Annotated in this window: 52 protein-coding genes (2 of these 52 only partly in view); 27 read left to right on the top strand and 25 right to left on the bottom strand. The window is 44.9% G+C overall.

Annotated features, from left to right (window positions below):
• Positions 1-447: the 3' portion of an aconitate hydratase gene (locus FGL37_RS22715; RefSeq protein WP_028068235.1), read on the top strand. 1824 nt of this gene lie to the left of the window's left edge; the window shows 447 of its 2271 coding nt (coding positions 1825-2271); its start codon lies beyond the left edge, outside the window; it ends in the stop codon at positions 445-447.
• 172 nt (positions 448-619) lie between these two features.
• Complete coding sequence (locus FGL37_RS22710; protein WP_028068234.1) at positions 620-1492, top strand: hypothetical protein; 873 nt, start codon at positions 620-622, stop codon at positions 1490-1492.
• Positions 1493-1575: 83 nt separating this feature from the next.
• Here the strand turns inward: FGL37_RS22710 and FGL37_RS22705 are convergent, their stop codons facing one another.
• The gene (locus tag FGL37_RS22705; protein ID WP_028068233.1) at positions 1576-2412 is read right to left on the bottom strand and encodes an MBL fold metallo-hydrolase; all 837 of its coding nucleotides are present in this window, start codon (positions 2410-2412) and stop codon (positions 1576-1578) included.
• Positions 2413-2657: 245 nt separating this feature from the next.
• Between FGL37_RS22705 and pckA the strand changes: the two genes are divergently transcribed.
• The gene (gene pckA / locus FGL37_RS22700) at positions 2658-4274 is read left to right on the top strand and encodes a phosphoenolpyruvate carboxykinase (ATP) (RefSeq protein ID WP_028068232.1); all 1617 of its coding nucleotides are present in this window, start codon (positions 2658-2660) and stop codon (positions 4272-4274) included.
• Between the two features lie 98 nt (positions 4275-4372).
• Here the strand turns inward: pckA and ppk2 are convergent, their stop codons facing one another.
• The 3 genes from ppk2 to FGL37_RS22685 all read right to left on the bottom strand — a co-directional run bounded on the left by ppk2 (position 4373) and on the right by FGL37_RS22685 (position 9969).
• Positions 4373-5182: a polyphosphate kinase 2 gene (gene ppk2 / locus FGL37_RS22695; protein ID WP_037532064.1), complete on the bottom strand. Its 810-nt coding sequence runs from the start codon at positions 5180-5182 to the stop codon at positions 4373-4375.
• Positions 5183-5651: 469 nt separating this feature from the next.
• Positions 5652-9194 (bottom strand): chromosome segregation protein SMC, encoded by a 3543-nt coding sequence (smc, locus tag FGL37_RS22690; RefSeq protein WP_028068231.1) that lies wholly within the window; start codon positions 9192-9194, stop codon positions 5652-5654.
• Between the two features lie 70 nt (positions 9195-9264).
• Positions 9265-9969: a DsbA family oxidoreductase gene (locus FGL37_RS22685; RefSeq protein ID WP_028068230.1), complete on the bottom strand. Its 705-nt coding sequence runs from the start codon at positions 9967-9969 to the stop codon at positions 9265-9267.
• 111 nt (positions 9970-10080) lie between these two features.
• Between FGL37_RS22685 and FGL37_RS22680 the strand changes: the two genes are divergently transcribed.
• Positions 10081-10896: a patatin-like phospholipase family protein gene (locus FGL37_RS22680; protein ID WP_028068229.1), complete on the top strand. Its 816-nt coding sequence runs from the start codon at positions 10081-10083 to the stop codon at positions 10894-10896.
• Positions 10897-10951: 55 nt separating this feature from the next.
• On the opposite strand, the gene FGL37_RS22675 is transcribed toward FGL37_RS22680, so the two are convergent.
• The gene (locus FGL37_RS22675; RefSeq protein ID WP_028068228.1) at positions 10952-11863 is read right to left on the bottom strand and encodes a glycerophosphodiester phosphodiesterase family protein; all 912 of its coding nucleotides are present in this window, start codon (positions 11861-11863) and stop codon (positions 10952-10954) included.
• A 323-nt stretch (positions 11864-12186) separates the two neighbouring features.
• Between FGL37_RS22675 and topA the strand changes: the two genes are divergently transcribed.
• From topA to cmk, 3 genes are read left to right on the top strand one after another with little or no spacing between them, the layout of a single operon-like run.
• Complete coding sequence (topA, locus tag FGL37_RS22670; protein ID WP_028068227.1) at positions 12187-14586, top strand: type I DNA topoisomerase; 2400 nt, start codon at positions 12187-12189, stop codon at positions 14584-14586.
• 3 nt (positions 14587-14589) lie between these two features.
• Entirely contained in the window at positions 14590-15003 is a 414-nt protein-coding gene (locus tag FGL37_RS22665) for a hypothetical protein (RefSeq protein ID WP_028068226.1), read from the top strand.
• Positions 15003-15701, top strand: coding sequence for a (d)CMP kinase (gene cmk / locus FGL37_RS22660; protein ID WP_028068225.1), 699 nt, complete (start codon positions 15003-15005; stop codon positions 15699-15701). The genes FGL37_RS22665 and cmk overlap by 1 nt, the downstream gene beginning before the upstream one ends.
• A gap of 68 nt (positions 15702-15769) precedes the next feature.
• Here the strand turns inward: cmk and FGL37_RS22655 are convergent, their stop codons facing one another.
• The 4 genes from FGL37_RS22655 to FGL37_RS22640 form a co-directional block, all read right to left on the bottom strand.
• The gene (locus FGL37_RS22655) at positions 15770-16063 is read right to left on the bottom strand and encodes a hypothetical protein (protein WP_028068224.1); all 294 of its coding nucleotides are present in this window, start codon (positions 16061-16063) and stop codon (positions 15770-15772) included.
• Between the two features lie 134 nt (positions 16064-16197).
• Positions 16198-17397: a pyridoxal phosphate-dependent aminotransferase gene (locus FGL37_RS22650; RefSeq protein ID WP_028068223.1), complete on the bottom strand. Its 1200-nt coding sequence runs from the start codon at positions 17395-17397 to the stop codon at positions 16198-16200.
• Positions 17398-17496: 99 nt separating this feature from the next.
• Positions 17497-17871 (bottom strand): DUF1573 domain-containing protein, encoded by a 375-nt coding sequence (locus FGL37_RS22645; protein WP_028068222.1) that lies wholly within the window; start codon positions 17869-17871, stop codon positions 17497-17499.
• A 99-nt stretch (positions 17872-17970) separates the two neighbouring features.
• Entirely contained in the window at positions 17971-18936 is a 966-nt protein-coding gene (locus tag FGL37_RS22640; protein ID WP_028068221.1) for a KpsF/GutQ family sugar-phosphate isomerase, read from the bottom strand.
• Positions 18937-19036: 100 nt separating this feature from the next.
• Here FGL37_RS22640 and recQ point away from each other — a divergent pair, with 100 nt between their 5' ends.
• The 3 genes from recQ to FGL37_RS22625 all read left to right on the top strand — a co-directional run bounded on the left by recQ (position 19037) and on the right by FGL37_RS22625 (position 23224).
• Entirely contained in the window at positions 19037-21226 is a 2190-nt protein-coding gene (recQ, locus tag FGL37_RS22635; RefSeq protein ID WP_028068220.1) for a DNA helicase RecQ, read from the top strand.
• Positions 21227-21244: 18 nt separating this feature from the next.
• Complete coding sequence (gene kdsA, locus FGL37_RS22630) at positions 21245-22060, top strand: 3-deoxy-8-phosphooctulonate synthase (protein WP_028068219.1); 816 nt, start codon at positions 21245-21247, stop codon at positions 22058-22060.
• 69 nt (positions 22061-22129) lie between these two features.
• Positions 22130-23224 carry an SGNH/GDSL hydrolase family protein gene (locus FGL37_RS22625; RefSeq protein WP_037532062.1) on the top strand — a complete coding sequence of 365 codons (1095 nt, stop codon included), beginning with the start codon at positions 22130-22132 and terminating at the stop codon, positions 23222-23224.
• A gap of 31 nt (positions 23225-23255) precedes the next feature.
• Here FGL37_RS22625 and FGL37_RS22620 read toward each other — a convergent pair whose 3' ends face one another.
• Positions 23256-24548 carry a DEAD/DEAH box helicase gene (locus FGL37_RS22620; RefSeq protein ID WP_028068218.1) on the bottom strand — a complete coding sequence of 431 codons (1293 nt, stop codon included), beginning with the start codon at positions 24546-24548 and terminating at the stop codon, positions 23256-23258.
• A gap of 304 nt (positions 24549-24852) precedes the next feature.
• On the opposite strand from FGL37_RS22620, the gene FGL37_RS22615 reads away from it, so the two are divergent.
• The 5 genes from FGL37_RS22615 (at position 24853) to FGL37_RS22595 (ending at position 32242) form a co-directional block, all read left to right on the top strand.
• Positions 24853-27129, top strand: a complete 2277-nt coding sequence (locus FGL37_RS22615) for an ATP-binding protein (protein ID WP_138097046.1) — start codon at positions 24853-24855, stop codon at positions 27127-27129.
• Positions 27130-27143: 14 nt separating this feature from the next.
• Positions 27144-27776 (top strand): response regulator, encoded by a 633-nt coding sequence (locus FGL37_RS22610; protein WP_028068216.1) that lies wholly within the window; start codon positions 27144-27146, stop codon positions 27774-27776.
• 90 nt (positions 27777-27866) lie between these two features.
• Positions 27867-29888 carry a hypothetical protein gene (locus FGL37_RS22605; RefSeq protein WP_028068215.1) on the top strand — a complete coding sequence of 674 codons (2022 nt, stop codon included), beginning with the start codon at positions 27867-27869 and terminating at the stop codon, positions 29886-29888.
• On the top strand, positions 29875-31161 hold the full coding sequence (locus FGL37_RS22600; protein ID WP_138097044.1) for a hypothetical protein: 1287 nt from the start codon (positions 29875-29877) through the stop codon (positions 31159-31161). The genes FGL37_RS22605 and FGL37_RS22600 overlap by 14 nt, the downstream gene beginning before the upstream one ends.
• A gap of 94 nt (positions 31162-31255) precedes the next feature.
• Positions 31256-32242, top strand: coding sequence for a YihY/virulence factor BrkB family protein (locus FGL37_RS22595; RefSeq protein WP_028068213.1), 987 nt, complete (start codon positions 31256-31258; stop codon positions 32240-32242).
• Between the two features lie 27 nt (positions 32243-32269).
• Here FGL37_RS22595 and FGL37_RS22590 read toward each other — a convergent pair whose 3' ends face one another.
• The gene (locus tag FGL37_RS22590; RefSeq protein ID WP_138097042.1) at positions 32270-32977 is read right to left on the bottom strand and encodes a hypothetical protein; all 708 of its coding nucleotides are present in this window, start codon (positions 32975-32977) and stop codon (positions 32270-32272) included.
• 82 nt (positions 32978-33059) lie between these two features.
• Positions 33060-34439 carry a tRNA uridine-5-carboxymethylaminomethyl(34) synthesis GTPase MnmE gene (gene mnmE, locus FGL37_RS22585; protein WP_028068210.1) on the bottom strand — a complete coding sequence of 460 codons (1380 nt, stop codon included), beginning with the start codon at positions 34437-34439 and terminating at the stop codon, positions 33060-33062.
• Positions 34440-34610: 171 nt separating this feature from the next.
• Here mnmE and FGL37_RS22580 point away from each other — a divergent pair, with 171 nt between their 5' ends.
• A complete protein-coding gene (locus FGL37_RS22580) occupies positions 34611-35096 on the top strand; it encodes a hypothetical protein (RefSeq protein ID WP_028068209.1) in 486 nt (161 codons plus the stop codon).
• Positions 35097-35167: 71 nt separating this feature from the next.
• Here FGL37_RS22580 and xpt read toward each other — a convergent pair whose 3' ends face one another.
• From xpt to FGL37_RS22565, 3 genes are all read right to left on the bottom strand, one after another.
• Positions 35168-35743: a xanthine phosphoribosyltransferase gene (gene xpt / locus FGL37_RS22575; protein ID WP_028068208.1), complete on the bottom strand. Its 576-nt coding sequence runs from the start codon at positions 35741-35743 to the stop codon at positions 35168-35170.
• 18 nt (positions 35744-35761) lie between these two features.
• Complete coding sequence (locus tag FGL37_RS22570) at positions 35762-37540, bottom strand: AMP-dependent synthetase/ligase (RefSeq protein ID WP_028068207.1); 1779 nt, start codon at positions 37538-37540, stop codon at positions 35762-35764.
• Positions 37541-37743: 203 nt separating this feature from the next.
• Entirely contained in the window at positions 37744-38940 is a 1197-nt protein-coding gene (locus FGL37_RS22565; RefSeq protein WP_028068206.1) for a proline dehydrogenase family protein, read from the bottom strand.
• 95 nt (positions 38941-39035) lie between these two features.
• Between FGL37_RS22565 and FGL37_RS22560 the strand changes: the two genes are divergently transcribed.
• The 3 genes from FGL37_RS22560 to FGL37_RS22550 are packed head-to-tail and all read left to right on the top strand — an operon-like array spanning position 39036 to position 41100.
• The gene (locus tag FGL37_RS22560) at positions 39036-39242 is read left to right on the top strand and encodes an RNA-binding S4 domain-containing protein (RefSeq protein WP_028068205.1); all 207 of its coding nucleotides are present in this window, start codon (positions 39036-39038) and stop codon (positions 39240-39242) included.
• A 50-nt stretch (positions 39243-39292) separates the two neighbouring features.
• Positions 39293-40360 (top strand): 3-dehydroquinate synthase, encoded by a 1068-nt coding sequence (gene aroB / locus FGL37_RS22555; protein WP_028068204.1) that lies wholly within the window; start codon positions 39293-39295, stop codon positions 40358-40360.
• Between the two features lie 26 nt (positions 40361-40386).
• A complete protein-coding gene (locus FGL37_RS22550; protein ID WP_028068203.1) occupies positions 40387-41100 on the top strand; it encodes a ThuA domain-containing protein in 714 nt (237 codons plus the stop codon).
• 102 nt (positions 41101-41202) lie between these two features.
• Here FGL37_RS22550 and FGL37_RS22545 read toward each other — a convergent pair whose 3' ends face one another.
• Both FGL37_RS22545 and FGL37_RS22540 read right to left on the bottom strand, forming a co-directional pair.
• Positions 41203-43089 carry a TonB-dependent receptor plug domain-containing protein gene (locus tag FGL37_RS22545; RefSeq protein ID WP_028068202.1) on the bottom strand — a complete coding sequence of 629 codons (1887 nt, stop codon included), beginning with the start codon at positions 43087-43089 and terminating at the stop codon, positions 41203-41205.
• Between the two features lie 186 nt (positions 43090-43275).
• Positions 43276-44229 (bottom strand): zinc dependent phospholipase C family protein, encoded by a 954-nt coding sequence (locus FGL37_RS22540; RefSeq protein WP_037532058.1) that lies wholly within the window; start codon positions 44227-44229, stop codon positions 43276-43278.
• A 174-nt stretch (positions 44230-44403) separates the two neighbouring features.
• Here FGL37_RS22540 and FGL37_RS22535 point away from each other — a divergent pair, with 174 nt between their 5' ends.
• From FGL37_RS22535 to FGL37_RS22525, 3 genes are read left to right on the top strand one after another with little or no spacing between them, the layout of a single operon-like run.
• The gene (locus FGL37_RS22535; RefSeq protein ID WP_028068201.1) at positions 44404-45390 is read left to right on the top strand and encodes a glycosyltransferase family protein; all 987 of its coding nucleotides are present in this window, start codon (positions 44404-44406) and stop codon (positions 45388-45390) included.
• A 7-nt stretch (positions 45391-45397) separates the two neighbouring features.
• Positions 45398-46129, top strand: coding sequence for a BamJ family beta-barrel-assembly machinery protein (gene bamJ, locus FGL37_RS22530; protein WP_028068200.1), 732 nt, complete (start codon positions 45398-45400; stop codon positions 46127-46129).
• Positions 46116-47021, top strand: a complete 906-nt coding sequence (locus FGL37_RS22525; RefSeq protein WP_028068199.1) for an aldo/keto reductase — start codon at positions 46116-46118, stop codon at positions 47019-47021. The genes bamJ and FGL37_RS22525 overlap by 14 nt, the downstream gene beginning before the upstream one ends.
• A 16-nt stretch (positions 47022-47037) precedes the next feature.
• Here the strand turns inward: FGL37_RS22525 and kdsB are convergent, their stop codons facing one another.
• The 4 genes from kdsB to mazG all read right to left on the bottom strand — a co-directional run bounded on the left by kdsB (position 47038) and on the right by mazG (position 50364).
• The gene (gene kdsB, locus FGL37_RS22520) at positions 47038-47772 is read right to left on the bottom strand and encodes a 3-deoxy-manno-octulosonate cytidylyltransferase (RefSeq protein ID WP_028068198.1); all 735 of its coding nucleotides are present in this window, start codon (positions 47770-47772) and stop codon (positions 47038-47040) included.
• Between the two features lie 73 nt (positions 47773-47845).
• Positions 47846-48463 carry a deoxynucleoside kinase gene (locus tag FGL37_RS22515; RefSeq protein WP_028068197.1) on the bottom strand — a complete coding sequence of 206 codons (618 nt, stop codon included), beginning with the start codon at positions 48461-48463 and terminating at the stop codon, positions 47846-47848.
• An 11-nt stretch (positions 48464-48474) separates the two neighbouring features.
• A complete protein-coding gene (trpS, locus tag FGL37_RS22510; RefSeq protein WP_028068196.1) occupies positions 48475-49473 on the bottom strand; it encodes a tryptophan--tRNA ligase in 999 nt (332 codons plus the stop codon).
• A 78-nt stretch (positions 49474-49551) separates the two neighbouring features.
• Positions 49552-50364, bottom strand: a complete 813-nt coding sequence (gene mazG / locus FGL37_RS22505) for a nucleoside triphosphate pyrophosphohydrolase (protein WP_028068195.1) — start codon at positions 50362-50364, stop codon at positions 49552-49554.
• A gap of 134 nt (positions 50365-50498) precedes the next feature.
• Here mazG and FGL37_RS22500 point away from each other — a divergent pair, with 134 nt between their 5' ends.
• From FGL37_RS22500 to FGL37_RS22485, 4 genes are all read left to right on the top strand, one after another.
• Entirely contained in the window at positions 50499-50798 is a 300-nt protein-coding gene (locus tag FGL37_RS22500; protein WP_028068194.1) for a hypothetical protein, read from the top strand.
• A 38-nt stretch (positions 50799-50836) separates the two neighbouring features.
• Positions 50837-51358 (top strand): hypothetical protein, encoded by a 522-nt coding sequence (locus FGL37_RS22495; protein ID WP_028068193.1) that lies wholly within the window; start codon positions 50837-50839, stop codon positions 51356-51358.
• Between the two features lie 114 nt (positions 51359-51472).
• Positions 51473-52138 (top strand): hypothetical protein, encoded by a 666-nt coding sequence (locus tag FGL37_RS22490; protein WP_028068192.1) that lies wholly within the window; start codon positions 51473-51475, stop codon positions 52136-52138.
• A 155-nt stretch (positions 52139-52293) separates the two neighbouring features.
• Positions 52294-53043, top strand: coding sequence for an SDR family NAD(P)-dependent oxidoreductase (locus FGL37_RS22485; RefSeq protein WP_028068191.1), 750 nt, complete (start codon positions 52294-52296; stop codon positions 53041-53043).
• Positions 53044-53045: 2 nt separating this feature from the next.
• Here FGL37_RS22485 and FGL37_RS22480 read toward each other — a convergent pair whose 3' ends face one another.
• The 4 genes from FGL37_RS22480 to FGL37_RS22465 all read right to left on the bottom strand — a co-directional run bounded on the left by FGL37_RS22480 (position 53046) and on the right by FGL37_RS22465 (position 55539).
• Positions 53046-53630, bottom strand: coding sequence for a YdeI/OmpD-associated family protein (locus FGL37_RS22480; protein ID WP_028068190.1), 585 nt, complete (start codon positions 53628-53630; stop codon positions 53046-53048).
• Positions 53627-54109, bottom strand: a complete 483-nt coding sequence (locus FGL37_RS22475) for an SRPBCC domain-containing protein (protein WP_028068189.1) — start codon at positions 54107-54109, stop codon at positions 53627-53629. The genes FGL37_RS22480 and FGL37_RS22475 overlap by 4 nt, the downstream gene beginning before the upstream one ends.
• A 1-nt stretch (position 54110) precedes the next feature.
• Positions 54111-54431 (bottom strand): ArsR/SmtB family transcription factor, encoded by a 321-nt coding sequence (locus FGL37_RS22470; protein WP_028068188.1) that lies wholly within the window; start codon positions 54429-54431, stop codon positions 54111-54113.
• 121 nt (positions 54432-54552) lie between these two features.
• Positions 54553-55539, bottom strand: coding sequence for a helix-turn-helix domain-containing protein (locus FGL37_RS22465; protein WP_028068187.1), 987 nt, complete (start codon positions 55537-55539; stop codon positions 54553-54555).
• 94 nt (positions 55540-55633) lie between these two features.
• Here FGL37_RS22465 and FGL37_RS22460 point away from each other — a divergent pair, with 94 nt between their 5' ends.
• Positions 55634-57671, top strand: the 5' portion of a protein-coding gene (locus FGL37_RS22460) for a TonB-dependent siderophore receptor (protein ID WP_028068186.1). Its footprint extends 212 nt past the window's final position; only the first 2038 of its 2250 coding nucleotides appear in the window; it begins with the start codon at positions 55634-55636; its stop codon lies off the right edge, out of view.

Below are 57671 nucleotides of genomic sequence, written 5' to 3'. Positions count from 1 at the left end.
CAGCTGACAGGCGAATATGGACCGGTGCCGGCTACGCAGCGGGATTATAAGGCACGTGGAATTGGCTCCATAGTTGTTGGAGACGAAAACTACGGTGAAGGTTCTTCCCGCGAACATGCGGCTATGGAGCCTCGCCATTTAGGAGTACGTGCAGTTTTGGTGAAGTCTTTTGCACGTATTCATGAGACGAATCTCAAAAAGCAGGGAATGTTGGCATTGACTTTTGTCGACAAGGATGACTATAATAAGATCCAGGAGGACGATACCATCGATATTGTGGGGCTTACTGCATTCGCCCCAGGCCAGCCACTTACACTTGTCTTACATCACTCAGATGGAACACAAGAACAGATCTTGGTAAATCATACCTATAATGCACAACAGATCGAATGGTTTAAAGCGGGAGGCGCATTGAATATTATCCGTAAAAATCAGGCGGGACAATAAAAATCCAGCTAAAATGATAACCGGCTGCCTCCCTTAGGAAGGCAGCCTTTTTTATTTATTTTTGCGGGGGAAAGAATTCTGTGATCTTCGTCATATTTTGCCAATTTCGCCGTATTTTATTTGCTTCTAAATTAGAATGGGATTACTTTTGCCCAACGTTTTTAGCAGCGACATGAACAAAATATTTTTAACAATCGGAGCACTCGTACTGAGTGTTTCCGCACTATTTGCACAAGAAGTTCCCACAATCGGAAAAAGCATTTTTAAACCAAAAAATTTAAGAACTGAAAGCAATAAGGGGAAGTTTTTCTTCTTCTGGGGCTACAATTTCTCGTCCTATGCGAAATCGGACATTCATTTTAGAGGCCCTAACTACGACTTTACGCTCCATGATGTAAAAGCCGCCGATCGTCCTACTAAATTTGGTGAGACGTATTTTGATCCCGGGCGTTTGACAATTCCACAATTTAACTTGCATTTTGGATATTATATCAAAGATAATTATTCCATCTCCCTCGGCTGGGATCACATGAAATATGTAGTGGATATCCCACAACAAGTTAAGATTAGCGGTTATATAGGCGAGGAGATCTCCAACCCTGGCATCCCTACCGGAAATAGAGCCGGGCAGTACAATGGTGAACTTATTACTGTTGATTCAGCTATGCTGACTTTTGAGCATACTGATGGCTACAATTTTGCTTCCGTGGGTTTGGAACGTTATGATGATATCATTGTTAACCGTAAAGGTAAACAGGTACTAACTATGGAATCCGGAGTGGATCTTGGCCTGTTGATCCCCCGTTCAGACGTTCATCTCTTTGGGGAAGGCGGTAACCATTTTTGGAATATTGCCGGATATGGTGCTTCGGCCAAAGTCGGGTTACACTACCGTTTTTATAAGGGACTCTATTTACAGGGGAATTTTAAAACTGGTTGGACCGATTTGTATAATATCCGTACGACAGGTAGAAGAGGCGTGGATAAGGCTTCGCAGCAAATCTGGTTTTTCGAGAACTATTGGGCCTTAGGTTTCCGGTTCTAGACCATAAAAAAAGCAGGTTGATAGTAAAACAGCCTGCTTTTTTATTGTCTGACCATTTGATGGGCGATAGATGCCCCAACTGGTTAAATATCGTTGAGTTTGAAAATATCTTTGACGCGGATTCCTTTCTCCGTATGCTGCAGGGTACAGCATTCATGAACAGGGTCATGTTCAAAAAATAAAACATATTCGTTGTCGACGATTTCATTCCAGTAGCTATTTCGTTCCTCCATCGTGACCAGCGGCCTGATATCATATCCCATGACGTATGGTATGGGAATATGACCGACCGAGGGCAGTAGGTCGGCCATGTACAGAACCGTTTTCCCTTTATATTTTATTTGTGGCAACATCATGGCCTCAGTATGACCATGTGCGTATCGGATGGAGATGTTTTCTCCGAATGGGTCCGTTACATTCTCGACAAATTTCAACCGGCCACTTTCCTGAATCGGTAGTATATTCTCTTTCAGGAATGATGCTTTTTCTCTTGGGTTAGGATTCGTGGCCCATGCCCAATGGTCACTATTGCTCCAGAAATCCGCATTTTTGAAAGCGGGTGACAGCCGCTCTCCATCGCGTATGATGGCTCCGCCACAATGGTCGAAATGTAGGTGCGTCAGGAAGACGTCGGTGATATCATTGCGGTCATAACCCAGACTTTTGAGTGATTTATCCAAGGTCGCGTCGCCATGTAGATAGTAGTGGCTGAAGAACTTCTCATTTTGTTTGTCGCCAAGGCCTGTATCGACCAGCATCAGTCTATTGCTCTCTTCAATGAGCAGGAGCCTATTGCCCCATGTACACATATTGTTGGAATCCGCTGGATTTGTTTTATTCCAGATACTTTTAGGTACCACTCCAAACATGGCGCCACCATCCAGCTTGAAGAATCCCGTTTCGATCGCATGTAATTTCATCTTATTAATATTTGTAAAGCTTGGAACAATTTACGAAAAATATAAAATATCCGAGCGGATTAGACCGTGACCTTGCTAAAAATATGTGCTAAAAATTTCATTTTTTTTTATTTGTATAAACTATTGTAAATGAGTTTATTGATTCTGTGTTTTTTTTACAATAAGGCTGATTTTAAGGTTTTTAAGTTTTGTTTTTAGCGAAATTTGCCTTTAAATTTGGGCACATTTTAAAACAAACAAAAAATATGAAAAAGGGTAACATTGGAAACGCGCCTGATTTGAAATATTTGAAAATTGATCATACAGGAAATGTATTTTATCAATTGCCTGTTTCAGAACTGGTCGAACATGCGCTGGCAAATCGCGAGGGGCAATTGTCTGATTCTGGAGCGCTCGCTGCTGACACCGGAAAATTTACGGGAAGATCGCCCAAGGATCGCTTTTTGGTGGAAGATTCTTTAACCAAGGATACAGTTTGGTGGGGAGAAATAAATCAGCCGATGACGCCTGCCAATTTTGAAGCATTATTTTCCATAGTTGCTAACCATCTCAGCCAACGTACAATTTATGTCAGAGACTGTGCAGCAGGGGCAGATCCGTTGTATCAGCTTTCCATCAGGGTTATTACTGAAACGGCTTACCAGAGTATATTTGCCAACAATTTATTTTTAAGACAGGATGGCGATAGTACGCGCCAGCCAGAATGGTCTATATTGGCCGCCCCAGCATTGCTTATCAACAATCCTCAAAAATACGGTATCCACAATGAAAATTTTGTTGCTATTGATTTCACGAAGAAAATCGTATTAATTGCCGGTACAGGTTATACCGGTGAGATCAAGAAAAGCATCTTTTCTATATTGAATTTTATTCTTCCTTTTCAGCATAATGTATTGGCGATGCACTGTTCAGCCAATACTTCCAAAGATGGTAAGACAGCTTTGTTTTTTGGTCTTTCGGGTACCGGCAAGACGACGCTTTCGGCCGACAAAAATAGAAAGCTGATCGGCGATGATGAGCACGGCTGGAGTGACCGTGGTATTTTTAATTTTGAAGGTGGCTGTTATGCCAAATGTGTCGGTCTCACCGAAGAAAAGGAACCTGAGATTTATCATGCCATCCGGTTTGGATCCTTGCTTGAGAATGTTGTTCTGGATCAACTTGACCGACCTGATTACGATGACATCAGCAAGACGGAGAACACACGGGTGTCTTATCCAATAGATTATATGGAAAATGCGGAGATCGCAGGTATAGGAAATGTGCCGGAACATATCTTCTTTCTAACAGCGGATGCTTTCGGAGTACTACCGCCTATATCGCTATTAAACGTTGATCAGGCTGTATACCATTTTGTGAGCGGCTATACAGCGAAGGTCGCTGGAACAGAAGTAGGAGTGAAGGAACCCACGGCGGCTTTTTCTACTTGTTTCGGGCAGGCTTTTCTGCCACTGCACCCTTCTCGATATGCGTCTTTATTACGCGCGAAATTGGAACAGCACCCAACGATTAAAGTCTGGTTGGTTAATACCGGCTGGATTGCAGGGCCTTACGGCATAGGAAGACGTATTAAACTGAATTATACGCGGGCATTGATTCGTGCGGCAATGGACGGATCCCTGCTGGAATCACAATTTAGTAAGCACGAAATATTTGGTCTGGACTATCCAACCAGCTGCGGAGCGTATGTCCCCGAGCAAATTCTGGATGCGAGAGGACTATGGAACAACAATGAAGCTTATGATACGCAAGCCACACGTCTGGCAAAGCTCTTTATCAATAACTTCGAAAAATTTGGTCCTGACATGCCAGCTTCGGTGATAGCCGCAGGTCCACGGATAGCCAACTCGGTCCTTGCATAACAATTATTGGCTGGTAGGTTGAGAATGCCTCCAGATTGTTGTCACAATCGGAGGCATTTTCCTTACTCAATAAAAGGTTTATGAACTTGAAGCAGGTACTAGTTGTGTTTATCCACAAAGGAGTCCAGCTGCTGCTGTTCTTTGCCAACAATAGCATTTATGATCACGCGGAATGCCGCTAACCGCGCCTTCTTCTTGTTGTCTTTGCTGATTTCAAACCAGGGAGATTTTTTCGTCCCCGTTACTTTGAATAAATTTTCGATATACCTGCTGTATACATCCCATTTCTCCTGTGCTTGTTGATCCAGACTGCCGATTTTCCAGCGTTTGAGCACATCCTCCTGTCGTTCTTTAAGTCTTTCGGCCTGCTCTTCTTTGCTGATCGTCAAAAAGATTTTAATTAATATAATGCCGTCATCAATTAACTGCTTTTCAAATTCGGGAACCTGCTCCATAAATAGCTGGTGCTGTTTGTCGGTACAGAAACCAAACACAGGTTCGACGACAGCTCTGTTATAGTAGCTGCGGTCGAAGATCACGATCTCACCTGCATTTGGAAAATGTCTGATGTACCGTTGGAAGTACCATTGTCCAGTTTCCTCTTCCGTTGGTTTGGGAAGGGCGACAACGCGTACTTTCTTGGGGTTCAGATGCTCGGTGACGCGCCCGATTGTTCCACCTTTCCCCGCCGCATCTCTTCCTTCAAAGATGATAATGACACGTTTGCCTTTTTCAATGACATCATACTGGAGCTTTAGTAACTCCACCTGTAGATCATAGAGAGTCTTTTCGTAATCATAAATGTCATTGAATTTATCAATGTCAACGATCCCATGTTCATCAAGGTAAGCGAGCACATCCTTATTCTCACGAATTTTCTGAAGTTCTTTTAAATCATATTCTGCCATATGCCTGTGGGTTTAAATTTGTTTCCTAAAGTTACCCATCGAAACGTTAAAAAATGTCAAATTGCATAAAAATTCACCGTAACCTGTAATATTGCGTGAACGGAATGCGTTAGTAACATAAAGCATACAGCAGGTGTGCTCATCATAAGTCTTTTCATAAATTTAGGTTAATAATTGGTTAGGTAAGCCCGGAGTTCTCAGCTTCGGGCTTTTTTTGTGATAGGATAGGTGGCAGTCGTTGTTAAGCAAATCTATATTAAATGTTAAAAAATGTTAAAGGGTGAAGCCGCGTATAATGAACTTCGAAAAGTGGCGTTTTACTTACAAATACTTTTCATAAAATAGGTTAATATATGGCTAACGAAAGCTCAGAGTTCCCCACTCTGGGCTTTTTATTTTCTACGGATATTAAGTGCGCAAAAAAAAGCCCGGGATCTTCATCACCGGGCTTAAGATGTGTTATTCGTTGCTAGGCGACTTCCCTTAAATCTACCGCGACAACGCGGGAGACACCCTGTTCGACCATAGTGACACCATAGATAATATCCGTACTTGCGATGGTCTTTTTATTGTGGGAGACCACAATAAATTGAGAGTTCTTTGAGAAATCACGGATAATATTATTGAATTTATCAATATTGGTGTCGTCCAGTGGGGCATCTACCTCGTCAAATATACAGAATGGGGCAGGCTTGGAAAGATACAGTGAGAAAAGCAATGCCGTCGAGGTAAGCGTTTTTTCGCCTCCAGAAAGCTGATTGATGGATAAAGGGCGTTTGCCTTTCGGTCTGGCAATAATATCAATGTCTGAATCGAGCGGATTATTAGGGTCGGTCAATATCAGGTCGCAGCTATCTTCTTCGTTGAAGAGTGAGCGGAACACTTTGACAAAATTGTCCCGTACGGCGTTGAAGGTAAACATAAACTGTACCTGCGCAGTATCATCGATTTCTTTTATTGTTGCCATAAGCGAACTTTTTGCTTCAATTAGATCTGCCTTCTCTTTGTTAATAAAGTCGTAGCGTTCGTTCATCTCGTCGAAGGCTTCTTTCGCCATTAAGTTAATAGTACCAAATTCGTCGAGCTGTTTTTTAAGCTTGTTACATTTGCTGGTCAGCGTCGTTTGATCTTCCGTCAATTCGGGCATATCCTCACGTTCGATCAAGTCTTTCAGTTCAATATTGAACTCCACTGAAAGGCGTTCCTTTAATGCGTTCAGGTCAATTTGTAGTGCTGTTTTCTTATCTTTGATTTCAGCAACAAGAAAATCGCTCTGTTCTTTCGAACGGCGTTGTTGTGTCAGCGAATCTTCTAGGTTATTGATTCTTTGTTTGTCACCATAATAGGCATCTTCGAGTTCCTTAAGAGCATCCTCCAGGGCAATTTTTTGTTCATACATGGCGATGAGATCCTGGTCCTCCTCATCTTCAAAAGGAATGGTTGTCCGCAACGCTTCCTGAACTTCCGTCAATTCAACGGTATTACGTTCTAATCGGGCTTCGTAGTCGTCTTTTTGGGTCTCTCTAAACTCGAGATCTTTGGTTATATTGGAAACCTTATTTAACTGTTGATGATAGCTGATGTTTTCCTGATTGAAGGTTGTGGACTTTTCGTTTAACACCTCAGATATCTCATGAAACTGGTCCTGCAGTTCTGCAAGTTCAGCTACACTTTGTTCCTTTTGCAGCCGCAGTTCCTGCAATTCGGGCTCTGCGATCCTTAGGTCGGCTTCTATGCCTTCGATTTTTTCCTGAATATCTTTTTTACGGGTTAGGGCATTACTGATGAATGCCTGATATTGCTCCTGTTTTGTTTTTACTGTGATCAGCTCATTGTTAAGTCTGTTCAGTTGGAAACGGAGTTCATCGATAAGCTCTTTCTGCGAATTGCTCCGCAGGGTCTCGAGCCGTACTGACTCCGCAGTAATCTTATCTTCGAGCCGCGCAATTTCCTTGTTTAGGTCGTTGATTTCCTGGGCAAGGACTTCCAGGTTCTTCGCTCTGCCGATCCGCTTGCCTTCAAATAGCCCGACTGATCCACCGGAGAGTCCTAAATGATGTTTGGCATAACGACCATTTTTTTGCAAAATCACCTGACCTTCGGTCGGCAATTTTTGCATGAGCTCTTTTTCATCGTCATGCTTTAAAATATACACATGCTGGAGCAGCAGTGTGCAAAGTGCTTTATATTTGTCATCTACAGTAATCACATCCAGTGCAGACATAAGATTGTCGTTTGGTGGACGCTTCGGGCTCAGGACTGAATCAATGGCATCAAGAACAAAAAAGCTGGCCCTGCCTTTTGCGGCATCGCCCAAGAGCTGGATAGCCTGTACAGCATCCTGCTGCGTGTCGACCACATAATGGTTCATGACCGGCTCGAGGTAGTTTTCAATCGCTACCCGATAATCTTCCTGACAGAATAGGACATCAGAGAAAAGTGGCGGTTGTTTTTTCCATCCGGCATTCTTTTTTAGAAAACGAATAGAATCGGGAAATCCTTCCAGGTTGTCGATCAGGGATTTCGTGAGATTATACTCATTTTGCTTGGCATCTACCAGACGAAGAGCTTTGGCTAATTGTGCTTTTAATTCCTCCAGGTTGGCCTGAATTTGTCCGATCTGTGTCTGTAATTCCTGTTCCAGCTGGTTGGCCGTCTCAAACTGAATCTGTTGTGCCTCGACACGGCCTTCAAGTTCGGCTACAGCATGATTGAACTGCTGCAGTTCTATTTCTTTGGCTTCGGTATCTACAGTATTGCGGATTGCCTCCTGGAGCAATGCCTCTTTTTGTATGTTGAAGACGGCCAGATCTTTTTCCAGCTTGTATATACGGGCCTGTAACTCAGCGTTGCTCCTGTTGAAGATATCGAGTTTCCCTTTGGCGGACTGTTGCTGACCGCGTAGGGCATCTACTTCAGATTTATTTGTCTCCAGGTTATCTTTTAGAGACTCCAATTTATGCTGTTCGTCAAATAGCTCCTCATTCAAACGTTTGATGGTATAAAGCACATGATTGAGCTGTTGCTTATCGCTATTGATATCCAGGTTTAGGCGGTTTTCTTTATCCTGAAGGTTTTTAACCTTTTCATTTTTGATTTTTTTCTCAGACTCATAGCCACGGATCTTGTTAACAAATTCCTGTGTCGCTTTTTGTTGAACCGAGAGGTTTTTTTCCTGCTCTAGATTAGACTGTCGCAGGGCCTGCAAGTCAGCTTCGGCTTGGAGAATTGCTTGCTGTGCCGCATTGGCATCCTGTTGTACTTTAGACTCCTGGGTCTGTAGCCGCTCGAGTTCGGCCGAAAAATCAGCAATTCGATAATAAGCAAGATCGATACTACTCTGTTTATATTCTTCCTTAAGCTGCGTATATTTTTCAGCTTTTTTAGCTTGGTTTTCGAGCGATTTAAGATTTTTTGTGATTTCAAGCAGCAGGTCATCCACCCGGCTGAGATCTGCTTCGGTATCTCTTAATTTGGCCAACGTCTGCTTTTTACGCACTTTATACTTTGAGATTCCTGAAGCTTCTTCAAACAGGTTTCTGCGGGAATTATCTTTATTGTTGATGATTTCATCAATCATTTTCAATTCGATAATGGAATAGCTGTCGGCGCCAACTCCGGTATCCAAAAATAGGTCAGTGATATCTTTTAGACGACATTTTACATCGTTTAGACGGTATTCGCTGTCTCCGTTTCGAAATAATTTACGGGTGACCGTAACTGTCGTGAATTCTGTAGGCAGAATATTATTGTTATTATTGAAAGTCAGAGACACTTCAGCGAGGTTGGCTGGTTTGCGGTTTTTTGTCCCGTTGAAAATAATATTTTCCATCTTGTCGGAGCGTAGCATCTTGGTACTCTGTTCGCCCAATACCCAACGGATAGCATCAACTACATTGGATTTTCCACATCCATTTGGTCCCACGATTGCGGTGACACCGTCGTTAAAGTTGATCGTGATCTTGTCTCCGAAACTTTTAAATCCTTTTATTTCTAGTTTGGTTAATTGCATTTATACCAAATTTGTTTGTCGTTTATAAGCTTGCGAAAATAGTAAATTAAACTAAAACTTTTTTCTTTCTTTATTCACATTTTCCGGATTCTGGGTCGCAGGAAGCACCTGTTTCGCCGCGCTGTTGAAGGGGCAGGGCTGCGGCCGCCTGGCAGTCTTTGATCGTGTTGTGGAAGACCTCCAATGGCTGCGCTCCCGGAATGGCATATTTTCGGTCAAAAACAAAAAATGGAACACCACGAAGCCCCAGATTCACACCTTCCTGAATATCCTGAGTGACCTCGTAATCGTATGCTATTGTATCCAGCAGGGTTTTGATGGCTTCAACCTGCAGCTCTTGTGCACGAGCGAGTTCAAGCAGTACCGCAGAATCGTTAACATCCAGACCATCTGTAAAATGAGCTTTAAACAATGCCTTTTTTAAAGCAGTTGCCTTGCCCTGTATTTGTGCAAAATGAAGCAGCCGATGCGCTTTTCTGGTGTTTACGACGATGGCTCTGTCAAAGTTCAGTTCGATACCCAGCTCTTTACCCTGTGCGCTTAACTGAGCCGTCATGGCGACGACATCATCCATACTCATGCCTTTGCTTCGGATAAGATAGTCGTACGTGGGCATTCCGGGCGCATCAGCAGGAAAATCAGGGTTAAGCTGATACGATTTCCAGCTAATTTCAGCTGGAACTTGATTTTCGGATTCCTGTAAAGCCATCTCCAGTTTGGTCAGGCCTATATAACAAAAAGGACAAATGATGTCCGACCAGATTTCTATTTTCATATTTCTTATTTTACTCCGTATATTGTAATCAAAAATACATATAATAACGATGATTATCGGAATACATTGTACTGTCGATGTCAACATCATTTATCATGCAGAGTTAAGTATATGCCAGATACAGATTTTTTAAACCGTAAGGTCACACTCGTCCTGGGTGGCGGTGGTGCAAGAGGATTGGTTCATATCGGTGTCATCCGGAAGCTTGAAGAACAGGGATTTGAGATCGATGAGGTCGTGGGTTGCTCTATAGGCGCTTTGGTCGGTGGTATTTATGCACAGGGGAAAATGGATGTCCTGGAAGAATGGATGCTCAACCTCACCAAGAAATCTGTTTTCAATATGATGGATTTCAGCTGGCGCGGTCTCGGAATGATGAAAGGCATCAAGGTGTTTAATGCGCTGAAGTCAGTAATCCCTGATGCGAATATCGAAACCTTTCCCATACTGTTTAAAGCTATCGCCACTGACCTAAACTACGAAAAGGATGTTGTCCTGGATTTTGGCAGCATGTATGATGCGATCCGTGCTTCCATTGCGATACCAGCTGTTTTCACAGCGGTTGAAGATGAAACACATGTTTATGTGGACGGTGGTGTACTTAATCCGCTGCCCATCAACCACGTCAGTAAAAAAGACAATTTAATAATTGCGGTCAATCTGGAGTCTAAACCCGATAAACAATATTCGCTGATCAAAAAGCTGGACACGAAAAACTCGAATTCACTAGATATCCTGCAGGCATCCTATTATGTGATGCGAAGAAAGATGAGCCGGATGATAATTGATTTGTACCGTCCCGATGTCGTAGTCAATATACCCTATAATATCTGCAATCTTTGGGATTACCACCGTGCGGCATTTTTGGTGCAGAAGGGACGAGAATATATGGAAAATGCACTAAAGAAGTCCCGCAGCATAAATTAGTGGTCTAAACGCTTATACTGCGGGATGATAGGATCAGTTCTGTGGTGGGGAGCGCCTAAAATAGATTGGGATAATCGCTGATGATTCCGTCAACTTTTAGGGCTTTTAATTTGTCGATTTCAGCCTTGCTGTTGACCGTCCACGGGATTACCCTGATATTCGCTTTATGATACTGTTTGACAAATTCGGCCGTGACCAGCTTCTGATGCGGGCTAATAATGAATGGCGTAAAACCCAGTGCTTCGATAGTCTCCTGAGGACTCTTTGTATAATTTGCATCGATCAGGAACGATACTTTAATCTGAGGGTAAGCTTTATGTAAATATTGAACGGCACGGATATCGAATGACTGTATCACAGTCCGTGGAGCAATTTTCTTCTCGGTGATCACTTGTATTATCAGGTCCACAAACTCTTCTACGCGTGGGTGGTAGATGCCATCTTTACCTTCCTTGCTTTTGACTTCAATATTATAAAACATGGGATCTTTTCTTTTTAACGCAGCGTAGGCTTCCGTACTGTCGATCAGATCGGCGAGTTTGGCAATCCGCGTAACCTGTTTTTTCTGTTCGGGAAATTCCTGATAAAACTTCGATCCGATATCATATTTTATGAGATCTTTGTATAGCAAGTTGTATATTTTCAGTGACTTATCTTTTTCCGGAATTTCACTGCCATCAGGCTTCAGTACAAATTTGGGGTTAAGATAATCGTCATGAAAAACTACTACCTTTCGGTCTTTGGTAATGTGGCAATCCATTTCCAATGTCGTTACCTTAGGGATATCGATTGCATTTTTCATCGCCGCAACGGATTCTTCGGGATATAGGCCGCGCCCTCCGCGGTGGGCTTCTAAGCTTAATTTCGGGAAACCACCGGTCGTTGATGCTGAATTTTTCATAACTGAGCAAGATGCTATTGGTAATAATAAGGCCCAGAAGGCTGCTTTCAAAAGACTTCTTTTCATCCGTATACATTTAAATCATACAGGGGATTCTCATTCGTCCCCAGCAAAAAAGCGAATATACGTATCCTAATTTACAATAAGACTCCAGAAATGTGATTTTACACATTTCATAATCCCGGCTGTATCCCCAATTTCATTGGCAACGTATTCATCGTTGGCTGCCCAGATCCAGTATAAAGGCTATGGAAGGTAACGCATATGTTGCCGGGGTGAGCTGCCAGAGTCAGTTGAGGTCGGACAAAATCTATTTTTTTTGTCTTTTTTGAAAGAAATTATTGTCATTCCTTTTAGAATTCCCTTTATTTGCACAAATCTCAAATTAAATGGCGAAAAATTTATTGATAGTTGAGTCTCCGGCGAAAGCAAAAACGATAGAAGGATATTTAGGCAAGGATTTTTTGGTGAAATCAAGTTACGGTCACATACGTGACCTGGTGAAAACCGATGATGCGATTAATACAGCAAAGAACTTCGAGCAGAAGTATGAAGTTCCGTCAGACAAAAAAGCTGTGGTAAGCGAATTGAAGAAATTGGCGAAGGCAGCGGAGACCGTTTGGCTTGCATCCGATGAAGACCGGGAGGGAGAGGCTATTTCATGGCATTTATTTGAGACCTTGGGTCTGAAGGAGGAGAGCACCAAGCGTATTGTTTTTCATGAGATTACAAAGCCTGCTATCCTCAGGGCGATTGAGAATCCACGTAAAATAGATTATAATCTTGTCAATGCGCAACAGGCGCGTCGGGTATTGGACCGTCTGGTGGGATTTGAGCTGTCGCCTGTTTTATGGAAAAAAGTAAAACCTTCCTTGTCTGCCGGCCGCGTGCAGTCAGTTGCGGTGAGGTTGATTGTTGACCGCGAGCGTGAAATCAATAAATTTGAGCCGGAAGCGGCTTTTAAGATTGTTGCGTTTTTTCATACCGGAAAAATTAAGGACAGTTTCAAGGCGGAGTTGCCGCAACGCTTTGCCACGGAAGCCGAAGCGACGCAATTTCTGGAAGATTGTAAGGCTGCTTTATTCTCTGTTAAAAATCTGGAGACCAAGCCGTCGAAACGTTCGCCTGCGGCGCCATTTACGACCTCGACATTGCAGCAGGAAGCCAGCAGAAAACTAGGCTTTTCAGTTGCCCGCACCATGCAGGTAGCACAGCGCTTATATGAATCGGGACGTATTACCTATATGCGTACCGACTCGGTCAATTTGAGTGATACAGCTATTGAAGCTGCTGAGAAAGAAATTAAATCTGCTTATGGTAATCAATATCATAAAGTAAGACGATATAAAACAAAGACATCGGGAGCCCAGGAGGCACACGAGGCCATTCGCCCGACTTATTTTTCTGCGCACACTATTGAAGGTGATTCGTCTGAAAAGCGTCTTTATGAACTGATCTGGAAGCGGGCTATTGCTTCGCAGATGAGTGAAGCGGAATTTGAACGCACATTGGCTAAAATTTCGATTTCAACGCGCGCGGAGGATTTAAATGCTGCTGGTGAGGTAATGAAATTCGACGGTTTCCTAAAAGTCTATATGGAATCTGTGGACGATGATCAGGAGAATGCTGTGGACGAAGATAGCGATAATGCTATCCTGCCACCGCTGGTTGTAGGCCAGCAGCTGACATTAAAAAGTATGTCGGCCACGGAGCGATTTACAAGACCGCCAGCACGTTATACAGAAGCCTCGTTAGTGAAAAAACTAGAGGAACTGGGGATTGGACGGCCTTCTACCTACGCGCCTACGATTTCGACGATTCAAAACAGAGGGTATGTGGTTAAGGAAGAGCGCGAAGGGAAGCAACGCGAGTACCGCGTTCTCACTTTAGAAAATGCAGAAGTAAAAGCCGTAACCTGGACGGAAATAACGGGTGCCGAAAAAGGCAAAATGTTTCCAACGGACATTGGTGTTGTTGTAAACGATTTTCTGGTAGAACACTTTAACGGAATTGTTGATTTCCACTTTACCGCCAACGTAGAGAAGGAGTTTGACGACATTGCACATGGCCTGACCGAATGGACAAAGATGCTGCACGATTTTTATGGTCCGTTCCATTCTGAGGTCGAAGATACATTGGAAAATGCCGACCGCGCAAATAATGAACGTGAGCTTGGGATTGATCCAGTTTCTGGGAAACCGGTCTCGGTTCGTATTGGTAAATTTGGACCATTGGTGCAGATCGGTTCGGCAGACGACGAAGAAAAGCCGCGCTTTGCTTCCTTACGGAAGGGACAGATGATTGAGACGATTACCTTTGAAGACGCTATGGAACTGTTTAAGCTTCCCAAGAAAGTAGGTATGTTCGAGGATAAGGAGATGACGGTGGCAGTTGGACGGTTTGGACCCTATATCCGCCATAATTCTGCTTTCTACTCCTTGCCGAAAGGGGTAGAGCCTTTGGACGTCACGGAAGAAGAAGCCATACAGATCATCAAAGACAAGCGCCAGAAAGACATCGAGAAAGTCATCCGTGTGTTTGATGAAAACCCCGAAGCGCAGATTGAGCAAGGGCGTTGGGGACCATTTATCCGTTTTGGTAAGCAGAATCTGAAAATCCCTAAGGGTACCGAAGTAGAAAAGATCACATACGAAGATGTGCTAAAGTGGGCTGAGCAGGATGCGCCTAAGGGTAAGGCAACTAAGACAAAAGCCGCGGAGAAAAAAACGGTTGCGAAAAAAGCGGCGACCAAAAAAGCTCCAGTTAAAAAAACAACAAAGTCTAAATAAAGCATGAAAGCAGATCTGCCGGAGAATATTGTTAAGGATATCCTGATCGCTGTCGTTCTAGAAGGAGAGACAGCAGAGACGAAGAACTGGACCGTATACGTCATCAACGACAAGAATGTCGCTATACAGAATGTGCTAATCAGTTCCAAAGGTTATGGCGATAAGGATGGGCGGCAAGTCACCACCACCACGCTGAGACATTTTATCGGCAATATTGAGGCTAAATCTTTTGACCGGGTGGAAGCGATTGATGAACAGGTATTTGGTCTGACAAATGAATATTGGGTGAGTTTTTATATCGATAACATCATTTACGATAAGAAATATATCTTTTTGCCGGAGAGTATTGTTGAAGGTAATCTGACGAAAGTGCCTTTGGTGAACAAACCGGGTGTCATTATAGGAGGAAACGAATAATGGGCACACGTCATAACTTCATCATTGCCATAGATGGTTTTTCCTCCTGTGGAAAGAGTACGCTGGCGAAGGCCCTGGCCAAAAAACTGAAATTTGCTTTTATTGACAGCGGAGCGATGTATCGGGCAGTTACACTGTATTTTCTAAGACACAACATTGAGCTGAATAATCAAGAAGCTGTCGAAAGCGCACTCCAGAATATACATATCGACTTTGTACCCAATGCTGTCCGGACCGAGATTCATCTCAATGACGAAGATGTCTCTGAAGAGATTAGGCAGATGTATATTTCGGATAAAGTGAGTGAGGTAAGTGCTCTCAAAGCTGTACGCAAGGCCATGGTGGCTCAGCAACAAAAACTTGGCAGCCGGAGAAATATCATCATGGATGGCCGCGACATCGGCACAACTGTCTTTCCGGATGCCGATCTGAAGATTTTTATGACAGCCGATCCAAAAGTCAGGGCTGCGAGACGATACTTGGAGTTAACAGAAAAAGGCGAGGACGTCACTTTGGATGAAGTAGTGGAGAACCTGGCCAACCGCGACCATATTGACAGCACACGGGCGGAAAGCCCTTTGCGTCAGGCAGAAGATGCGATTGTTTTGGACAACTCGAATATGACTCCCCAGCAGCAACTACAATTTGTCGAACAGGAATATGTGAAGGTAAAAGCCCTGCGTGCAGCGCAGGACTGAGCTCTTTAAAAAAATAAAAGAAGGCCGGTTCAACACCGGCCTTCTTCGTTTTTTTTAGTAGATTGACGCTACTTTATGCTGTTGATCTGTTGCTGTTCGAGCAATTTACCAACGTTATTTTTCTCACCGAATTCGGCCGTCTGTTCCTGAAAAGACTCCAGAAGCGCTTTGATAGCGTCCGAATTATCAGCTGTACGCTGATAGATGTCAGGAATTGTCTTTTCGATATTCTTATCACCCAGCTCGATGTTATCCACTTCGATCTTGCCTATTTTTTCCAATACAGCTTGCTGGCTGTTTCTGACATCTTCTAATTCTCTAGCTATTTTTTCCATCAATTGGAATTTCTTCAATTTATCCATATGCAATATCTTTAGTTACACTATAGTTAAGAACAAGGTGCTTTCAAAATTTGTTTTGTTTTTTTGAAATCTTGTTGCTGATAGTGCACTGACTTGTCACTGCAAACGGAAAACGACCTCTGGTGGGGAAGACACTAATTTGTCCTTCCCGGATAGGCTTTCAACCCTTTTTCAAGACAGACCAGCGCCTTTTTCAGATCATCTTGATTAAGCACATAGGCTAGACGTACCTCATTGCGTCCTGCACCAGCAGTACTGTAAAAACCGGTAGCTGGAGCCATCATGACGGTTTCATTGTCATATGAAAACTCCTCCAGCATCCATTGGCAGAATTTGTCCGCATCGTCGATAGGAAGCTTTGCGACAACATAAAATGCGCCACCCGGATTCGGGGAATATACTCCATCTATGGCATTCAGTCCATTTACGAGTGTATTTCGTCTGGCAGTGTATTCACTGGAGACCGCTTCAAAATAGCTGTCAGGTGTGTCTACAGCTGCCTCTCCGGCGATCTGACCTTCCAGCGAGGGACTTAAACGAGCCTGCGCAAATTTCAGCGCCGTTTGATAGAGTTCCTTATTTTTCGTGATCAAACATCCAATCCGCGCACCACATGCTGAATAGCGCTTTGATACCGTGTCAAATATGACAACATTGTTTTCAAGGCCTTCGAGATGCATTGGTGAAATAAATTCCCTTCCATCGTAACAGAACTCACGGTAAGCCTCATCTGAGAATAAATAAAGATCATATTTCAAACAAAGTTCCCGTAGAGCCTCGAGTTCTTCTCTCGAGTATAGGTAGCCTGTCGGATTGTTGGGGTTACAGATGCATATTGCTTTGGTTTTTTCTGTAATGACCTTTTCGAATTCAGCGATAGAAGGCAACGCGAAACCATTTTCAATGTAAGACATGATCGGTTTGATGACAATGTCGGAGGAGCAGGCAAAGCCGTTATAATTTGCGTAAAAAGGCTCAGGAATAATGACTTCCTCGCCTTCGTTGAGGCAAGCCTGCATAGTGATGGTTATCGCTTCTGAGCCACCGTTGGTCACCAGGATATCTGTTGGTTCGATATTGTAATGAAGCTTGTTGTAATATTCTGCTAATTTTTTTCGATAGGACGCTGTTCCTTCAGAAGCTGTATACGCCCATACTTTGAAATCAATATTCTTCAAAGCATTTAGCATAATTTCAGGTGTTTGAATATCCGGTTGTCCGATATTGAGATGATAGATCTTCTTGCCGTCTCTTTTTGCTTGATCAGCATAAGGTGTCAGCTTTCTGATCGGTGATGCAGGCATATTAAGCCCTTTTTCTGATATTACTGGCATTATAGTTTTTTTAAATTAGTTGGTGCAAAGCTAACCAAAATTAAACGAAAAAAGCCACATCGTGATGTGGCTTTTTTCGTTTTTCCCATAGGGATTGTCTTATTCAACAATACCTTTAATGTATAATGTTTTTACTGGCGTTTTGGTATTGGACTGCACGGTAAAACTCTTTGTGAAGGGTGCCTTGGCCGCAGCATTATATGTTACTTTGATGATACCCGTATCTCCCGGTTTGATCGGGGTTTTGGTAAATTCGGCAACTGAACAGCCACATGTGGGCACTACATTCGAAATGATAATGGGCTCACTGCCCGTATTCGTAAATTTAAAATTATAGGATACAGGAGTCCCGGCGGGGATTTTGCCGAAATCATGTGTTTCTTTCTCAAACTTGAATTCCCCTTGGCCTGCCTGCATCGAGGTGAAACCGATAAAGGAAATGATGACTGCTAATATTGCGATATACTTTTTCATGTTTCTAAGATTTTACTTTCTAATTAAAAATAGTACAACAGATATGCCAAATGTAATGTTTCTAATCAATTTATACTATACCTAACAACTTTATTACACTTAGATTATGCCTTCCTTGAGCAGATCCTGAATATGGATGACACCGTCATACTGACCATGGTCTGAGACCAGGAGTTGCGTAATATTGTTTTCCCGCATAATGTGAAGGGCATTTGCTGCGAGTTCTTTCTTGTCAATAATTTTCGGGGACCGTCCCATAATGTCAGCCGCCGTGATACTGGCCAGATCCGTATGCTTTTCGAGCATGCGGCGGATGTCGCCGTCGGTGATGATGCCCTGAATCTGTTCGCCCGCTAAGACGGCCACTGCACCGAGCCGGAAGTGTGTGATGGTAATGATGATATCCCTGACGCTGGCTTCCATCTGCACGCTAGGTTTGCCGTTTTGATCGGAGAGGTCGCCGACTCTAAGATATAGTTTTTTACCCAGTGCGCCGCCCGGATGGTATTTTGCAAAGTCTCTGTCCGTAAAATCACGGCATTCCTGTAAGGCTACTGCCAGCGCATCGCCCATGGCCAGCTGAGCCGTGGTGCTTGAAGTTGGCGCAAGATTGTTGGGGCAGGCTTCTTTTTCGACGGTCGTATTCAGTACATAGTCCGCATTTTTCGCTAGGAATGACCCGGTGTTTCCGACCATTGCAATCAGCACATTTTTGGTCTGTTTCAAAAAGGGGACAAGCACTTTGATTTCAGGAGTGTTGCCACTTTTTGATATCGCAATAATGAGATCATTCTGCTGTATAATGCCCAGGTCGCCATGGATCGCATCTGCGGCATGCATAAAGATCGATGGCGTTCCGGTAGAATTGAGTGTCGCGACAATTTTCTGCGCGATAATAGCGCTTTTTCCTATTCCGGTTACGACAACGCGTCCCCGGAGCTGGAGGATACTGTTGACTATGGTAACAAAATCATCATCAATATATTGGGTCAGAGCAGCTACTGCCTTAGCCTCTTCCTGGATAGCCTGAACAGCTATATTTTTTATTTCGTAGTTGTTTTTCACAAAAAATACTCTTACTTTTATATATTAGAATAGATTGCAAAAATAGATTATTTTTCAGGATTATTTCTTCATTATCTATCTTATTTTTGCCCAAGGCGCAATGGAAATAGAAAAATCACTTTTCGACAATTTACAGGATTTTTTTGGTTTTGATACTTTTAAAGGAGATCAAGAGGCTATAATAACCAGTATTCTTCAGAAGAAAGATACGTTTGTAATCATGCCCACAGGAGGTGGAAAATCAATTTGTTATCAGTTGCCTGCACTCATGAGTGAGGGAACAGCAATTGTCATTTCTCCGCTGATTGCTTTAATGAAAAACCAGGTGGATCAGCTTCGTGCATTCGGTGGCGAAGATAGTATCGCTCATTTTTTGAACTCTTCATTGAATAAGAGCGAAATTACACGTGTTAAGGACGATGTGCTGGCTGGAAAGACCAAGTTGCTCTATGTTGCTCCCGAGTCCCTGGCGAAGCAGGATAATCTGGAGTTTTTGCATCAGATCACAGTGTCTTTTGTAGCGGTGGATGAAGCGCATTGTATTTCAGAATGGGGCCATGATTTTAGACCCGAATACCGTAAGATACGGCAGGTGATCAATGAGGTTGGACAGAATATTCCCATTATCGCATTGACGGCGACGGCCACCCCCAAAGTACAGTCAGACATCCGTAAAAATTTGCAGATGAACGATGCTGTACTGTTTAAATCGTCTTTTAACCGGAGCAATTTATACTATGAGGTGCGTCCGAAAAAGGATGTGGTCAAGGAGATTGTGCGGTTTATTAAATCAAAGACGGGCAAGACGGGGATCGTATATTGCCTGAGCCGCAAAAAAGTAGAAGAAATTAGCGAAGTACTCAACCTAAATGGTATAAAAGCTTTACCTTACCATGCAGGGCTTGACGCCAAAACCAGGGCGGAGACTCAGGACAAATTCCTGATGGAAGATGTGGAAGTGATTGTGGCGACGATTGCTTTCGGTATGGGTATTGATAAACCGGATGTCCGCTATGTCATCCATCACGATATCCCCAAATCCATGGAAGGATATTACCAGGAAACGGGTCGGGCTGGGCGCGACGGGGGTGAAGGGCATTGTCTGGCGTTCTATTCGGAAAAGGACGTGGAAAAGCTCACGAAGTTTATGAAGGACAAGCCTGTAGCCGAACGCGAGATCGGGACACAGATACTAAAAGAAGTCATCGATTATTCCGAATCTGCAGTCTGCCGCCGAAAACAGATTCTTCACTATTTCGGTGAAAATTTTGATGAGCAGGGCTGCAATAATATGTGTGATAACTGCCGTTCGGAGAAAGAGTATTTTGACGCGGAGGAGTCCTTAAAGGATGTTCTGGGCTTTATCAAGGAGCAGGGAGAAAAATTTGATGACCATCATGTCATTAACGTTATGGTCGGTCAGAATAACCAGCCGGTATCTTCATATAAACATGATGAACACCGTTTATTCGGCTCTGGTAAAGATAAAGGCTCGTTATATTGGAAGTCGTTGCTGCGCCAGGCGGTTTTGGACAATTTTATCGAAAAAGATATTGACCACTACGGTCTATTGAAGCTGACAGATATCGGCCGTCGGTACTTGGATAATCCTTATGCGTTGAAGTTTGTGTTAAACCGTCCGATTGACGGAGGAGAGCAGCATAATAGCGAGGAGTCTGGGCCCGGAACGGGAGCGCTGGACTCTACATTATTGGGAATGCTGAAGGATCTGCGCAAGAAAATTGCAAAAAGTAAGTCTTTGCCCCCGTTTGTTATTTTTCAGGATCCTTCTTTGGAGGAAATGTGTATACATTATCCGGTCAGTATCGATGAACTAAAACAGATCCAGGGCGTGGGAAATGGTAAGGCCATCAAATTCGGTGCGCCATTTATCGCTTTGATCAAAGATTACGTCGAGGAAAATGAAATCGACCGGCCTGTGGATCTTGTCATCAAAAGTACAGCGAATAAATCCGCACTGAAAGTTGCGATTATTCAAAATATAGACCGCAAAATCGCGTTGGATGATATCGCTGCGGCCAAGGGAATCACTTATGAAGAAATTCTGAAGGAGATTGAAACCATCGTGAATGCGGGTACGAAAATCAATATCAACTATTTTATTGATGAGATTATTGATGAAGATCGGCAGGATGAAGTTTATGATTATTTTAAGACTGCTGAGACCGACTCAATCAACGATGCACTTAAAGAGCTTGGGGGCGACGACTATACTTATGAAGATCTCCAGCTGATGCGTATCAAATTTTTATCCGAACTGGGCAACTAAATTTTATTGAATATTACTATGATCAACAACTACATTCCTGAAATAAAGAATGGTACCTCGCAGAATTTCTTTTTGATGGCCGGGCCCTGTGCGATTGAAGGAGAAGATATCGCTTTACGGATTGCTGAAAAGATTGTTGCGATTACGGATAAATTAAATATTCCCTATATTTTTAAAGGATCCTACCGCAAAGCTAACCGCTCGCGTTTAGATTCTTTTATGGGAATAGGAGACGAAAAAGCACTCAAAATATTGGAGAAAGTAGGCCGTACTTTTGCTGTGCCAACGGTAACGGATATTCACGAGAGTCATGAGGCCGAAATGGCTGCGGCTTACGTGGATGTGTTGCAGATTCCGGCGTTTTTATGTCGTCAGACAGATCTGTTGGTAGCGGCTGCAAAAACAAATAAAGTCGTGAACGTCAAGAAAGGGCAATTTTTGAGCGCCGGATCAATGAAGTTTGCTGTTGACAAAATTGTGGAATCTGGCAATGATAAGGTACTTTTGACAGACCGGGGCAATACGTTCGGTTACCAGGATCTGATCGTTGATTATCGGGGCATTCCTGAAATGCGTTCGTTTAATGTCCCCACCATTATGGACTGCACCCACTCCCTTCAGCAGCCCAATCAGACTTCCGGTGTGACTGGAGGAAAGCCGGCATTGATCGAAACCATTGCAAAAGCTGCAATTGCTGTCGGAGCCGATGGTCTCTTTATCGAGACACATCCAGATCCGGCGAATGCAAAGTCGGATGGAGCCAATATGCTACATCTCGATCTGTTGGAAGGATTGATGGAGAAACTGGTCCGTATTAGACAAGCAATTTTATAGTATAATAATAAATCGCAATAGAAAGGAGCCAATTTGGCTCCTTTTTTACAAAACCTAAATGAGCTGTATATGTTTTCCAAAATGACTTTTGTGGTCTTGCTTTCGCTGGCGATATCGGTATTGAAAGGCCAGGAAAATTATCGCTGGTTTTCACCACTTGCAGTTAAACAGGTGCAAGGCCGTGTAAACAATCATAAAATATCCGGCTTCCAGCGGCTTCCAGAAGATTTGAAAGAACACGTACGGGGCCCAGTATGGTCATTGGGGCGGAATGCTGCCGGCCTCTATATTGACTTCCAGACCTCGGCCTCAGAGATTGTGGTTAAATATCAAGTTGAAGGCCCGCTCAATATGCCACATATGCCAACGACGGGAGTGAGCGGTTTGGACCTTTATGCCTATGATCCGGTGACCAAAACCTGGAAATGGGCTTACGGTCAGTACAACTTTGCAGATACAGTCACGTATTCCTGGAAAAATATCGGCGCTCATGATAACTTCAAGTACAGGTTATATCTTCCTTTATACAACACAGTTAAATGGCTTGAGATCGGCGTTCCCCATGGCCTGGAGATTCAATATCCTCCGGCCGCTGACAGCAAACCGATCGTAGTGTACGGTACTTCCATCGGGCAAGGGGCATGTGCCAGCCGTCCTGGACTTGCGTGGACAAACCAAGTTGGACGGGCCTTCGACAACGAGGTCATGAATCTTTGTTTTTCGGGTAATGGGCGGCTAGAGCAACCGATTTTAAATCTGATGAATGAAGTCAATGCAGCTTGTTATATCTTGGATTGCATTCCGAACCTGTCGGTTACCACTTCCCGAACGGAGAGGCAGTTGGACTCCTTATTGACGCATGCTGTCACATTTTTGCGAAAGCAGCATCCAAGGACACCCATCATTCTGACACAGCATAGTTCCGGGCATATTCCCGAAGTTTTTAATATGGATAAAAACGAAGAATATCAGCAGAGTAGCCGCGTATTGGTGGCAAGCTTCGAAAAACTGAAGTCATGGGGTGTCGAACAGATTTACCTCATACCGTCTAAAGATCTGAGTTTGGATTTAAATTCGACGGTAGACTATGCACATCCGAACGATCAAGGGATGGAACGCATTGCCCATGGATATATTCACTTGTTAAAGAGTATATTAAAATAGGATAGGGGAAGCTGAACTTCCCCTATGTCCTTTATTTTTTCTTCATTTTCATTTTTGCTTTTTCACCGCCGCCGTAATTGTAGTTTTTTGCATTACTTTCTTTTTTTTGATGGAAAGCACCACCCCGTGACTCGTCGTTTTCAGCTATGGAATTCGTTTTTCTCTTCTTATTATCAGCAGAAGGATTGTAGATGACAAGGTCTTCAGGTAAATCAAGAATATCCATTCGTTTACCGATGACCTGTTCTATTTTTCGGACCATGGGAAGCTCGAGGTCCGTGGAAAAAGTCAGCACCACCGTTTCTGCATTGCTATTATCTTTGACGAGGTACTGCAAGAATTGTTCTTTCTCGTTGGGCAACTCAAACTGGAAAATAAACGGGATATCAGCAAGGTCTACCTCGGGTGAATTTTCCCTGGCGATGATCAGTGCACGGGATGCGTCACTGGCTTTGAAATCCGCTACGCTGTCAAACCCAAAATCATCATAGAAGAGAGGGTTTAATATGGCGATTTCTTCCTCGTTCTGATGAAATAGGCTTTTGGCTAATTTTTGCGCTGTCAATTTTGAATTGACAAAAACCACAACTTTTTGAAACACTTCCTTATCCTCCAGCAGTAGGTTGAGCAAGTTGATCTTTGTCGTAAAATTTGGTACATGGTATAATAGCAGATCCAAGGTGTCTACTGTTTCGTTTTCAAGCTCTTCCACTTCGACCACTGCATAGTTCTCATTCAAATGGTCATCAATCATATCATAAAGCTTTTGATGTTCCACTGTACTAAAAACCAGGTGCTGCACTTTGCCGCAGCTTTCTGCCAGCTCCCGAACAGCGGTCTGCATGCCTTGCTTGATGATTTCTTCGGCATCATCAATAATTAAGGCCTGGATACGATTGAGGTTCAATGCCAGTTTCAGATAAATCGCCCGGGCCCGGTTTGGTGTTGCGACGACGATGTCTTTGCCTTCCACGAGCTCTTCGATCTCATCTTCCATACTTCCGCCGGCACGCAGCCCAATGATACGTAGTTGCTTATTTTTGCTGAGCTGGTAGAATTTTTCAACAATCTCGTCAATGCGCTCTTCGTTGGGTGCCAGGATCAAGAACTTGGGGGCCTCATCGTCCGTAAATTTTAATTTAGTCAAGGTCGATAATACGTAAGTTGTGGTCTTGCCAGCCCCTTCAGGTGCTATGGCGATCACATCCTGTCCACCAAGAATCCTGGAAATGCATCTACTCTGAATCTCTTTCGGAGCCAGATAACCGAGTTCGGTCATGGTAGCAGTTAGTCTCTTGCTTAATTTTAGTTTCTCTAACGACACGTATCCTTTTGATTTATGATTTAAAAAACAAAAGTACAAATTTAGTTCCGAGATCTCTCTGTGTATGTACATTTTTGAGGAAGGGCCTATGCAAATAGGTCGACAGTCACGGGATTCTGTCTATAATAGCAGGCGCGTCAGCAGTCCGTTTGAATGCGTCCTGCCGATCAGCCTAACAATGGTTTTGCCTGCTGTCGACCGGGTTACCTGTCCGCGCTCAATGGTGGTCAGCTTTACATCTCATTGGTAAGGCTGTCTACAATTATAGGATAATCATTGCGAATGCAGGTAAATTTATCTAAGTTTGGCAAATCCACCAGCGATAGCAATTGGCTTTATGGGATATCTTTATGCTGTTTTCAGATCGATAGCTGTATGCGTTGTTTCTCTATGCTGCTGTTGCCTACTTTTTGGACAGGAGCAATTGCAGGAGCTAAAAAAATCATATTATAATCTTCCTTTGGGAAGCAAGGAACGCTTTATTCTCACCGGAAAGTATGCGCAGGCCCTGTATTTCAACAATGAAAAAACACTCGCTAGCCAGCTGCTCAATGACAATATTCAATTGGCAAAAAGCTATCCAGATAAACAGTATTATGCTTATCTCAACTGTATTGCTGCGATGAACAGCTTTAATGATCACGCATTTGAAAAGTCGCGTTTTTATCTTGAGCATGCAAAATCTGTATTGCCGTTCATTCATGACAATGGCACGAGGGGATACGTTCACTACTGTGAAGGCTGGATTATGACCCGGCAAAACAAAGAGGATCAGGCAGTCCCTCAATTTCACAAAGCCCTCTCTTTTTTGGAGAAAGCCGTTCCAACTGAAAGCAACATGGCCCGGAAGCTTGCCATCTATAAAGAGCTGACGGCAATCTATGCGAATCAGCGGAATTACGAGTTTCAGGAAAAATATACTGGTCTTTTGCTGGAGACCGCCAAGGCTGGAAATAACGTTGCCAGCTTGTTTGATGCGTATATGCAGGCAGGGTATTTATTTGAGGAGGAATACCGATCCAATAAGAGTGACCGCAATCTGCTAAGGAAAGCCGAGCAGCATTATCTTGATGCCTACAGTCTGGTTCGAAGTAACCGGAAATCGCTGGTCAATCCAACAGATATTGCTTATGTGTCGGTAAATCTTGCCAATCTATACCACGAATTTTTCCCTGAGGATGATAAAAAAGCTTTAACTTTCGCAGAGCAGGCGCTGGATATTGCCGAGGAGGCAGGGCAGAACGTCATTGCAATCCCCGCTTACGGTATTTTGGCGGACGTTGCATTAAAGAATGGCCAAAGAGACAAAGGGAAGAAGTATCTGCAGCAGGCCCTCTTTATATTGGAAGGCGAGCCGCATTATGATCCCCAGCTCGGTTTAAGTCTTTATAGTAGACTAGCCGAAATCAACGTGGAAGAAGGCCGATATGAAGAAGCCTTTAAATATCAGAAAAAGTATATTAATGTCTTTGAAAAGGCATTCAATTCAGATAAACTGGATAAAACCAAGCAGTTAGAAATCAAGCTCGAACGAGAACTGCAAAACCAGAAACTGATGCGCCTTCGTCTGGAGGGAGAAAAGAAGGAGCAACAGATTAAGCTGATGAAAGCGCTGGCCGATAAGCAAAGCCAGCTGGTTGAGAACTTAAAGCTGAATGAACTCAACCGGACGCAACAGCTTAAGGTGGTACAGCTGGAACGTGACAAAAAAGAGCAGGATCTCCAACTGAGCCGGCTGGAAAACGAACAGCGCATGCAGGAGCTGGATGTGTCAAAAAAGGAAATTGCGTTTAAATCACGCATGAATTCTATTTATATCTGGCTGTTTGTTAGTTGTTTAGTTGCTGTTGTTCTACTGTTTTATGCTTACTGGCAACGATCGCGAACGCTCCGACAGAAAGAACACTTGCATGGTCTCGAGATTGAAAAAAACAATCAGCAAAATGAAATCAAGAATTTGACGGCTATGTTAGCTGGTGAGGAAAAGGAACGTACACGTCTTGCCCGCGATCTGCATGATGGGCTGGGCGGGCTGCTGTCGGGTGCAAAGCTCGGCCTTTCGTCATTGAGTGAAGGTCCATCAGAGGCATCATCGGTCAAAGATGGTATTTCGAAAAGCATAGCCCTCCTCGATAATGCGGTGGATGAGCTGCGCCGTCTGGCCCACAATCTTATGCCCGATCTAATTATTAAATATGGCCTGAAAGAGGCCTTGCAAGACTACGCTGCCCGCATGAGCCATGTTAAATGTCAGGTGGAATGTGAATTTCTGCAGTTTGAGTCGAAGCTGACTGCCGAGCAGGAAATATCTTTATATCGGATTATCCAGGAACTGGTCAACAATGCCCTGAAACACGCTCGTGCTTCAAATATCCTCATACAGCTTTCGTCTTATAATGAGCGTCTCCACCTCACCATCGAAGATGATGGCAGGGGCTTTGATACCAACACCGTCGATCTACAGCATTCCGCTGGTATGCACAATGTACGCTCGAGGCTTTCGTTTCTGCATGGCGACATGAAAATAAGATCGGTCGTAGGAGAAGGCACGACAATAGAGATAGAAATACCCATGGTTTAACATGACAACATAACATGATAAAGATAGCAATCACAGATGACCATCCGCTATTGCTGGAGGGCCTAAAAAACATCATCAATGCCCATGAAGACTACGAAGTTGTGGGTATGTATGCCAATGCAGCCGATCTATTTAATCATATAGAGTCTGACCATCCACTGGTCTTATTGTTGGACATCAACCTTCCGGATGCCAATGGAATAGATCTGGTTAAGGGCCTGAAAGAGAACTACAAGGATCTAAAAATTGTGGCATTCAGCGTGCATAATGAGCTGGCCGTGATCAATAGCATTCTCAATGAGGGGGCTGACGCTTATCTGCAGAAAAATGCGCATGGTTATGAGATCATCGCTGCTATAACTCAAGTGCTGCTCGGTAATCGATATATCTGTGAGAAGACGCAGGCAATTTTAAACAAAAAAACAGATACAGGCCTTAAACAGGTGCCCAAGCTGACGCGGCGGGAGAAAGAGATTCTGTCATACGTCGCTAAAGGGTTGACCACAAATCAGATTGCAGATGCATTGTTTATCAGTTCGCATACTGTTGAAAGCCATAGGAAAAATCTAATGGAAAAGTTTCAGACCAAAAGTGTGACTGCCGCGGTAAAATCAGCCATCGAATACGGACTGATCCGTGAATCTTGAGCAGAGGGGTGAATTAGCTGAAATCAGGGAGGAGAAAAGCCCTGGACAATTGATACTTTTGATACAGCGATTGTAACAAAGTATCCATATATGTTTAGTTTAACGCATTTATCTATTGGTAAGCAGTTATTGCCTTTATACATCGGGCTCATATTGTCTGTATGTTGTCCTATAAGTACGCTGAGTGCACAGAGTATAGCGCATCGGATACCTCGGAAAGCATATACGGTGACACTGGTGAATCTTGCTGAGTTTTCTGCACATACCGAGGCCTCTACCTTGAATAACTTGCTTGATAAGCTAGGTTTTTTTGGTCAGTTTGCAGATCGTACAGCTGTTGTGCCGAAGAATTTCTTCGATACAGCGATGGACGCCACAGGGGTTGTTCTGTATTACAGGGTGCATAAAGACAGCCTTGCTTATAGCGAGCTGATCATTCCTGTCAGGGACACGGCGCTTTTTAAAAAACTGTGGAGGATAAAGGGCACCCCTTATCCTGCTATGAACGGATATAGTCGGTTTAAGACGGCAGGTGGACGCCTTTTTGCATGGAATGATAAGGAATTGCGGATCTTAACAGGAGAAGTCGGGCATACCTACTTTTACAATGATTCCGTAGCGGCGAGATACGGTATTGATAACAGCGAGTACGCCATACCTGTGGTGTCAGCCCCGGTAGCCGATATGAATTCTGTATTGAAGGATTCGACAGAAGTAAGCTGGGAAGCGACAGATTTCGGTGAGGCTGCGCAGGGCACGACACATACTGAAGGGTTATCCGATAAGGCGTATGGAACAGTGAGCGACAGTACAAGCTCGTACGCAGATCATACGGACTACGACTCGCTATCTACCGCTTTCGAGCAAAGCAATAGGCGCAATGATTCAATCAAACATGTATTACTGGACAAATGGTTACTCCAGGAGCAGGAGCTTTTGCTGAGCGGCAAGTACGATGGAATGGATGGGCGGCAGCAAAAGGCACTGTTCGACAAGCTGGGCCTGGCCCGGCTGTGGTACTCCAGAGTTAGTGATGTGTATGCCGAACTGCAACCACTTCATTCGCTGACCGACGCCTATTTACATACAAGCCGTTTCTCCGTGGAAGATGAATATCATGATCTCTTTGTTGATGCCCATCTGAAGCAAAATAAGATCAAACTCAGCGCCCGCATAAGCATGAGTCCAGAACTTTCGCAACTGTCGAAGAAGCTATATGCCAGAAAACCGAACCCAAAATTTGCGAAGTATCTGACAACTGAAACCGCGGGCTATTTGAACGTCAACCTCAATACAGCGGCTTATTTAAAAGAAATGCCCACCTTCATTAGTAAAAATCTGAGGCGATACTTTGAGCCGGAGAATGAACTTCTGCCGCTGCTTGCGCTTGGATTTGGAATAGTGGTCGATGAGGAAGCGGTCGCCCGCATTATGCCGGGGGACCATATGGTGATCATGAACGGCATGATCAACCTGAGACTGGACTACATTGACTACGAGTACGATGATGATCTCAATCTCAAGGAAATTAAGAAAACAAAAGCGGAGACGGTGCCCTCATTTGTATGGATGTTTACGTCAGAAGATCAAAGAGTGATCAAGAAAACCCTTGATTTTGCTGTATCTGAGTCCAAGGCGAGTATAACATCAGGTCTTTACCAACTGCCGCGTGGCGGGGGCAGGGATTTTCCCATATATCTGCTCTTTAAAGATAATTTGGTCATGATCAGCAATGACAGTACACAACTCCATAAAATTAAGCATCGAGGTGCTTATACAGCCAAAACCAACAAAACCTTTGTCAGGCTCATGAAAAGTAACAAACTATCCGCGGCTTTTCAGATCCCGCGGCTACCGAAAATGGTTAGAGATCTCCATATCGTGATCGATGACAAGTGGCGCAACACATTGGCAGAATTAAGTAATTATGGTAAATTTACGCTGTATTCCAAGGGTATCGTAAGCGACAGCTTAGTGGGGGAGTTGGAAATTGAACTGCCGAAAACGGTGGAAAACGGGCTTCAGTTTGTGCTCAGTCAGTTACTGGACGGGATAGCAGCAGATACAGCAAACAAAGTTGACAAGCACATCGATGAAAATGAAAATGATTAAAAAAGGAACTATTTGGCTTTTAGGAATTGTTATGCTGTTTGTTATCACCGGATGGGGGATTTATGTCATTCGTCAACAGCAATCCTATAAATCCCTTGTCCACAAAAAGAGCAAAGCACTGCTGACAATTTCCCTCGATGACATTTTATTGAGCCAATTGTTTGATCGATGGCAGACTGCTCCGAAGGCAGGGCAGGACTACGCCAAAAAACTGCGTGAACTGAAGAATAATGGTATTGATATCAAAGCGAATGTATTTTTGTTTTCGCTGGAAGATACCGCCCGAAATTTTTACGCATTTTTTGATCTGAACGATAAAAAGCAGTTTTTGAGTTTTCTGAAAGACGGACTGGCAATTGACTCTATCCAACAGGACATTGCTCCGGGAATAAGCTACGCTTATCAGGAAAGACATAAGATAGCTTTTATGTGGCGTGGCAAGGAGCTCTTGGTAGGGCTGGGTTTCGATCTGGATCAGAAGCGGACCGAAATGTTGCAGCTGATTCAGTCCAAGGATGAGCAGATCTCCATTGAGAACTTTATTAGCCGCCCCAGCACATTGACGCGTAAATCCATGCGCTATAGTGATATGTCGACACAGAACTTTATTGAGTTTGATTTGAAGGGTGGGCGTATGGAGATCTTCGGCGAGTTTACTTCGAAGCACTGGAACTTTCCAAAAACCTATACAGTGCGGAAGCTGGCGGCTAAGGACTATATTGGCAGAGGATGGATCAATTTTCCTGATGGCCGCCTAAAAAGACGAATAAAACATATTCTACGTGATTTGCCCATTTCAGCAGACTCCATTATGGCGCACACAACGGGTGAGTATATGGATATGGAAATACTGAACAGTCGGGTTGTGCAGGTAGATACCATCGTCAGCTATGCCGTCGATGATAATTTTGAGACCGTAGAAGAGAAGACACGCTACGAACATCAAGTACCAGACTTGAGGTTTGGCTTCAGGGGAGACAAAGAGTTGCACAAATATTTGCCGGCCAAACTTTTTTACCAGTGGTTTCAAAAGCAGGAAGGGTCGTTTAACATACTTTCCACTGCGTCAACAGCTGAAGGTCTCCAGACGGGTTATGGGGAGAGTGATGAACTGTTGCATGTGGACATTCAACTCGAAGATTGGCCGGATGCGCTGAAAGTGCCATCGGTTCTCTCGTTAAAGGCTGTCGCAGCCAATATCAACGTAAGTTTAAAAGTAACAGGGCCAGAGCGGCTTGTCCTGCAGGCTTCCATTCAGGATTACTCCAATTAAATCACTGACCACGGTCTCCTGCTTAGTTTTACGTTATATTCCAAAACTTTCTTTACCGAAAAGCGGTTTATTCTACACAAGCATCAGATTGATTATGAATATAAACACGAGAAGCGAAAGCAAGCTAAACACCTATTGGCAGATATTAAAAAATACGGGAGCTGGATTTCTGAATGAGGACTCGATGAAATATAGTGCTTCGTTATCTTACTATACCGTTTTTTCGATAGGTCCAATATTGGTTTTGATTATTGCATTGGCCGGAATATTCTATGGAGAAGATGCCATCGAAGGTAAGGTGTTCACAGAGTTACGTGGTCTGGTCGGCAATGGAGCAGCAAACCAGATCCAGGAAGTAATTCAGAATCTGGAGCTGTCCGGTAAGTCTTCCATGGCGTTGATCATCAGCAGCGTCACCCTGATCCTTGGTGCGACCACGGTCTTTGGGGACATCCAGAATTCGATCAATAAAATCTGGCATGTGCGGGCAAAGCCCAAAAAAGGCTGGTTAAAACTTATTCAGGACAGGCTGTTATCATCTTCGTTGGTCATTGGACTAGGCTTTCTGCTTGTCGTCACGCTGATCATCAATGGAGTGATACTGGCACTGACCAGCCAGTTACAGCGGTATTTTCCAGATATGGCAGTCATGCTGGTGGATGCGGTTAACTTTGCGCTTTCTTTTGGTATTATCTTTTTGCTCTTCAGTGTTATATTCAAGGTGCTTCCTGATGTCAATATACAGTGGCGGACTGTGCGTGCGGGCGCATTGTTTACCTCCATATTGTTTGTTCTGGGCCGCTACCTGATCGGGATTTACCTTGAGCATTCGGCCACACAGGATACATACGGCGCAGCGGGATCCTTTGTATTAATTCTACTCTGGGTATATTACACGGCTGCAATTTTGTATTTCGGTGCGATCTATACAAGAGAATATGCAACGGTCATGGGTATCCCCATTGAGCCCTCGCAATTTGCAGTACACGTAGAGACGCAGGAGATAGAGCGTGATGTAGCCGAGATACCGCCGGCACCCCTCAGTCCCGAGGAAAATACCAGCACTGCCGACAATCGATAGGCTGTTGAACGTGCACTAATAGGTGGTTTACTGGCCCTCTTCTGTATCCTCAACATTCATTTCCCGGTATAACTTCCGGCCGATCATTCCCTTGTCGCCCAAAGCACGTCCTTTGACCAGCCAGGAAGTGCCAAAGAAGAAAAGAGCAATGGCCTCGAAGACCAGTGTGGCACGATCAAAGAGTTTAAACGGAATCAAAACGATACAAAGCAGTATACCATAGCCACAGATCCGGTAAATATTATTTTCGTTAAATACACTGACCGGAATTTCTGTATTTCGTTCTTGACCTATTGTAAACACGTTGATCGAAAGTAGGGCAAAAATAAGAAACAGGACTGCTGCGAAGCCATAATGAAGTCCCTTTAAACCATATGTAATCAAGGTGCACTGTGTGCAGCTATGGCCTATCGGGTCGGTGGGTATAAATGCGATGCCAATCGCCATGCAGCCGGCCAGGTTGGTCAACAGGTTGTCGTTTTTCCAGATGACAGCGTTGCCGTTTCCTTTATAGCAGATAAGGAAAAGTCCCACAGCGCATAAAGTTCCGGTAAATATCTCCCTCAGGTTAGTGAAATAGTAATGGCTGATGGAGGGTTGAATAGCGGTATCGAAAACTCTGAAAAAAGACAGGAAAACCAGAATTATCGGAAGAAAAATACCCAGATAGCCAATAGCCCTGCGCAGCCTTCTGTAGGCAAAAAGGTTATGGTTCTGTATTTTCTTTATTCTCATATGTTACGTTCTATTCATTTTTCAAATAAAGTATTTTTTCGGCACCAGAAAAATCTTCTGGATATGGAATGAGAAGTGCAGGTTACTTTCCGATACAGAATTTTGAAAAAATATTGTCCAGTAAATCGTCTGTCGACACACTGCCCGTGATCTCACCGAGATGATACAATGCCTGTCTGATATCCATGGCCAGAAAGTCCGAAGTGACGGGATTATCAATTCCGAATAATACGCGTTCCAGAGAGTCGGAGGTCTTTTGTAGCGCCTCAACATGCCGGATGTTGGTCACCATAACATCATCGGTATTCAGATTGCCTAGTTGCACCCGGTTGATGAGTTCCTCTTTCAGTTCTTCAACGCCGATCTGTTTTCTCGCCGAAATATAAAGTGGCGCAAGTGCCTCATAGCTTGCTTTTTGTTTTTCAGTGAGCAGATCACATTTGTTGATGATGGTAATAAACGGTATCTGAAGCTCATGGACTTCGGCCAGCTGAGACTGCACGTCTTCGATAGTATCCTGTATGGGGTCGAAAAGATAGATAATCAGCCGCGCCTGCTTCATTTTTTCACGTGTGCGTTCGACGCCTTTAGCTTCGATGATATCCGCGGTCTCACGAATACCGGCAGTATCTATAAAGCGGAAGGTCACGCCGTGGATATTCATTTCATCTTCGATGGTATCACGGGTGGTACCAGCGATATCGGAGACAATTGCTCGTTCCTCATTTAAAAAGGCGTTGAGCAGGGTGGACTTGCCTACATTCGGTTTTCCGGCAATCACTACCGGCACACCATTCTTCAGTACGTTGCCTTGCTCAAAAGACTGGATTAACTTTTGAACGATCACCTGGATCCTGGTAATAAGATTCTTAAGCTGTTCTCTGTTAGCAAACTCGACATCTTCTTCGGAGAAGTCCAGTTCAAGTTCGATCAGTGAGGCGAAATGTATTAAATCCTCCCGAAGAGACTTGAGCTGGCCGGAGAAACCACCACGCATCTGCTGCATGGCTACCTGATGGGACGCTGCCGAATTGGAGGCAATCAAATCTGCAACGGCTTCTGCCTGGGAGAGGTCCATACCACCATTGAGGAATGCCCTAAGCGTAAATTCGCCCGGACGTGCCGCGCGTGCTCCCTTTTTGATCAGCAAACTGATGACGCGCTCAATAATATATTTGGAATTATGTGTGGATATTTCGACCGAGTTTTCCCTTGTATATGAGTTGGGGGCAACAAACAGGGAAACCAACACCTCGTCAATGATTTCATCGCCATCACGTATGGTGCCAAAATGAATGGTATGCGAAGGCTGTGCCGACAGATCTTTGCCCTTGAAAATGTCATTTGTGATCGTAATCGCCTGTTGGCCTGATACCCGGATAACTGCAATGGCGCCATTCGCGCCGGTGGATGTTGCTAATGCGACAATTGTATCTTCAGTGATATAACCTGTATTGGACATGTTGCAAAGATACGTTAAATTGGCCGGAATGGAAGTACAAATCACAGAACGGACAAAATTACGTTCAGTGATTAAACCTTTAGCAAGATCTTGGGGTCATACCTATAGAAACGCTTTTAAAAGCAAAAAAGAAAGAATAACAACGGAGTTCAAATTTAAAATACTGTGGCTATGAAAAAGATGATATACTTTGCATTGGCAATCGGGGGATTAACCCTCGCCGCTCCCAAAGACTCGGCCGCTCAGCATCGCGGGCACGAAAAGGAATGGAAACACGATAAAGAATACCGGAAGTATGAGGAAAAAAGAGACAAGGAATATCGGAAGTATTGGGAGAAACGTGAAAAGGAAGACCGTAAATACCACAAAAAGATAGCTAAGTATTACGAGAAAAGACACCGTCATGGCCCACCTGCATGGGCGAGAGCACATCGCTATGATAGCCGTCACCATGTATATTTCCGTGATTATAAGACATTTTATGATCCCTATCGTAATGGTTATGTCTATTTAAGAAATGGCAGTTGGAATTTTTCGGCCAGTATCCCTTCCTTTATGCTGAATGTCAATCTAGGGGCAGCCAACATCCGTATCGTGAAAGATGTGCCGATTAGCAGACATCCCGAAGATTTTTACAACGATTACCGTTGGGATTAATACATATACTTTATCTTGTTGTTTGAAGAAAAGCCTCAATCTTTTAAGTAAGATGAGGCTTTTTATCTGTTTTACTCTTCTTCGAAAGCTACCCTGTCGACTTTCAGTGATTTTATGCGGGCCAGGGACTCAATGCGAATGCCGGACAGTGCCCTTAGCCGCCGGCCACCCTCCTGAAAAGATTTTTCGATGATGAAACCCATACCCGATAAAGCGGCTCCCGATTGACTGATCAAGTCCATTATGCCAAAAGCGGCATTGCCATTCGCCAGAAAGTCATCGATAAAGAGTACCTTGTCATCTGCTTTAAGAAACTCTTTGCTCACACAGATATCGTATGTTCTGTTTTTTGTAAAAGAATGAACTGCACTGATGTACATGTCGCCCATGGTTTTTGGCTTTGCTTTTTTTACAAATACAACTGGTAGCTCGAGCAGGTAGCCCAGCATGATTGCCGGTGCTATGCCACTAGCTTCTATCGTGATGATCTTGTTGACCGGAAGATCTGCAAAGCGGCGGACAAACTCTACGGCAATAGATTTCATTAAGACCGGATCCATCTGGTGGTTAATAAAGCTGTCGACCTTCAGTATGCCTCCAGCGAGACTCTTGCCATCGTTCAAGATCCTATCCTTTAATAATTTCATATGATTTAATATAAATTGCTACTCTTCTTCCATTTGGTAGATGTGGTTGAACTCCGCCTGATGATGCTCAAGGATTACCTTACGTTTCATTTTCAGAGTCGGCGTGAGTTCGCCGTTTTCAATGGTGAATTCATCTTTTAGGATAACCGGCTTTTTTATCTGTTCCCAATTGCCAAAATGCTGATTTGCCCGACGGACTTCCTGATTGACCTTTTTGACGACCATCGGGCTTTCCAGAAACTCCTGCCTGCTCATAGTCGCAAGTTCCGGCGCATCTTGTTTCGCCCAGTCCAATAGATGTGCATAGTTCGGGACGATAAAGGCTGACGCAAACTTCATCCCGTCACCGATCACCATGGCCTGCTCGATAAATTTGGATTCCACAAGCTTCGTTTCGATCGGCTGCGGAATTACGTATTTACCACCCGATATTTTAAACATTTCCTTTTTGCGGTCGATGATTTTTAGAAATTTTTCGTCTTCCCATTTGCCGATATCGCCCGTGTGGAGCCAGCCGTCCACGATTGTTTTATCGGTTTCCGCCTGATTTTTATAATAGCCCATCATCACATTGGGACCCTTTACCAGTATTTCGCCATCTTCAGCAAGTTTGATTGCCACAAAGCGGACGGGGAGGCCCACGGTGCCCACGCGGATGCCCTTTAGGTAATGGTTTACCGAAATGAGCGGGGATGCCTCCGTCATACCGTAACCTTCATACAACGGGATACCTGCCGCTAAAAATGCACGGGTCAGCTTGTTGTGCAAAGAGGCTGAGCCGGAGGCCACCGTCTGCAGCTTTCCCCCCAGCGCTTCATACCACTTGTTGAGCACAAGCTGTTTGGCCAATTTGAGTTTCATATTGTAGGCGAAACTCCTTTTGGCCGGATTGGGATCATATTCTTCGGCGACAGCGACAGCCCAATCAAATATTTTTCTTTTAAGCCCCGTAAACTCGTGGCCGGTTTTCATGATTTTCTCATAGACCTTTTCAAGAATACGGGGAACGACCGTCATGATATGAGGCTGTACTTCTTTGAGGTTGTCACCGATTTTATCAAATGATTCGGCGATATGGATTGTGAAGCCCAGATACATGTACGTATAGAGCACCATTCGTTCATACGCATGGCAGGGGGGAAGAAAGGTAAGTCCCCGGTCATAGGCCTTACAGGGTGTGATTTCTGCGGCCCCCAGCACATTGGCGAAAATATTACTATGGGAGAGCATTACACCCTTTGGCTTGCCCGTGGTACCCGACGTATAAATCAGGGTGGCCAGATCATCGGGCTGGATCTGGTCGCGCAGCTCCGTTAATTTATCTTCAGGACATCGGCTACCCAGATCAATGAGTTCGTTCCAGCTTCGCAAGGAGTCCTGTTCGGCGATGCAAAATATATATTTTAATGTATAGATTGATTCTGTAAGGTTCATCAGTCTGTCATAAAGCCCCTTGTTGCTGACAATACAGACTCTGATCTCGGCATCGTTGAAAATATATTGGTAATCGGCGTCGGTGATGTTGGGATAGATGGCCACGACCACAGCCCCGATCTGCTGAATGGCAAAATCTATCAGATGCCATTCGATGCTGCTGCCAGCGATGAGGCCGACTTTTTCGTCTGGTTTAACACCTAGTTCGATCAGGCCTTTGGACAGTTTATCCACTTTTTCAAGAAAATCTGCTGTTTTTATATAAATCCACTTGCCGTCCACTTTGTGGGCAAACATGTCAAGGTTAGGGTATTTGCTGACCTGTCGGCGTGCGAGATCAAATAATCTAAGTTTTTCTTCCATTTCAAATGTATATTCTTTTGTCCCATGGGAACCCCTTCCCCTATGAACTTTGTTTTAGCGGAAAAGTTTGCAAACTTAAATAATTGTTTCAATAATAAGGAATGATTTTCCATTTAGCTTCTACGAAGGAATGGATACAGTAGGGTGCTGAGCAGGGACACCGGGAGGATTGGCAAGTCCCATTACATGAAAAAAGCCAGCCTTTATCGACGGCTAGCTTTTCTTCTTTGTTTTTCTTTGATCAACAGTCCGAGTTCACGGCCCGTTGCTCCGGCGACGGAGGTATTTTCCTGTGCTCTTCTGAACAAGTAAGGCATGACTGCTTTTACAGGGCCATAGGGCATGTACTTCGCGACGTTGTAGCCATGAGCAGCCAAATTGAAGCTCAGGTTATCAGACATTCCCAGGAGCTGAGCAAAGTAGATCCGGTCGGTGGATCGGTCGATGCCACGTCTGTCAATTTCTTTGGCCAATAGCATACTGCTGTCCTCGTTGTGTGTACCGGCCATCAAACCGAAATTGTCCAGATGGTCCAAAATAAAAGCTATGGCTTCGTTGTAGTCACGGTCTGACGCTCCTTTGTTGGGTTGGATAGGGTCTGCATACCCTTTCTGGGCGGCACGTGCTCGTTCGATCTCCATATAGGCGCCGCGTACAATTTTGGCACCCATGTGAAAACCTCTAACTTTGGCATATTCAAAATCCGCTTTCAGCGAAGCCAGTTTGTCACTGCGGTACAATTGATAGGTGTTGTATACAATCGGTTTTTCCACATTGTACTTTTCCATCATCTCCCGCGCGATATCATCGATGGCATCCTGTATCCAGGAATGTTCGGCGTCGATCAGTACTTTGACACCAGCATCGTAACAGGCTCTGCAAATGCGGTCAGTACGGTCGAGCATACGCTGATATTCGGCTTGCTCGGCTTCATTCAGCGTCTCTTTTGCGTTGACTTTTTCAAATAGCTCAAAACGTCCGAGTCCCGTAGGCTTAAAGACCGAAAACGGAATATATTTATTTTTGCTGGCAGCCACTACCGTGCGGAGGACCTCGTTGCAGCAAGCATCAAAGGCACTTTCGGTCTCTTCCCCTTCGACAGAATAATCGAGTATTGTGCCGACGCCATTCTCACCCAATTCGTTGATGGCGGCTTCGCAACCCTCAATTGTTTCTCCGCCACAAAAATGCTTGAATATTGTATTGCGGATGATACCCTGGATCGGCAATCCGATATTCAGGGCAAAGTTGGTCATTGATGGACCTACTTTTGTCAGAAAGTTATTCGCAATTATTTTGAATAACCAATACGCTCTTTCCAGATCCTTATCGCTTTTGCTTTTAAAAGCGATCTCTGTATTATCAAAGGACAATGTTCTGGGCTCGGAATTCTCAATCATAATCTTTATTTGCAATAAGGCAAATGTAGCAATTTAGTGTGCATTAAAACGATGATATTTCTTGTATTCCTCCCCGAAACCGTTATTTTTGTGGAATGCAAGAATTTAAAATCGAGGGCGATTATATACAGCTTATACAGTTACTTAAAGCTTTAAATTGGGTGGAGCATGGCGCTATGGCACAGTTGGTTGTGTCGGAGGGATATGTCAAGTACAATGGACAGGTCGATTATCGGAAAAGACTCAAATTGCGGCCGGGAGATGTGGTGGAGTTTGACGGGATGGAAGTAAAATTGGTGTAATATTAAACAATATTGGTAAATAGAAAACTTAAACCTTAAAGAATCATAGAATGGAAGTCATAGAAAGTTTGGGCTATCAGGTATATTTTGATGACACGCTGGCCTCGCTAGAGACGTTTTTAGCTGCACGCAATTATTCCAAAATCATTGTTCTGGTCGATACGAATACGTTGGATAATTGCCTGCCTTTATTTCAGCAGGCCCTGCCCAGTTTATCCAACTATGATGTTATCGAAGTAGATCCCGGGGAAGAAAATAAAAACATCGACTTTTGTATCGGTGTTTGGCAAAATATGCTTGATTTTGGTGCTGATCGACATTCCCTGTTAATTAATCTGGGCGGCGGGGTCGTCACTGATATGGGCGGTTTTGCGGCTTCCACGTTTAAGAGAGGGATGGATTTTATCCAGATCCCAACGACACTACTTTCGCAGGTAGATGCTTCTGTGGGCGGCAAAACGGGCATAGATATGGGCAGTGTCAAGAATATTATCGGTACATTCGCACAGCCTCAGGCCGTGTTTATTTCCAGCCTTTTCCTAAAGACCTTGGATAAGAGACAGCTCATTTCAGGCTTTGCAGAAGTCATCAAACATGGGCTTATTTTCGACCAGGCATATTATAATCAAGTGAAAACACTGGGTATCGATCAGGTTGACAATGCCCTGATCAAGCATTCTGTTTCGATCAAAAATAGGGTCATTCTGGAAGACCCAAAAGAGAAGGGACTCCGCAAGATCCTGAACTTTGGGCATACGATCGGACATGCCATCGAAGGCTATTCCCTGCAGCATGACAAGCGACCGTTGCTGCATGGTGAGGCTATTGCTGTAGGCATGATCTGTGAGGGATTTCTTTCTCATAAGCTGAACGGACTTTCGCTGACGGATCTGGACGATCTGATAGCTACCTTTAGAAGATACTTTAATGACTATAGCTTCAGTTCGTCCATTGATACCACGCTTTTGGAACTTATGCGCAACGATAAAAAGAACCTGTCCAATCAGATCGGCTTCGCACTGCTTGACCGTATTGGCAGCTGCCAGTATGATATATTTGTATCCGAAGAAGATATCATTGAGAGCCTTGATTTCTACCGTGAACTGACTGCAGGATAAAATTTGATATAATAACCATTTATACCATGAACAGATTATTGATTTTACTATTTTTCATTTTGGCAACCGGTTTCGTTGCCAACGCGCAACGGCGTGTTCTGATATTCAGCAAAACAAAGGGATTTAGACACAGCAGCATCGAGAAGGGTGCAGAAGTCCTAAAATTGCTACTGGATAAAGAGAATATTGGGTCTGACCACTCGGAAGATGCCGCATTGTTTACCGACGGAGAGCTGCAAAAATATGGCGCTGTTATCTTTCTGAGCACGACAGGTGACATCCTGGACAGTGCACAACAAGCAGCGTTTGTCCGTTTTATTCAGTCCGGTAAAGGTTTTGTCGGTATCCACGCCGCGACAGATACCGAATTTGACTGGCCTTGGTACAACGGGCTGGTCGGAGCTTATTTTGCATCCCATCCCGCTGTACAGAAAGCGAAAATCGATGTGCTTGATCAAAAGCACCCTGCAACCGCACATCTCGACAAGGTTTGGTGGCACAAAGATGAATGGTACAATTTCAAGGATGTAAAAGACGGTCTGCACGTGCTGATGAATCTGGATGAAAAAAGCTACGAGGGGGGAAAGATGGGCGACCATCATCCGATTTCCTGGTCACATACTTACGATGGAGGGAAGGTGTTTTATACCGGATTGGGGCACACAGCCGAGTCCTATGACGAAGCTGAGTTTAGGCAGCACCTGATTGGCGGTATTTTGTCTGTACTTCCCAAAAAATAAACTTGGGGCCAACGGCCCCCTTGAAAATGTGAAAATGCCCCGATATGGCTGTCCATGTCGGGGCATTTTCACATTCAGGTATCGGCCGAACCTGGATTTCCTCTAATACTTCAACCTGCATTTCGCTCCCAGACTGAACCATCTCCCTGGCATGGGGGCAGCGGCGGCCTCGACATAACTTTTGTCAAAAATGTTCTGGATGTCAGCAAAGATATCGACAGTCGTCCACTGGTAGGATGCCCGAATATCCGCTATGAAGTAGCTTTTATAACTGATGCGTTCATTGAAACGATTGGCCGTTGTCAGCGTCCAGTTGTTATGATTTATTGTAAAATTGAAAATGACCTGATGTCTGAGGCTTTCAATGGCGTATTTTGACAGTGTGCCGTCAGCGACAGTCACCTCAGGATGGAGGTAGTTGTAGCTGACTGTCGTATAATATTTTGTGGCTGCTTCCGGATCGCTGAGTTGGTAGCGGAAGGAGGCGTTCAGACCATTGACGGTATTTTTTCCGATATTGGCCGGCTTCCATGGGACAACTGTTCCTGTTTCTGTGTTTTCCGTTGATTTCTGCCAATCGATGAAATCGGTAATGTTGCGGTGGAAATAGTTGGCCTGCGCCACGATACGGTTTGATAAGTACTTGATTCCCCCTTCGATCTGATAAGCGTTTTCAGATAATAGATCAGGGTTTCCGATATTCGCTGTCTGATTGATGTAAAGATCGGTAAAGGAAGGTACTCTTTGCGCGGAGCCGGCGCTCAGGACCAGCTTCCAATGCTCATTGAGGTCATAGCCCAGATCAAGGCCGGGAAATACCTGCCATCCGAATTTAGAATTGTAATTCACATAGGCGCCCGTGCTGAGCATAAGCTTCTCCATTGCTTCTGTTTTAAACTCCAGGTATCCGCCATAGTTATTCCGGGTGTGGGCGCCAATCGCCGTGCTGTTGATCTTCTCGAAGCGGCTTTCCAGTCCCAGTCCAAATGTTCCATAATGTTGTTCCAATGACATATTGACTTCAGCGCCGAATACATTGCTGTAGTGCTTTGACCTACCTTTTGCTGTCGACCGCCCCAGATACCAATACTCATCTTCATTATAGCGGTTGCTCAGCCTCGGACTGATTGCAAAAGCTGGGCTCAGCTGGTGTTTGGACTGTATGGAGGAGAAAGCTGTTTTGACCTGCTCATAAGCATCGTTGTCGGTCGGGGCAGCATAGTATCCATTTGCGCCAAAACGGTTGTTGATATAGCCGAAATCGGCCTTTACCTGATTAGTGGCGTTTGGCTCGTAGGTTCCGTTGTAATAGAATTTGTCATTGTTTGAAGCGGTATTGTAACGTTGTCCGTTGGTATCCTCATGTCCAAAATATACCCCGTGGCTCATGCGCTCTGTCCGCAGCTCTGCGCCAATCTGCGCACCCTTACCATAGTATTTTCCGGAGCTGGTCTGTTCATTATCCTTGAAAGAAGTACCTCCATATACCTGTGCACTGATCAAGTTAGATTCCGCACGTTTGGTGACGATGTTAATGGCTCCTGTCAGGGCATTGATCCCAAAGATACGGGAAGCCGGTCCCCTGATGATTTCGATGCGCTCTATGGCTTCCAGTGGAACCGGCAGATTCATGTTGTGATGTGCACTCTGTGGATCTGTTATTTTGATTCCGTTCAGCAGGATGGCGGTTTGTTCAAATGATCCCCCGTCAATACTGACGTCGGCCTGCGAACCAAAGGGGCCACGCTGGCGGATATCCACGCCGGGGATATTGGACAACAATTCGTTGATGGACCGGTTTGGCAATCGCTGGATATCTTCCTGCGTTAATATCTGAATATTTTTGCTCTGCTTTGAAAATGGAATCTGAAGCCTGTTCTGGTTGATCATGACCTCATTTAATAAAGTTGTGTCCCTGGTCTGCGCATGTGCAGCGCCGATGGAAAGCACGACAGCAAGTTTTGTTAATGTAATTTTCTTCTTCAACATGATTGTGTTTGTTCAAGTAATATGCGACGCCATGTTATGCACAAGCTGTCAAGTTTCTGTGCAATTGCAGTTACGGCAACGACAGCGTCTTTCATAGAGTTTGACGGGACAAAACTAAGGAGTTGACCAAGAAATAAAATAGTCCGGTATTGATAATGTTGGTAGTCCGGAATTCTTTCCTTTTTATTACATCCATTCTTCCCGCCCGATAGGCTTTTTGCCCCATGTTGTCAGAGTATCCTGCTTGTTGTCTTCCATCATTTTGGGAGCCGCGGAAAGATCTGGCTGACCTGCTTCGATCCATGCTGAGTACCAGTAGGAAGCCACGCGGCTGATGGTCTTTCGCATTCTTCTTTCCACCATTCCGTTCAACGCGCTGTGGTAAGCTGTAGCGTAGGCGTCCGAATAGGTCCATATCAACTGGTTATTACGTTCTATAAAGGAGTTTTTCTGGGTGGATTTAAATTCTCTGTTGAGTGTGGCTTCAATAGTCAGTACCGAGTCGACCAGCAGGTTGCTTTCCCTGATGATATTCCAGGCCTCGCGCAGCGGATCTTCGATATACTGTGCTCTTCCCACCAGGAGATTGTAACGGCCCGCAAACATTTCGGGCAAGCGGCTCTCCCAGAAAGCGTGTATCCCTATCTGTCCCGTTAGCTGACCATTGTAATTTTTGGTTGTGTGCAGCGGTACATGGGCATCAGCGATATAGTGGCCCAGATCCGCCGAATGTTTGATAATCTGCGGATAATGCTTTGATTGAAAGGCCTTCACCAGCTTCAGGTAGGTGAAATTGATCTGCCAGGGAATGATCCCATTTTTTAATAATTCCCGTTCGCGAAATTTTTCTTTAACCTGTGACCAGTGTAGGGGGATGGAGTCGACGGCTCTGTCCGGACGGTAGTCTTCGATGTCTATAAAATGTCTCGGACCTTCGGCGCTGTCCACAAAACAGCGTTTGTCGGGATCGACAGCTTTTTCGGTAATCAGCTCAATGTTGGCTTTATAAAATACCGCCAGTTTTGACGGTAGAGCGAATACTGCATAATGATTGATTTTTTTGTGCGCAAAAAATCCCCAGGAGCATAATGTTGATATGACGACCAGGGATAATCCCCAGTAGAAAGGAGCCTTGATCATAGTAAATTGGTTATTAATTAATTGCTAACTTTAAATATACACAAATTCAAATTAAAAACATATTAACTTAAGCGGATGGCGCTGTTAATTTATGTTTTGTTAACATAACGAAACAATAAAATAACATTGATAGTCGTTTAAATTCATTAATTTGCCGACACAAATACAGTAATTATGAAGATATTGTATGCCGTACAGGGCACTGGCAACGGGCATTTAAGCCGCGCGATGGACATTGTTCCCTGTCTCAGGGCCCATGGTGAGGTAGACGTGCTGGTCAGTGGCATCCAGGCAGACCTGTCTCTGCCTTTTGAGGTGAAATACCGTTTTCACGGACTGAGTTTTATTTTCGGAAAGTCGGGCGGAGTCGATCTCTGGAAAACTTTTATGAGTTCTACGATACGTAAGTTTACCAGTGAGATCAAAAGTTTGCCGATTGAGGAGTATGATCTTGTGCTCAATGATTTCGAACCTATTTCTGCGTGGGCCTGCCATTCGAAGGACCTACAGTGCATCGGGTTGAGCCACCAGATCGGTGCGCTGGATCCAGCGAGCCCAAAACCTGAGGAAAGCGATATGCTGGGCAAGTTTATTATGAAGAACTATGCACCATCTACACATTCCTACGGATTTCATTTTAAACGATACGCCAGAAACATCTATCCACCGGTCATCCGTAATGCAGTCCGTGAACTGGAAGTGACGGACAACGGGCATTACACCGTTTACCTGCCGGCCTACGACGACGCGCACCTGCTTAAGCATCTGATGAAGTTTCCCGATGTGAAGTGGGATGTGTTCAGTAAACACAACTCACGGCCTTTCGAAATGAAGAATGTGACGATAAGACCGATCAATAACCGGTCGTTTATTGAAAGTATGGCATCGTCATCGGGAGTTTTGTGCGGTGCAGGTTTTGAAACACCGGCAGAAGCCTTATATTTGAACAAGAAATTGCTGGTCATCCCGATGAAAAATCAGTATGAGCAGCATCTCAATGCTGCTTCGTTGGAGGAAATGGGGATTCCCGTCATTTCGAGCTTGAAGCAGAAAAATATGCTGGCCATCGAAGCTTGGCTTAACAGCCGCTCGAGGGTAGAAGTTGATTATCCGAATATAACACAGGAAATTATAAATGAAATCGTGCAGAAGCACCGTTAAGTAACACATGAAATACATTGCATTAGCCCTATTATCATTGACTACAGTAGCTGGATTTGCCCAGCAAAAGAAAAAAGTCAGTGCTGTCAGAAAGAAGACAGTCAATACCTCCAGAACAGCAAATACGTTGGTGACTAAGGCCGATACCGTATCCTATGCCTTTGGTATGGACATCGGAAGATCGTTAAAATCCACGGAGATCGACTATCTCAAAGCCGATGTCATTGGCAAAGCGATTGCCGCTGCTTTAAAGAATGAGCAGGCCTTGCTTGAGGAAGGGCAGACGCGGGAAGTTATCCAGCAGGCGATTATGGATATGCGCACTAAGAAAGAGGCGGAGAGCCGGGCAAAGGAAGATAAGTTTTTTGCTGAAAACGCCAAAGTGGCCGGCATGAAAACGACCGCCGAAGGTATACAGTATCTCGTTCTGAAAGATGCCGATGGTGCCAAACCTGCAGCTACTGACGAGGTGACCGTACATTACAGGGGTACACTGCTCGATGGAAAGCAGTTTGACAGCTCCTATGATCGCAACGAACCGCTGAAACTGTCTCTACAACAGGTCATCAAAGGCTGGCAGATCGGTATACCGCTGATGTCCAAAGGCGCAAAATACAAGTTTTACATACCGAGCCGGCTGGCCTACGGAGCGCAGGCCAAGGGCAATGATATCCCTGCTCATAGTACACTGATCTTTGAGGTGGAACTGCTCGATTTTACTGCCAATGGAACAACGTAATTTAGGCAAGAGCTCCATTCAGGTTTCGGCAGTCGGTCTGGGCTGTATGTCGTTGAAGGCTAATCAGCCCAAACAGAGCAAAGATATCCTGCGCCGGGCTTTTGAGAATGGCATTACCTTTTTTGACACTGCCGATCTTTATGACAAGGGGCAGAATGAGACGATCGTGGGAGAGGCCCTACAGCCCTTTCGGAAAGACGTGGTACTGGCTAGCAAGGTGGGCAACGCCTGGCGGGCCGATGGCTCCGGATGGGACTGGACACCGTCAAAAACATACATCATCAAAGCCGTAGAAGGGTCTCTTTCGCGGCTCCGAACCGACTATATTGATCTGTATCAGTTGCACGGCGGGACTATCGACGATCCGGTAGAGGAGATCATTGAGGCCTTCGAGCTATTGCAAATGCAGGGCAAGATCCGGGCGTATGGTCTCTCATCGATACGGCCCAACGTCATCAAAACCTATATCTCCAGGGCGTCGATTGCGAGCGTCATGATGCAATACAGTCTTTTGGACAGAAGGCCAGAGGAAGAGATGGTTGAATTGTTGTCGAAGCACAACGTCAGTATTATAGCCAGGGGATCGTTGGCCAAAGGGATGTTGGTAAACAAACCTGCTGGAGCCTATCTGCAATATAGCTCTGGAGAGGTGGCACATATACTCCGCAATCTGGATCAGGCCATTAAACGGACTGGCAAAACGCGGGCGGCAGCAGCGCTGTCGTACGTGCTCAGCAGTGCGGCGGTGGCTACCGCAGCAGTGGGAGTAAGCACTCCGCTTCAGCTGGATGAACTGATCGAAACCAAGCAACAGATCGCTGCGCTCGATGAGCTGAGCAGGAAGGAGCTGCTCGAAGGTGTCCGGAATATGTATTATACCGAACACCGTTAGGCCGTTAAATTAGCTGTTAAAACAAGCTCAGTATTCTATCCAGATCCTCTGGCGTGTCCACAGCGATGGTCTCATGCGGCGTTATGGCCGTTTGGATGGCATAGCCGTTTTCCAGCCAGCGCAGTTGTTCGAGCGCTTCGGTTTTCTCCAGGTCAGAGACCGGGAGCTGTGTTAATTCGCGTAGCGTCGCGGTGGTATATGCATAAATGCCAATATGTTTGAAATACTGCTGATGTTGCAGCCACGCTGCAGGCGCTATGCCCCTTAAAAACGGAATGGTCTGTCTGCTGAAATAGAGCGCTTCGCCCTTTAAATTCCGTACCACTTTCGGGATATTGACATTGAATAGCTCCTCCTGTGCGGTGATCGCTTTGACCAAGGTGGCGATTTTCGTTTCTGGCGACTCAAAACAGCTGGCCAGGAGATCAATCTGTTCAGGGTTAATAAAGGGTTCGTCCCCCTGGATATTGATCACAACATCATATCCCTGTTCTTTCGCGATTACCTCAGCACAGCGGTCTGTGCCCGATTCATGCGTAGCTGCGGTCATGGCCACATGTCCACCAAAGGAGAGCACCTCCTGCTGTATCCGCAGATCATCGGTGGCGACGACAACTTTATCTATTTTTGCTGACTGCTGCACCTGTTCGTATACCCTACGGATCATGGTCTTACCCTTGATATCCACCAGAGGTTTGCCCGGAAACCTGCTCGAAGCATATCGTGCAGGAATAATACCTAAAAATTTCATTTACGCTAACGTTTTTAATGTCAAAAGCCTGTAAATATGGTAGTTTACAGGCCTTCTGTTCTTTCTGATCTGTTTAATCAAACAGACCGAACAATTCAGCTTCTACTTTTTGGATGATGCTGCCCAGATCTTCGGGGTTTGTTGTAAAATCCAGATTATCCTTATCTAAAATCAGCACTTTACCCTCCTTGTAATTGTTGATCCACTTGTCGTATTTATCATTTAATTTGGATAAATAATCCAGACGGATTGCCGTCTCATAATCGCGGCCTCTTTTTTGGATGTTATTGACCAATGTCGGTACCGATGCCTTTAAGTAGATCAGCAGATCCGGAGGTTTGATGTAGTGGATGATGCTCTGAAAGATATTGCTATAATTTTCGAAGTCCCGCGCGCTCATCAGCCCCATATCGTACAGGTTTTCTGCAAAGATATACGCATCCTCATAGATGGTACGGTCCTGGATCATATCGATACCCGTCTCCTGCAGTTTGACGATATGACGAAAACGGCTGTTTAAAAAGAAAATCTGCAGATTGAATGCCCAGCGTTTCATATCCGAATAAAAGTCTTCGAGATAAGGGTTGTTGTCGACGGCTTCAAATTGCGGTTCGAATTTGAAGTGGCTTGCCAATAATTCGGTCAATGTAGTTTTTCCGGCACCTATATTTCCGACGATAGCTATATGCATATGTTTTAAGCTTAATAAAATCTTTTAATACCAATAATCTCGCGCACTTCTTTCAGTGTTTTTCGTGCAGACTCACCCGCTTTCTCGGCCCCCAGTCTAGCGACTTTGGCGATGTAGGCATCGTCATTGGCGATATCTTCGATGCGCATGCGGACATCATTTGTTGCCAGCACCATATCTTCCGCCAGTTGTTTCTTGAAGTCTCCATAACGGATTTCACATCGATTGTACAGATCGTCAAAGTGCTGTAATGTATCCGGGGCCGAAACGACTTTCATCAGATCAAAAAGATTCTGTATGGCTTCGGGCTTAGCTTGGTTCATTTCTGTCGGTCCCGAATCAGATACTGCGCGCATCACTTTTTTACGGATGACGTCGGCGCTGTCCGAAAGGTATATACAGTCTGCTTCACCATTCGATTTACCCATTTTTCCCTGTCCCGCCAGCCCCGGGATTTTCACGAGCTTATCTGAATAGGAGAATGCAAAAGCCTCTTTGAAATAATCGACATTATACAGGCGGTTAAAGCGGTTGCCAAACGTGCGGGTCATTTCCAGATGTTGTTCCTGATCTTTGCCTACCGGTACTTTGGTCCCATGGTGGATCAGAATATCGCAGGCCATCAATACCGGGTAGGTCAGCAGGCCGGCGTTGACGTTGTCCGGGTTGCTCCGTACTTTATCCTTAAATGCCGTTGCCCGTTCCAGTTCACCCAGATAAGCGTTCATATTCATGTACAGGTAGAGCTCGGCTACTTCGGGGACGTCAGACTGCACGTAAATGGTGGATTTCTCGGGGTCTATGCCCGCCGCGAGATATTCGACGATAACCTGCCGTACAGTTCCTTGTAGACCATGTGGGGTAGGGTGCGTGGTCAAGGAGTGTAAATCTGCAATGAAAAAAAAGCAATTATATTCATTTTGCATTTTCACGAAATTGCTCAATGCACCATAGTAATTTCCTAAATGTAATTTTCCGGTACTTCTGATACCGCTAACAACTGTTTCCATATTCCTGCGAATTTACGCATTAATTTGACAAAGTCGAATTAAAATGCCCATGTAGGGCCGCCTTTTGATCGGCTGCTGTCATTTTTTTAATGTTTTTGCTTCATTCCAGTATACGTCCATTTCTTCGAGGCTCATGTCCTGCAGGCGCTGTTTATTCTCGGCTGCTTTCTGCTCCAGGTACGTGAAGCGTTCGATAAACTTTTTATTTGTACGTTCCAGCGCATTTTCGGGGTTGATGCCGATATGCCGTGCATAGTTGATCAAGGAGAACAGCAGATCTCCAAATTCAGCTTCGGCACGGCTATGGTCTACCGTATCTGTCGATTCAATATTAAATTCGGCTTTGAATTCGGCCAGTTCCTCTTCCACTTTTTCCCATACCTGTTTTTTGTCCTCCCAGTCAAATCCGACCCCTCGGACTTTGTCCTGAATGCGGTAAGCCTTGACTAGAGCCGGCAGCCCTTTTGGTACACCCGAAAGTACTGAAGCGTTGCCCTCTTTAAGTTTGATCGTCTCCCAGTTGGATTTGACCTGTTCTTCGGTGTCCGCGTTGACGTCTCCATAAATATGCGGATGGCGGCCGATCAGTTTGTCACAGATGGCGTTGAGCACATCCACGATCGAGAACCTGTTTTCTTCCTCAGCGATACGCGCATAAAACACCAGGTGCATCAGCACGTCGCCGAGTTCCTTCTTGATTTCCGGATAGTCCTGATCCAGGATCGCGTCAGTCAGTTCGTACATTTCTTCCATCGTAAGATGGCGCAGCGATTCCATCGTCTGTTTCTTATCCCAGGGGCATTCCAGTCTTAAGGTGTAGAGTACATCGAGCAAACGTTGGAATGCCAGCTGTGGGGTATGCTGATAAGCCGGAGCTATGAGATTTGCCATGTCAGATTGCGTTTTCTTTTCACAAAAATAGAAATATGATTCCGAATAAACTATTTGGAATTGTCGAAAACAAAAGCCGCGGGCTAATCGTTTTATAATAAAAATAGATTTACAACAGATTAAGACAATCAGCTATGGAAAGAATGCATGGATACTCTTCGGCCAGTGTTGCGCTGGAAAAATTAAGTGGTATGGGGTATACGATAGATTATAATGTTGAATTTGATGAACTCCTGGCGCACGCCGATGAATATAAGATTGATTACCTATACCGTTATGAAGGGGCGTCAGATCCGGGGGATGAATCTACTGTATATGGTATAAGCCGTAACTCCGGTGAAAAAGGTGTTTTTGTAGCCGGTAACCTATCACTGATTGAAGGGAAAAAGCGTGACATCCTGCTGCAGCTGGAGCTTAAAGAAAGAGAACACTAACAGATAAGAAGAGCCCACGGGCAGATAATTTTATCACAATGGACTACAAAATGAGAGAAACAGCGCGGCTGGCGGAGCTCAAAGCCTGGGCGTTGGGCCGGGATGGAAAGCCTGCCGGCGGAACCTATTCGGAGCCTGCGACCGACCGTTTTTTACAGGTATACCGTAATGAGGCGCTAAATCTGATGAAAGCAGGATCCTATAATGAGGGCGCCGGACTGTTTGAAGCCTATGTGGAGCTCCATTATCCACAAGATCTGGAAAAGCTCGTCGGCAAACTGGAGCGTAGTTACGAAAGTCTGGAACGATTTAACGCTGATCTGCTCGAAGAAGGTTTCTATAACCTGGTCCTGAGCGATATTCCATTGCATATGGAGGGAGCTGTCATCGTGCTGCTGCGGGCCAAAGAAGCTGAGTTTCCGGCTATATACAATAATGATCAGGATGCTGACATGCGCAGTTCACCACATTGGCTGCTCGAGCAGGCGTACAGCCATATATGGGTCGACATGCATCAGACCGCCTTAAACAACCAGCACTATCCGCACCGAATGTTGTAAGTTTTGGCAAAATTTTTGTTGTTTCTCATTCGTGTACGAGTGGGTATATTCTTTCTGAGGAACGCTCTCGGCCGTTTCTGAAATACTAACCATGAACTAAATTATGAATTAACTATGATCTTATATATCAGTATTTTTGTGGTCATTGTCGCTGCCTGTGTACTTCTTTCTGTCGTTATGATGAAAAAGCAAAAGGATACAGCCAAGAAGTATGAAGGGGAAGCCGGTCTGTCCATGGCCGTAGCCGTTAAAGATGATTTGCTGCAGCATGAATTCAGTGAACTGAGCAAACAGATGAACGGGGCTCCGATTGACGCGTTTACACAATGCGCCTATATTGCCACTGTCGGAGACAAGATTGCTTCGGCCGCCGCGACAGCGGCTAAGACAGCGGCATGGGCTGCTGTAGGTGTAAAGGCAAAGTATCAGGAACGCGACAATACCTCCTATCTGATTCTCAGTAACCAGGAACTGCACTATATCTTTTTTGATGAGGGCGAAGCCCGGGATCACCTCGTCTTTGACCATGAGACCCTGCTGGATGCCCGTCCCGCGCAGATCAGTAGCTCTGAAAAGGTCACGCGTATGGGCTCCATTATGGGGTTGAAGCCTAAAAAAATGCATCTTGATGTGAACGGTAATGGACTGGATCTCATCTATTATGGCACCGTGCAGCGCATGCCTGCCGGCCTGATCTCACCAGGGTCCGGCATGTTCGAAGCGCAGGCCCGGTTCCAGTTGATGGGCCGTTTTTTCCTGGACAGACTGTATCAAAAATAGCCACAGCTGCAGGATTGATCGGCAGAATTCTACACGGCGCGGGCGGAGGAGAAGAGATTGTCATCTGAGTTTCGTTTTACAACGATCGCGGGGCAATTTCTGCCGGCTTCTGCGTTGATTTTCGTAAATTGTATAGGTAATAAAAATTATAAGATATGAATGCATTAGCAGATAAAGTAGCGTTGGTTACCGGCGCAGGTTCAGGCATTGGGCTTGCTGTTGCGCTGGCTTATAGTAGAGAAGGAGCGAAGGTGGTGGTTTCAGACATCAACGAGGCAGCAGGAGCTGCAGCGGTAAAACAGATTGAAGATCAGGGCGGGGCAGCTGTGTTTTTTAAAGCCGATAGTTCATCTGCGGCAGACAATAAAGCACTGGTAGATTTTGCGGTAGCCACCTACGGGCGTCTAGATATAGCATGCAATAATGCCGGAATAGGCGGTGAGGCCGCTCTGACGGGAGATTACAGTCTGGACGGGTGGAAAAAGGTAATTGACATTAATTTTAATGGCGTCTTTTATGGCTGTAAATATCAGCTTGAGGCCATGGAAAAAAACGGTGGAGGCGTCATCGTCAATATGGCATCTATCCACGGGACAGTCGCCGCTCCGCTGTCGAGTGCCTATACCGCTGCGAAGCACGCTGTTGTCGGGCTGACGAAAAATATAGGCGCCGAGTATGGTCAAAAAAATATCCGCTGCAATGCGGTCGGACCAGGCTATATCGATACACCATTGTTAGCCCAGCTAGACCAAGAACATATAGACACCCTGGTCAGCAAACATCCGATTGGCCGGCTGGGGAAAGCCGAAGAAGTGGCCGAACTGGTCATTTTCTTAAGTTCGGACAAGTCGTCTTTTATGACCGGGGGATACTATCTGGTGGACGGCGGCTATACGGCTGTATGATATTATGCGTCGTCCATGCCCTTTCCATCGAGGATCTGCTGATAATATTTTTCGATTCGTGATTCGCGGGTTTTTGCCTGCTTTGCCTGACTGAAATAAAAGAGATACGCCTTCTGCCGTCCCGGAGTCAGCGCTTGGAAGCTATCTTTGAATGCGATATCCTCGTTAAATGCCCTTTGTAGCTCTTCAGGTACGGGGTAGTCTTCGGTTTTCCGCATGCTGACCTTCTGTCCTGATTTTTCGACGTCGATAGCTTCGCGGATATAATCTGAGATACTGCTTCTGAGCGCCTCGATATCCGCAGCGTTGGTAAATCTGAGCTGTCTTGCGGCCTGAACATTCTCCGTCTGCTGGATTAAGATCTGCTGGGGATCTTTCAGCAGAGCCCCCTTATGGAAGAGCAGCGCGCAATATTCCTTGAATCCATGAATGAGGACGATATTTTTGCCTTCATAGGTATAGCAGGGGTGCATCCATTTATACTCTTCTCTGAGCAAGGGGTTTTGCAGGACGATTTCCCGTAACAAATTGAATTCTTCATTCCATCTGCTGGAATTTTCAAAGAAATGGGCAGCTTCTACATTCATTTTACCTGAGTTTGTTTAATTAAATTGGTGAGCATGTCCTGCAGTCTGTTGTGAGCCATATTGATACCCTGAGCAAAAGGCATCATCAGCAGCTGGTCGCGGTGGTCGGCAGATTTGAAAACGATCTGCATGACCAGTCTGCTGCGCTGATCCCCGATTTTTTCAAATGTCAGGAATTCCAGCTGCACCGGAAGCGGTGAGTTTTCCATTTCGAATGTGCGCGTGATGTGTTCGTTGCGGACGATTTCGTGTATGGTGCCATTCGCTCTGAATACAGCCTTATTGTCGCGCATTGTTTCAAAAACATAAGAACCATGTTTGTGGTTTTCCCATTTCAGTACCTTTGTTCCCATCCATTGTTCAAACAGGGGCGCCTCATCGTAAGCTCTGAAGAGCAATTGCACTGGCAGATCAAACTCACGCGTGATGACGATTTCCTGTTTGCCTTCCTCGGCTTGTATTGTTGTTTTCTGTTCCATTTTAACTGTCCTTATAGTTCTTCATCAGGGTTTCGAGGGCATTGAAGCGGTCGTCCCACATCCTGCGGAACGGTTCGATGAAATCCGCTATTTCCTTCATTTTCGCCGGGTTGAGCTGGTAGTGGATCTCACGGCCGTTCTGCCTCGCCTGCAGGAGCTCGCACTCGGAGAGAATCTGAAGATGCTTGGAAACTGTCGGTCTGGCCGTATCGAAATTGGCTGCTATGGCGCCTGCAGTCATGGATTGCGAAGCCAGCAGCAGCAGTATGGCCCTTCTGGTTGGATCAGCGATTGCCTGAAAAACATCCCGTCTCAAATTCATAGTGAAATCATTTGACTCAAATATATGTGTCGTTATTTAGCTACGCAAATTTTATTGAAAAAAGCGCGTGATCCAGCTCATGGTCGCCTGTTGTGAAGCGGGTGTGGTTTGCTCGCCGTAGTTAGGACGAAGCCTGATCTCGTCGAATCCGGTTTGGCGAGATGCCGCAATGTTTTTTGAAGGCTACAGAAAAAGAAGACGGCGACGAATAGCCGGTACGAAACGCAATTTCCTTAATGGACAGGTTCGTTGTTTTTAATAGCGAGAGTGCTTCCTGAATATGTACCTTGGTGGCAAACTGAAAGAGTCCCATACCGAAGCTGGCTTTAAAACCTTTTTTCAGTTTATATTCATTAATTCCAAACAATGCGGACAGTTGTTCGATGGTGTAGAACTGAGATGTGTTATTGACGATAAATTCCTGAACATCATGGTAGATACCGATCGGTGTTTCCTTGAAGGTACATGTCGGCGCATCAGTATTTCCATGCAGGTCGATCCATTCAAACAAAAGCTGCAGTAGATTGAGTATTCTGCTTTTCATAAAGTACAGCCGCTGTAATCCTTTCTTGTCACAAGCTTTCATTTCTTTGAGTATGAGTTGCATCTGTGGACTGATGGGAATGCCTTGTTCGGCCAGCCGGACAAAAGCGTTGCTGTCTACCGCGCTGATGAAAGAATCCAGTGCAGGGATCTGTGCTGCGAACTCATGAAAATAGTCTGATTCAACATATATGTCAAGGTTGCGATAAACTACGCCCTTTTTAAAATAAATATCGACCTCTGATCCACAAGGTGTGAAATAGATGTAGTTGTGCTGCGGCCGGTAAATGTTCTGTTGCCCATTGATGCGATCTATAAGCAGTTCGTCATTGAGGAAAAATGCAATCTGTATATAGTTTTTCGTTGCAGTTTGGTAGGACAGCGTGATATCGCTGGCATACGTATACACATAGTCTCTGACAATAAATTCGGGGCTATCAAAGATGTAGGTTGTTGAAAATTCTCCCAGTGCCGTGTTTAAATGGCTGACTGTGCCGTCCTGCTCATCACGCTCATAAAATTCCATCAGTTGACCTGTCAGTTCCTGCTGTGTGTTCGCTCCCATATTCTAATGTTTTTCTCCCGAATTCGAAATTCGAATAAGCAAATGTCCTCTACTTTTGCGGTGTAAATTTAATTGTATTAATTCTAAATAAGTCATGTTTAAGAAAAGTATTCTCTGGAGCATATTGATTTTACCGGTAGCCACCATAGCACAGCAAACAGGTACAGCAAGGGAAAAAAGCGGCAAGAGCAGTTCTGCCGCTGATTCAGTCAAGATAGATACCACGAAAACCTATACATTGTCTACAGCCAATGTCGTTGCCAATAAGACGACGATTCCATCTTCCACATTGCGGTTGGGGGAAAACCTGCTGGTGACTCCGCAAAATATTCAGGTGATTGATCAGCGTCTGCTGAATGACCAGATGATACTGACTACGGCCGAGGGGCTGTCACGTAATGTCAGCGGTGTGCGTACGATCACCCATCAAGAAGAGGGGAGCGTTGGCATTGCCGTGCGTGGATTTCAGGCCTCCAACCTGCGAAATGGCATGGATGTCAGCGGGAGTTTTGGTCCGCTGCGGGAGGACATGGCTTTTGTGGAGCGTGTGGAGTTTGTCAAAGGTCCGGCAGGTTTTATGATGGGCAATACCCAGCCCGGTGGTTTTTATAATATTGTCACCAAAAAGCCTACGGGCATCAACCGAAGGACAGCGCAGATGACGCTGGGCAGTTACAGTCTGCTGCGGGCGGCTGTTGATATCGATCAGCAGCTGAGCAGTGACGGTAAGTTTCTCGGAAGATTCAACCTGATGGGCACCAAAAAGGGCAATTTCCAACAGTATGTCAATCATGAGCAGTATGTGATTAATCCTTCTTTTAAATATAATGCCAGTGAGCATACCAATGTGATTTTTGAGTATATTCTTTCTGAAAACAATTTTGAAGGTGGGTTCGCCAAATATGCCTATGGTATTGATGGCTTTAAGGAAGTGAAGAAAAACTTTTCATTCAGTGATCCGATTATGGATCCAACGAAGTCACGGGAGCATAACGTCTATGGGACCATCAACCACAATTTTGATGACGACTGGCTTTTGACGGCGCAGTTTGGCTATGTACGCTCGGAAATGGAAGGCGCATCTATCTATGCCAATTACAATAGTATTGTGCTGGCCGACGGATCCGAAGGATTGAAAAAAGGGGATGTGACCCGTAACGTCAGCATCAACGATGCACTCAACACTTCTACTGTAGGGCAGGTATTTACGCGGGGAAGGTTTAGCACGGGTGCTGTCAGCCATCACATTCTGGCTGGACTGGATATGGGCAAGAAATTTTACGTTGCAGATTGGAGCGTAGCCGGCAGTATAGTGGATAAGAGCAGGAGGTTACCCGTCAATGCCGCAGGCGAAGTGATTTTTAATATCTATAATCCTGTTTACGGAAATCTGACCAAGGATATGCTGCCTACTTATGACCGTATCCGGCCACTGCGTGAACGCGGAGCAAGTTCGCTGTCTGACTATTCGTACAGTTCGGTGCATGTACAGGATGAGGTTCGCCTGCTGCAGGATAAACTGCGTATTGCTGCAGGGCTCCGTTATACAGCGACGAAAAAAGTATCTGCTGCCAACAGTGGCAACGAGGTGAAAAACGAGGCCTTTACACCCCGCTTCAGCATTACCGGACTGCTTACACCTACACTGACGGTTTACGCGCTGTATGACGAGACCTTTCAGGAGCAGACCGGCCTGCTTGTGGACGGCGGCAGTCCGGATCCGTCGTACGGACGCAACAAGGAGATCGGTTTCAAGAAGACCTGGCTACAAAATAAACTTATGACCAATATAACGGCCTACCATCTGACAAAGACCAATATGCTTACTGCGGCGGGAGTAGACAATCCCGGCCGGTCCGAGCAGACGGGAGAGGCTACATCCAAAGGGATAGAACTCGACGTCAATGGTGCGGTCGGCAAAAACTGGAATGTCGTATTCAACTATGCCTTTACCGATGCCAAAGTAACCAAGGATAATGACCCCCAAAAGATCGGCGGCATGCTGTACGGCACAGCAAAGCATATCAGCAATGGCTGGATTAAGTACACAATTGCCGATGGCAATCTCGAAGGACTGGGGTTTTCTGCCGGCTATGAATATCAGGCCAAACGCGCGACCTGGCCTGTGGTGC

It is taken from the genome of Sphingobacterium thalpophilum (assembly GCF_901482695.1).
GTDB lineage: Bacteria > Bacteroidota > Bacteroidia > Sphingobacteriales > Sphingobacteriaceae > Sphingobacterium > Sphingobacterium thalpophilum.
Note: the sequence above shows the minus strand (reverse complement) of the source record. Positions and strands in the feature narration are given on the sequence as shown.

What these genes read in the sequence shown, in the direction of transcription:
- kdsB (WP_028068198.1), bottom strand. Translation starts at nt 47,772, where the DNA reads ATGAAATTTTTAGGTATTATTCCTGCACGATATGCTTCGAGCAGGTTT.
- smc (WP_028068231.1), bottom strand. Translation starts at nt 9,194, where the DNA reads ATGCAATTAACCAAACTAGAAATAAAAGGATTTAAAAGTTTCGGAGAC.
- topA (WP_028068227.1), top strand. Translation starts at nt 12,187, where the DNA reads ATGGCGAAAAATTTATTGATAGTTGAGTCTCCGGCGAAAGCAAAAACG.
- FGL37_RS22600 (WP_138097044.1), top strand. Translation starts at nt 29,875, where the DNA reads ATGAAAATGATTAAAAAAGGAACTATTTGGCTTTTAGGAATTGTTATG.
- FGL37_RS22495 (WP_028068193.1), top strand. Translation starts at nt 50,837, where the DNA reads ATGGACTACAAAATGAGAGAAACAGCGCGGCTGGCGGAGCTCAAAGCC.
- FGL37_RS22565 (WP_028068206.1), bottom strand. Translation starts at nt 38,940, where the DNA reads ATGATTGAGAATTCCGAGCCCAGAACATTGTCCTTTGATAATACAGAG.
- FGL37_RS22650 (WP_028068223.1), bottom strand. Translation starts at nt 17,397, where the DNA reads ATGCCAGTAATATCAGAAAAAGGGCTTAATATGCCTGCATCACCGATC.
- FGL37_RS22545 (WP_028068202.1), bottom strand. Translation starts at nt 43,089, where the DNA reads ATGTTGAAGAAGAAAATTACATTAACAAAACTTGCTGTCGTGCTTTCC.
- FGL37_RS22535 (WP_028068201.1), top strand. Translation starts at nt 44,404, where the DNA reads ATGAAGATATTGTATGCCGTACAGGGCACTGGCAACGGGCATTTAAGC.
- FGL37_RS22605 (WP_028068215.1), top strand. Translation starts at nt 27,867, where the DNA reads ATGTTTAGTTTAACGCATTTATCTATTGGTAAGCAGTTATTGCCTTTA.
- FGL37_RS22475 (WP_028068189.1), bottom strand. Translation starts at nt 54,109, where the DNA reads ATGGAACAGAAAACAACAATACAAGCCGAGGAAGGCAAACAGGAAATC.
- kdsA (WP_028068219.1), top strand. Translation starts at nt 21,245, where the DNA reads ATGATCAACAACTACATTCCTGAAATAAAGAATGGTACCTCGCAGAAT.
- bamJ (WP_028068200.1), top strand. Translation starts at nt 45,398, where the DNA reads ATGAAATACATTGCATTAGCCCTATTATCATTGACTACAGTAGCTGGA.
- cmk (WP_028068225.1), top strand. Translation starts at nt 15,003, where the DNA reads ATGGGCACACGTCATAACTTCATCATTGCCATAGATGGTTTTTCCTCC.
- FGL37_RS22625 (WP_037532062.1), top strand. Translation starts at nt 22,130, where the DNA reads ATGTTTTCCAAAATGACTTTTGTGGTCTTGCTTTCGCTGGCGATATCG.
- FGL37_RS22570 (WP_028068207.1), bottom strand. Translation starts at nt 37,540, where the DNA reads ATGGAAGAAAAACTTAGATTATTTGATCTCGCACGCCGACAGGTCAGC.
- recQ (WP_028068220.1), top strand. Translation starts at nt 19,037, where the DNA reads ATGGAAATAGAAAAATCACTTTTCGACAATTTACAGGATTTTTTTGGT.
- FGL37_RS22595 (WP_028068213.1), top strand. Translation starts at nt 31,256, where the DNA reads ATGAATATAAACACGAGAAGCGAAAGCAAGCTAAACACCTATTGGCAG.
- ppk2 (WP_037532064.1), bottom strand. Translation starts at nt 5,182, where the DNA reads ATGGCAGAATATGATTTAAAAGAACTTCAGAAAATTCGTGAGAATAAG.
- FGL37_RS22680 (WP_028068229.1), top strand. Translation starts at nt 10,081, where the DNA reads ATGCCAGATACAGATTTTTTAAACCGTAAGGTCACACTCGTCCTGGGT.
- FGL37_RS22480 (WP_028068190.1), bottom strand. Translation starts at nt 53,630, where the DNA reads ATGAATGTAGAAGCTGCCCATTTCTTTGAAAATTCCAGCAGATGGAAT.
- FGL37_RS22490 (WP_028068192.1), top strand. Translation starts at nt 51,473, where the DNA reads ATGATCTTATATATCAGTATTTTTGTGGTCATTGTCGCTGCCTGTGTA.
- FGL37_RS22525 (WP_028068199.1), top strand. Translation starts at nt 46,116, where the DNA reads ATGGAACAACGTAATTTAGGCAAGAGCTCCATTCAGGTTTCGGCAGTC.
- trpS (WP_028068196.1), bottom strand. Translation starts at nt 49,473, where the DNA reads ATGGAAACAGTTGTTAGCGGTATCAGAAGTACCGGAAAATTACATTTA.
- FGL37_RS22470 (WP_028068188.1), bottom strand. Translation starts at nt 54,431, where the DNA reads ATGAATTTGAGACGGGATGTTTTTCAGGCAATCGCTGATCCAACCAGA.
- FGL37_RS22465 (WP_028068187.1), bottom strand. Translation starts at nt 55,539, where the DNA reads ATGGGAGCGAACACACAGCAGGAACTGACAGGTCAACTGATGGAATTT.
- FGL37_RS22515 (WP_028068197.1), bottom strand. Translation starts at nt 48,463, where the DNA reads ATGCATATAGCTATCGTCGGAAATATAGGTGCCGGAAAAACTACATTG.
- FGL37_RS22610 (WP_028068216.1), top strand. Translation starts at nt 27,144, where the DNA reads ATGATAAAGATAGCAATCACAGATGACCATCCGCTATTGCTGGAGGGC.
- FGL37_RS22710 (WP_028068234.1), top strand. Translation starts at nt 620, where the DNA reads ATGAACAAAATATTTTTAACAATCGGAGCACTCGTACTGAGTGTTTCC.
- FGL37_RS22580 (WP_028068209.1), top strand. Translation starts at nt 34,611, where the DNA reads ATGAAAAAGATGATATACTTTGCATTGGCAATCGGGGGATTAACCCTC.
- mazG (WP_028068195.1), bottom strand. Translation starts at nt 50,364, where the DNA reads ATGGCAAATCTCATAGCTCCGGCTTATCAGCATACCCCACAGCTGGCA.
- FGL37_RS22665 (WP_028068226.1), top strand. Translation starts at nt 14,590, where the DNA reads ATGAAAGCAGATCTGCCGGAGAATATTGTTAAGGATATCCTGATCGCT.
- FGL37_RS22655 (WP_028068224.1), bottom strand. Translation starts at nt 16,063, where the DNA reads ATGGATAAATTGAAGAAATTCCAATTGATGGAAAAAATAGCTAGAGAA.
- FGL37_RS22705 (WP_028068233.1), bottom strand. Translation starts at nt 2,412, where the DNA reads ATGAAATTACATGCGATCGAAACGGGATTCTTCAAGCTGGATGGTGGC.
- FGL37_RS22675 (WP_028068228.1), bottom strand. Translation starts at nt 11,863, where the DNA reads ATGAAAAGAAGTCTTTTGAAAGCAGCCTTCTGGGCCTTATTATTACCA.
- aroB (WP_028068204.1), top strand. Translation starts at nt 39,293, where the DNA reads ATGGAAGTCATAGAAAGTTTGGGCTATCAGGTATATTTTGATGACACG.
- FGL37_RS22500 (WP_028068194.1), top strand. Translation starts at nt 50,499, where the DNA reads ATGGAAAGAATGCATGGATACTCTTCGGCCAGTGTTGCGCTGGAAAAA.
- FGL37_RS22645 (WP_028068222.1), bottom strand. Translation starts at nt 17,871, where the DNA reads ATGAAAAAGTATATCGCAATATTAGCAGTCATCATTTCCTTTATCGGT.
- FGL37_RS22560 (WP_028068205.1), top strand. Translation starts at nt 39,036, where the DNA reads ATGCAAGAATTTAAAATCGAGGGCGATTATATACAGCTTATACAGTTA.
- pckA (WP_028068232.1), top strand. Translation starts at nt 2,658, where the DNA reads ATGAAAAAGGGTAACATTGGAAACGCGCCTGATTTGAAATATTTGAAA.
- mnmE (WP_028068210.1), bottom strand. Translation starts at nt 34,439, where the DNA reads ATGTCCAATACAGGTTATATCACTGAAGATACAATTGTCGCATTAGCA.
- FGL37_RS22485 (WP_028068191.1), top strand. Translation starts at nt 52,294, where the DNA reads ATGAATGCATTAGCAGATAAAGTAGCGTTGGTTACCGGCGCAGGTTCA.
- FGL37_RS22550 (WP_028068203.1), top strand. Translation starts at nt 40,387, where the DNA reads ATGAACAGATTATTGATTTTACTATTTTTCATTTTGGCAACCGGTTTC.
- FGL37_RS22685 (WP_028068230.1), bottom strand. Translation starts at nt 9,969, where the DNA reads ATGAAAATAGAAATCTGGTCGGACATCATTTGTCCTTTTTGTTATATA.
- xpt (WP_028068208.1), bottom strand. Translation starts at nt 35,743, where the DNA reads ATGAAATTATTAAAGGATAGGATCTTGAACGATGGCAAGAGTCTCGCT.
- FGL37_RS22540 (WP_037532058.1), bottom strand. Translation starts at nt 44,229, where the DNA reads ATGATCAAGGCTCCTTTCTACTGGGGATTATCCCTGGTCGTCATATCA.
- FGL37_RS22590 (WP_138097042.1), bottom strand. Translation starts at nt 32,977, where the DNA reads ATGAGAATAAAGAAAATACAGAACCATAACCTTTTTGCCTACAGAAGG.